The 57,671-nt window shown below is 68.1% G+C and carries 42 protein-coding genes and 3 pseudogenes (1 of these 45 running past the window's edge); 30 read left to right on the forward strand and 15 right to left on the reverse strand.

What is annotated here, in order from left to right; translation table 11 throughout:
* Positions 1-151: 151 nt before the first annotated feature.
* Positions 152-1,120, forward strand: a complete 969-nt coding sequence (locus LCD33_RS01325; RefSeq protein ID WP_224966496.1) for a PDR/VanB family oxidoreductase — start codon at positions 152-154, stop codon at positions 1,118-1,120.
* 338 nt (positions 1,121-1,458) lie between these two features.
* Positions 1,459-2,043 carry a TetR/AcrR family transcriptional regulator gene (locus LCD33_RS01330; protein WP_224966497.1) on the forward strand — a complete coding sequence of 195 codons (585 nt, stop codon included), beginning with the start codon at positions 1,459-1,461 and terminating at the stop codon, positions 2,041-2,043.
* Between the two features lie 18 nt (positions 2,044-2,061).
* Here the strand turns inward: LCD33_RS01330 and LCD33_RS01335 are convergent, their stop codons facing one another.
* The 3 genes from LCD33_RS01335 to LCD33_RS01345 form a co-directional block, all read right to left on the reverse strand.
* Positions 2,062-2,574, reverse strand: coding sequence for a hypothetical protein (locus LCD33_RS01335; RefSeq protein WP_224966498.1), 513 nt, complete (start codon positions 2,572-2,574; stop codon positions 2,062-2,064).
* Positions 2,575-2,853: 279 nt separating this feature from the next.
* A complete protein-coding gene (locus tag LCD33_RS01340; RefSeq protein WP_224966499.1) occupies positions 2,854-3,603 on the reverse strand; it encodes an SDR family NAD(P)-dependent oxidoreductase in 750 nt (249 codons plus the stop codon).
* Positions 3,604-3,653: 50 nt separating this feature from the next.
* The gene (locus tag LCD33_RS01345; protein ID WP_224966500.1) at positions 3,654-4,430 is read right to left on the reverse strand and encodes an SDR family NAD(P)-dependent oxidoreductase; all 777 of its coding nucleotides are present in this window, start codon (positions 4,428-4,430) and stop codon (positions 3,654-3,656) included.
* 230 nt (positions 4,431-4,660) lie between these two features.
* On the opposite strand from LCD33_RS01345, the gene betT reads away from it, so the two are divergent.
* From betT to LCD33_RS01355, 3 genes are all read left to right on the forward strand, one after another.
* The gene (gene betT / locus LCD33_RS01350) at positions 4,661-6,220 is read left to right on the forward strand and encodes a choline BCCT transporter BetT (protein ID WP_224966501.1); all 1,560 of its coding nucleotides are present in this window, start codon (positions 4,661-4,663) and stop codon (positions 6,218-6,220) included.
* Between the two features lie 201 nt (positions 6,221-6,421).
* The gene (locus LCD33_RS28710; RefSeq protein ID WP_255616945.1) at positions 6,422-6,685 is read left to right on the forward strand and encodes an ion transporter; all 264 of its coding nucleotides are present in this window, start codon (positions 6,422-6,424) and stop codon (positions 6,683-6,685) included.
* Entirely contained in the window at positions 6,685-7,236 is a 552-nt protein-coding gene (locus LCD33_RS01355; protein WP_255616946.1) for an ion transporter, read from the forward strand. The genes LCD33_RS28710 and LCD33_RS01355 overlap by 1 nt, the downstream gene beginning before the upstream one ends.
* On the opposite strand, the gene LCD33_RS01360 is transcribed toward LCD33_RS01355, so the two are convergent.
* The 8 genes and pseudogenes from LCD33_RS01360 to LCD33_RS01395 form a co-directional block, all read right to left on the reverse strand.
* Positions 7,185-7,919, reverse strand: coding sequence for an SDR family NAD(P)-dependent oxidoreductase (locus tag LCD33_RS01360; protein WP_224966502.1), 735 nt, complete (start codon positions 7,917-7,919; stop codon positions 7,185-7,187). The genes LCD33_RS01355 and LCD33_RS01360 overlap by 52 nt on opposite strands.
* On the reverse strand, positions 7,916-8,044 hold the full coding sequence (locus LCD33_RS01365) for an SDR family oxidoreductase (RefSeq protein ID WP_308011209.1): 129 nt from the start codon (positions 8,042-8,044) through the stop codon (positions 7,916-7,918). The genes LCD33_RS01360 and LCD33_RS01365 overlap by 4 nt, the downstream gene beginning before the upstream one ends.
* A 153-nt stretch (positions 8,045-8,197) precedes the next feature.
* A complete protein-coding gene (locus LCD33_RS01370) occupies positions 8,198-9,292 on the reverse strand; it encodes a MerR family transcriptional regulator (protein ID WP_224966503.1) in 1,095 nt (364 codons plus the stop codon).
* 12 nt (positions 9,293-9,304) lie between these two features.
* Entirely contained in the window at positions 9,305-9,613 is a 309-nt protein-coding gene (locus LCD33_RS01375) for a multidrug efflux SMR transporter (RefSeq protein ID WP_224966504.1), read from the reverse strand.
* 96 nt (positions 9,614-9,709) lie between these two features.
* A complete protein-coding gene (locus tag LCD33_RS01380; RefSeq protein WP_224977438.1) occupies positions 9,710-11,629 on the reverse strand; it encodes a S9 family peptidase in 1,920 nt (639 codons plus the stop codon).
* Between the two features lie 161 nt (positions 11,630-11,790).
* Positions 11,791-13,725 carry a S9 family peptidase gene (locus LCD33_RS01385; protein ID WP_224966506.1) on the reverse strand — a complete coding sequence of 645 codons (1,935 nt, stop codon included), beginning with the start codon at positions 13,723-13,725 and terminating at the stop codon, positions 11,791-11,793.
* 262 nt (positions 13,726-13,987) lie between these two features.
* A pseudogene (locus tag LCD33_RS01390) lies at positions 13,988-14,473 on the reverse strand (transposase family protein); the annotation flags it as partial.
* Between the two features lie 477 nt (positions 14,474-14,950).
* The gene (locus LCD33_RS01395; RefSeq protein WP_224966507.1) at positions 14,951-15,346 is read right to left on the reverse strand and encodes a transposase; all 396 of its coding nucleotides are present in this window, start codon (positions 15,344-15,346) and stop codon (positions 14,951-14,953) included.
* Positions 15,347-16,032: 686 nt separating this feature from the next.
* Between LCD33_RS01395 and LCD33_RS01400 the strand changes: the two genes are divergently transcribed.
* The 7 genes and pseudogenes from LCD33_RS01400 (at position 16,033) to LCD33_RS01425 (ending at position 28,463) form a co-directional block, all read left to right on the forward strand.
* Positions 16,033-20,409 carry a type I polyketide synthase gene (locus LCD33_RS01400; RefSeq protein ID WP_224977439.1) on the forward strand — a complete coding sequence of 1,459 codons (4,377 nt, stop codon included), beginning with the start codon at positions 16,033-16,035 and terminating at the stop codon, positions 20,407-20,409.
* The gene (locus LCD33_RS01405) at positions 20,406-23,741 is read left to right on the forward strand and encodes a non-ribosomal peptide synthetase (protein ID WP_224966509.1); all 3,336 of its coding nucleotides are present in this window, start codon (positions 20,406-20,408) and stop codon (positions 23,739-23,741) included. Before LCD33_RS01400 ends, LCD33_RS01405 begins: the two co-directional genes overlap by 4 nt.
* Before the next feature lie 49 nt (positions 23,742-23,790).
* Complete coding sequence (locus LCD33_RS01410) at positions 23,791-24,765, forward strand: thioesterase domain-containing protein (protein ID WP_224966510.1); 975 nt, start codon at positions 23,791-23,793, stop codon at positions 24,763-24,765.
* A gap of 281 nt (positions 24,766-25,046) precedes the next feature.
* A pseudogene (locus tag LCD33_RS28715) lies at positions 25,047-25,244 on the forward strand (pantoate--beta-alanine ligase); the annotation flags it as partial.
* Between the two features lie 13 nt (positions 25,245-25,257).
* A complete protein-coding gene (locus tag LCD33_RS01415) occupies positions 25,258-25,926 on the forward strand; it encodes a pantoate--beta-alanine ligase (RefSeq protein ID WP_374228397.1) in 669 nt (222 codons plus the stop codon).
* A gap of 1,286 nt (positions 25,927-27,212) precedes the next feature.
* On the forward strand, positions 27,213-27,644 hold the full coding sequence (locus LCD33_RS29550; RefSeq protein ID WP_224966512.1) for an STAS domain-containing protein: 432 nt from the start codon (positions 27,213-27,215) through the stop codon (positions 27,642-27,644).
* A gap of 354 nt (positions 27,645-27,998) precedes the next feature.
* Positions 27,999-28,463: a hypothetical protein gene (locus tag LCD33_RS01425; protein WP_224966513.1), complete on the forward strand. Its 465-nt coding sequence runs from the start codon at positions 27,999-28,001 to the stop codon at positions 28,461-28,463.
* 1,904 nt (positions 28,464-30,367) lie between these two features.
* On the opposite strand, the gene LCD33_RS01430 is transcribed toward LCD33_RS01425, so the two are convergent.
* Together LCD33_RS01430 and LCD33_RS01435 are read right to left on the reverse strand one after the other, a co-directional pair.
* Positions 30,368-31,471, reverse strand: coding sequence for a helix-turn-helix domain-containing protein (locus LCD33_RS01430; protein WP_224966514.1), 1,104 nt, complete (start codon positions 31,469-31,471; stop codon positions 30,368-30,370).
* 9 nt (positions 31,472-31,480) lie between these two features.
* Positions 31,481-32,461, reverse strand: coding sequence for an alpha/beta hydrolase (locus LCD33_RS01435; protein WP_224966515.1), 981 nt, complete (start codon positions 32,459-32,461; stop codon positions 31,481-31,483).
* Positions 32,462-33,193: 732 nt separating this feature from the next.
* Here LCD33_RS01435 and LCD33_RS01440 point away from each other — a divergent pair.
* From LCD33_RS01440 to LCD33_RS01480, 9 genes and pseudogenes are all read left to right on the forward strand, one after another.
* Complete coding sequence (locus LCD33_RS01440) at positions 33,194-34,774, forward strand: alpha/beta hydrolase (RefSeq protein WP_224966516.1); 1,581 nt, start codon at positions 33,194-33,196, stop codon at positions 34,772-34,774.
* Positions 34,775-38,396: 3,622 nt separating this feature from the next.
* Positions 38,397-38,741, forward strand: coding sequence for a helix-turn-helix transcriptional regulator (locus tag LCD33_RS01445; RefSeq protein ID WP_224961389.1), 345 nt, complete (start codon positions 38,397-38,399; stop codon positions 38,739-38,741).
* Between the two features lie 57 nt (positions 38,742-38,798).
* Entirely contained in the window at positions 38,799-39,281 is a 483-nt protein-coding gene (locus LCD33_RS01450) for an NADH-quinone oxidoreductase subunit B family protein (RefSeq protein ID WP_224961391.1), read from the forward strand.
* On the forward strand, positions 39,278-41,290 hold the full coding sequence (locus tag LCD33_RS01455) for a proton-conducting transporter membrane subunit (protein ID WP_224961393.1): 2,013 nt from the start codon (positions 39,278-39,280) through the stop codon (positions 41,288-41,290). The genes LCD33_RS01450 and LCD33_RS01455 overlap by 4 nt, the downstream gene beginning before the upstream one ends.
* Positions 41,290-42,246 (forward strand): respiratory chain complex I subunit 1 family protein, encoded by a 957-nt coding sequence (locus LCD33_RS01460; RefSeq protein WP_224961395.1) that lies wholly within the window; start codon positions 41,290-41,292, stop codon positions 42,244-42,246. Before LCD33_RS01455 ends, LCD33_RS01460 begins: the two co-directional genes overlap by 1 nt.
* Before the next feature lie 48 nt (positions 42,247-42,294).
* The gene (locus LCD33_RS01465) at positions 42,295-42,957 is read left to right on the forward strand and encodes a hypothetical protein (RefSeq protein WP_224966517.1); all 663 of its coding nucleotides are present in this window, start codon (positions 42,295-42,297) and stop codon (positions 42,955-42,957) included.
* On the forward strand, positions 42,957-44,435 hold the full coding sequence (locus LCD33_RS01470; RefSeq protein WP_224966518.1) for a proton-conducting transporter membrane subunit: 1,479 nt from the start codon (positions 42,957-42,959) through the stop codon (positions 44,433-44,435). The genes LCD33_RS01465 and LCD33_RS01470 overlap by 1 nt, the downstream gene beginning before the upstream one ends.
* Positions 44,432-45,958: an NADH-quinone oxidoreductase subunit C gene (locus LCD33_RS01475; RefSeq protein ID WP_224961400.1), complete on the forward strand. Its 1,527-nt coding sequence runs from the start codon at positions 44,432-44,434 to the stop codon at positions 45,956-45,958. Before LCD33_RS01470 ends, LCD33_RS01475 begins: the two co-directional genes overlap by 4 nt.
* 755 nt (positions 45,959-46,713) lie before the next feature.
* Positions 46,714-46,956: pseudogene (locus LCD33_RS01480) on the forward strand (WhiB family transcriptional regulator); the annotation flags it as partial.
* A gap of 833 nt (positions 46,957-47,789) precedes the next feature.
* Here the strand turns inward: LCD33_RS01480 and LCD33_RS01485 are convergent.
* A complete protein-coding gene (locus LCD33_RS01485) occupies positions 47,790-47,951 on the reverse strand; it encodes a hypothetical protein (protein ID WP_224961402.1) in 162 nt (53 codons plus the stop codon).
* A gap of 205 nt (positions 47,952-48,156) precedes the next feature.
* The gene (locus LCD33_RS01490) at positions 48,157-48,609 is read right to left on the reverse strand and encodes an Hsp20/alpha crystallin family protein (RefSeq protein WP_224961404.1); all 453 of its coding nucleotides are present in this window, start codon (positions 48,607-48,609) and stop codon (positions 48,157-48,159) included.
* 197 nt (positions 48,610-48,806) lie between these two features.
* Here LCD33_RS01490 and LCD33_RS01495 point away from each other — a divergent pair, with 197 nt between their 5' ends.
* The 9 genes from LCD33_RS01495 to LCD33_RS01535 form a co-directional block, all read left to right on the forward strand.
* Entirely contained in the window at positions 48,807-49,472 is a 666-nt protein-coding gene (locus LCD33_RS01495; protein ID WP_224966519.1) for a hypothetical protein, read from the forward strand.
* Between the two features lie 273 nt (positions 49,473-49,745).
* Positions 49,746-51,029 (forward strand): cytochrome P450, encoded by a 1,284-nt coding sequence (locus LCD33_RS01500; RefSeq protein ID WP_224966520.1) that lies wholly within the window; start codon positions 49,746-49,748, stop codon positions 51,027-51,029.
* 144 nt (positions 51,030-51,173) lie between these two features.
* Positions 51,174-51,863, forward strand: coding sequence for an ATP-binding cassette domain-containing protein (locus tag LCD33_RS01505; protein WP_224961410.1), 690 nt, complete (start codon positions 51,174-51,176; stop codon positions 51,861-51,863).
* 17 nt (positions 51,864-51,880) lie between these two features.
* Positions 51,881-53,803: a YhgE/Pip family protein gene (locus LCD33_RS01510; protein ID WP_224977440.1), complete on the forward strand. Its 1,923-nt coding sequence runs from the start codon at positions 51,881-51,883 to the stop codon at positions 53,801-53,803.
* A gap of 304 nt (positions 53,804-54,107) precedes the next feature.
* On the forward strand, positions 54,108-54,398 hold the full coding sequence (locus tag LCD33_RS01515) for an MSMEG_0570 family nitrogen starvation response protein (protein ID WP_224961414.1): 291 nt from the start codon (positions 54,108-54,110) through the stop codon (positions 54,396-54,398).
* Entirely contained in the window at positions 54,395-55,705 is a 1,311-nt protein-coding gene (locus tag LCD33_RS01520; RefSeq protein WP_224966522.1) for an MSMEG_0569 family flavin-dependent oxidoreductase, read from the forward strand. Before LCD33_RS01515 ends, LCD33_RS01520 begins: the two co-directional genes overlap by 4 nt.
* A gap of 8 nt (positions 55,706-55,713) precedes the next feature.
* Positions 55,714-56,541, forward strand: coding sequence for an amidohydrolase family protein (locus tag LCD33_RS01525; RefSeq protein WP_224961418.1), 828 nt, complete (start codon positions 55,714-55,716; stop codon positions 56,539-56,541).
* A gap of 26 nt (positions 56,542-56,567) precedes the next feature.
* Entirely contained in the window at positions 56,568-57,089 is a 522-nt protein-coding gene (locus LCD33_RS01530; protein ID WP_224961420.1) for an MSMEG_0572/Sll0783 family nitrogen starvation response protein, read from the forward strand.
* Between the two features lie 170 nt (positions 57,090-57,259).
* A protein-coding gene (locus tag LCD33_RS01535) for an MSMEG_0568 family radical SAM protein (RefSeq protein WP_224961781.1) crosses the window boundary here: on the forward strand, positions 57,260-57,671 show its 5' end (the start). 686 nt of this gene lie beyond the right edge of the window; only the first 412 of its 1,098 coding nucleotides appear in the window; it begins with the start codon at positions 57,260-57,262; its stop codon lies off the right edge, out of view.

The following is a 57,671-nucleotide window of genomic DNA, read 5'->3' on the forward strand; positions in this document are numbered from 1 at the left end:
CGGCGCGGGCCTGTGTTAAACCCCTTTTTGCGGGGCGCGGGGGGTCTGTCCGGGGGGGGGTTATCAAACCCCCCCCCCCGTTAAGGCCGCCCGGGGGGGGGGGGGCGCCCCCCCGCCCCCCCCGCCCTCACGAACGAGAACGGAAACCACCATGACCGCGCCGACCGACAGCACCTCGCTGGAGTTGACGGTGGAGCACCGATCCGTGCCCGCCGACGGTGTCGTGCTGCTGGAACTGACCGCGGCCGACGGCGCCGAGCTCCCCGGCTGGGAACCGGGAGCGCACCTGGAACTGCTGCTCCCGTCCGGCCTGCGGCGGCAGTACTCCCTGTGCGGCGATCCGCGGAACCGCAACACCTACGTGCTGTGCGTGCTGCGCGAGGAGACCGGCCGCGGCGGGTCGGTCGAAGTGCACGACCGGCTGCGCGTCGGCGACGTGCTCGTCGCGTCGCGGCCCCGCAACCACTTCGCGCTGGCCGACGCGCCGGAGCACGTGCTGCTGGCCGGGGGCATCGGCATCACGCCGATCAAGGCGATGCTCGACGAGCTGGACCGGCGCGGCAGTTCGTGGCGCCTAGTCTACGGCGGCCGTACCCGCGCGGCGATGGCGTTCGCCGAGGAGCTCGCGCGCACCCACCCCGACCGGGTCCTGCTGGTCCCGGAGGACGAGCAGGGGCGCCCGGACGTCGAACGGCTCGTCACCGAGCTCCCACCGGACGCCCACCTGCACTGCTGCGGGCCGGCGCCGATGCTCGACGCGGTCGCGCAGGCGTGCGCGCGAGCGGGGGTCGCGCACCGGCTGCACGTCGAGCGGTTCGCTGCCTCCGGCGACGCGCCGGCGGCGACCGGTGACGCCGAGTTCGAGGTCGAACTGCGGGAGACCGGCGTGACGGTGACCGTCGCCGCCGACCGCTCGCTGCTGTCGGCGGTGCAGGACGTGCGCCCGGACATCCCGTCGTCCTGCCAGGAGGGCTACTGCGGCACCTGCGAAACCCGTGTCCTCGACGGGCGGCCGGACCACCGGGGAACCCTCCTGTCACCGGAGGAGCACGACGACGAGGGGACCATGCTCATCTGCGTCGGCCGGTCCCGAAGCCCCAAGCTCGTGCTGGATCTGTGAAGGCTTCGCCCACGTTCCGCCCAGGGGGCGGCGGAACCCCGGTGTTCCTGTCGTGGCGGGATCTCCTCCCCGTCCGCCACGGGAGGAACGAGCCGTCCTCGCGCGAAGACGCCTGAGGACCCGCCGGTCGCTCCGGTGGTCGCTGCTCGGCGGTCTCGCCGCTGACAGGACGAGGATCCGAGCACCCGCCGGACCGGAACATCGAAGGCAGGTTCTGCATCCGCGCCGATCCCGGGCGCCTCGGGGGCCGCCGCCGTGAGCCGTGGCCTGGGGATTCGCGCGGTGCGGCGCCGCGGCCCGGGCGCGGGGGGGGGCGCGGCGGCGGTTAGTCTCTGGCCGTGGGCGAGAAGGCTGTGGACCTCGAGGTGAGCAAGGTCGATCGGGAGGCGCGGATCCTCGACGCCGTCCTGACGATCCTGTCGCGGCAGGGGATCGAGGGCGTGAGCATGCGGGCGGTGGCTCGGGAGGCCGGGGTCGCGCTCGGGCTCGTGAACTACTACTACGCGGACAAGACCTCCCTCATCGGCGAGGCGCTGCGGCGCATCGAGGCCCAGGACGTCGCCATCGTCGATCCGGACCCGGCGAAGAGCCCCGAGGACAACCTCCGCGCGGCGCTGCGCCGCATCGCCAACCGCGAGTTCCTCACCACGGAGTACCTGTCGCTGCGCCTCCAGCTCTGGGCGCTGTCCCAGGCGAACCCCACGTTCGAAGAGATCAACACGGCGGGCCAGAAGCGCTACCGCAAGGAGCTCACAGCGCTCATCCGCCATGCGCGCCCCGACCTGTCGAGGGCGGAGGCGACCAAGCGCGCGGCCGACATCGACACCATCCAGAACGGCATCTGGCTGACGGCGCTGCTCGGGCTGGACCGCGCCTCGATCCGGCGCAGCATCGCCTTGTGCGAGCAGATCGCCTTCCACTGATCCGCCGCTGACCGCAGGTCAGTCCGGCAAGCCCAGCGAGGCGGGCCCGATGCCGATGGTCGGCGCACCACCGCGCCCCGGCCCCATCCCTCGGATCCCCGCCCGATCTGCGGCGCGCACCCGGATAGTCCCGCCGGGCCAGGAGAACTCCACGTGCTGCTCCGACTCGTCGACGCGACCGTCCAGCACCTCGTGGAAGAGCCGGTGCGAGAACGCCGGATCCGCGGAGTCCAGGTGGGTGCGGTGCAGCGGGACCGGAGCGCCCGCGGTGCTCTCCCACAACGCCGTCCACCACGTCGGGTCGGCCGCACCGCGCACGCTCGGCATCGTCGCGGCGTCCCGGCTCGTGGTCGCCAGCAGCTCCCGCGCACTCGGGTAGTCGCGGTCGGAGTGCGCGAGCTGGACGACCGTCCGGTGCTGCGGTCCCGGGGCGATGAACGCCTCCCGCCACGGTGCGTGCCCGTAGTCCTCGCCGATCACCTCCGCGCCCAGTTCCCGGACCCGAGCCACGGCGTCGCGCAGGTCCGGCACGGTGAACGTGATGTGGCGGGCCTTCGCCGCGCTTGGCGAGGTGGCGCGCGAGGAATCCGGCGCCGGTCGGTTCCAGCAGCTCCAGCCGGGCTCCGCCGAGGCCGCCGCCGGTCTGCAGCAGCAGGTAACGGAACTCCGGCAGCTGCTCGCCGATGATCGGCGTCGCCCCGATCTCGCTGCGCAGCCGGTGCGCCCAGCTCAACGCGTCGTGCACGGCGAACGAGGTGTGGTCCAGGTCGGGGCCGCCGGGCAAGTGCTCGGCGGGAGAGCGGTCGGTCATCAGAACAGTCCCGGGTTGAGGGGCGAAGCGGCGGTCAGCCCGCCGTCGATGGTCAGGCACTGGCCGGTGATGTGGCGCGCGTCCGGGGAAGCCAGCCACGCCACCGCACCGGCTATGTCCTCCGGTGCACCGAACCGGCCCGCCGGGTGGCGGGCCAGCGCGTCCTCGCGCGCCGCCGCGGGGTCCCGCGCGAGGGCGAACGCGTCCTCGGACATGGCGGTGGCGATCCAGCCCGGCTGGATCGCGTTGCACCGCACGGCGGGCCCGTGGTCGATGGCGATCGAGCGGGTCAGCCCGTGCACGAACGCCTTCGACGCGTTGTAGAGCGCCATGCTCGGATCGGCGACCACCCCGGAGATCGAGCCGATGTTGATGATCACCCCGCCGTGCTCGGCCATCTCGGGCAGCACTGCGCGGCACGTGGCGAACACCGCGCGGCAGTTGAGGTCGATGACCTGCGCCCAGTCCTTGTCGGTGCTGTCGGCGGTGGTCTTCTCGACCTGGATCCCGGCGTTGTTGACCAGCAGCGAGATCGGGCCGAAGGCGTGGTTCGCCGCGGCGACCAGTGCGGTGACGTCGGCGGTGCGCGCGAGGTCGGCCGAGACCCACTCGACGTCCGCGGGCAGGTCGGCGGGCCGCGCGCCGCGGCCGCAGGTCAGCACGCGCGCACCGGCGGAACGCAGGCGATCGACCACGGCGCGGCCGATGCCCCGGCTGCCCCCGGTGACGAGCGCGGTGTGCGCGGTCATGAGCTCGCTCCCGGACTGGTCGGCGCGTTCCGGACGGATGTGGGGACCATTCAGAGCCTCATCTGCTGCGCTTGGGCCGACAGGCCGCCGTCGAGCACCCAGAGCTGCCCGGATGCGTAGCGCGCCTCGTCGGTGGCGAGCCAGTTGACCAGGTTCGCGATGTCCTCCGGGGTGCCGTAGCGGCGGATCGGGTGCACGTCGCGGACCGCCTGCCGGAGCTCGTCGATGCCGCGCCCCGCGCCACCCGAGCCCGCCCCGTTGAAGAAGCTCTGCAGCATCGGGGTGTCCACGTAGCCGGGACAGATCGCGTTGACCCGGATCCCCTCCGGGCCATGGTCGCAGGCCATCGCGCGGGTCAGCGCGTGCACGGCGCCCTTCGAGGCGCAGTAGGCCGCCAGCCCCGGATCGGCCAGGAAGCCGTCGTAGGAGCCGAAGTTGATCACTGAGGCGGTGCTCTTGCCGCCGGCGGCGGCCCGCAGCAGCGGCAGCGCGTGCTTGGTCACCAGGAACGGCCCGGTCGCGTTGACGGCGAACGAGCGGTTCCACTCCTCCAGCGTGGTGTCCTCGATCGTCTTCTCGATCTCGATGCCCGCCGCGTTCACCAGCACGTCCAGCGCATCGGTGCGCTCGCGCAACCGCGCGATGGCCGCGGCTACCTCGGTCTCGGACCCGACGTCCACGGGCAGGAAGTGGTCGTCGTCCTGCGGATCTCCCGGAAGGTCCGCGACGTGCACGGTGGCGCCTTCGCGGCGGAACCGCTCGACGATGGCGCGGCCGATTCCGCCGCGCCCGCCGGTGACCAGGGCGGTCTTGCCTGCCAATCGCATGAATCGTTCCTTCCACGAAGGCGAACTCCGGATCGTAGAGCAGTCTGCGTGTTGAACGGACGTACAATCAAGGATTGAACCATTGTCCAATCGGCACTACTCTGCGGCGAAATCGTTCGCGCCCCGCGATGGACTGGAATGCGAGTTCCGGCTTCGCGGAGGGAAATTCTCGGCTCAAGTCGGATCTCGCGGCGAATCGACCACCCGGTCGCCGATGACAAGGGGTTGGCATGAGTGGAAGAACGATCGACCCGCTGCGCACGTCCGGTCACCGGCCGTCGTCGCGGATCAACCGTCCGGTGCTCGCCGGATCCGCGTTCGGCGTCGTGCTCGTCGCCGCCTGCGCGATGATCTGGCCGGTCGCGACGACGCGGATCATCGGCGACGTGGTCGACTGGATCTCCGACTGGTTCGGCTGGTTCTACATCCTGCTCGCCACCGCCGTGCTCATCTTCGTCGTGTTCCTCGGGCTTTCCCGTTACGGCCACGTGAAGCTCGGGCCCGCCGGATCGACTCCTCGATTCGGCACGACGTCCTGGGCGGCGATGCTGTTCGCCGCGGGGATCGGGACCGACCTGATGCTGTTCTCCGTGGCCGAACCGGTGACGCAGTACCTGGCGCCGCCGGTGGGTGAAGGAGCGACGGTCGACGCGGCGCGCGAGGCGACGGTCTGGACGATGTTCCACTACGGGATCAGCGGCTGGGGGATGTACGCGCTGATGGGGATGGCGCTGGCGTACTTCTCGCACCGGCACGGGCTGCCGCTGGCCGTCCGCTCGGCGCTGCGGCCCGTCTTCGGCAAGCGGATCGAGGGCGCGCTCGGGCACGGCGTCGACCTCGCGGCGGTGCTCGGCACGATCTTCGGGGTCGCGGCGTCGCTGGGCATCGGCATCATGCAGCTCAACTACGGGCTGGAAGTGCTGTTCGGCATCCCGGAAGGGCGTGCGGCGCAGATCGGGCTCGTGGTGCTCGCCGCGGTGGTGGCCACGGCGTCCGCGGTCAGCGGGGTGGACCGGGGGATCAAGTGGCTCTCGCAGCTCAACGTGCTGCTCGCCATCGCGTTGGCCGGGTTCGTCCTGCTGTCCGGGAATACGATCTTCCTGCTGAACGCGCTCGTGCTCAACGTCGGCGACTTCGTCAGCGGATTCCCCGGACTGGCCATGCAGACGTTCGCCTTCGAGCGTCCCGTGGAGTGGTTGAACTCGTGGACGTTGTTCTTCTGGTCCTGGTGGATCACGTGGGCGGCCTTCGTCGGCCTCTTCCTCGCCCGGATCTCCCGCGGGCGGACCATCCGGCAGTTCGTCGCCGGGACGCTGCTCATCCCGTTCGGCTTCATCGTGGTGTGGGTATCGCTGTTCGGCAACAGCGCCCTGGAGCGAATCCGCGGTGGTGACGCGGCATTCGGCGAACTCGCGGTGAACGAACCCCAGCGCGGCTTCTACGAATTGCTCGCGCAGTACCCCGCATTCCCCTTCGTGGCGGGAGTGGCGACGATCGTCGGGCTCCTGTTCTACGTGACGTCGGCGGATTCCGGTGCGCTGGTCATGGGGAACCTGACTTCGCACCTGCCGACTCCGCAGGACGACGCGCCGAAGGGCCTGCGGGTCTTCTGGGGCGTCGCCACCGGCGCGCTCGCCGGCTCGATGCTCCTCATGGGAGGGATGACGGCGCTGCAGCACGCGACCATCATCATGGCGCTGCCCTGCAGCTTCGTGCTGGTGCTGGTCATGGTGGGTCTGCACCGGGCGCTGCGCTCGGAGGTGGGGCGGGCACCGGCCACTGGCGGCTAGCTCGCGGCTCGGGCGATTTTGACGCAGCGCGCTCAGCGCCGCGCCCCGGCGGGAGGTGATCAAGCTTTCTTGTTGATCACTCCACCAAGCGAAATCGCTGTGCGTGACGTGAACTGCGTTCCGTGTTCGCAACTGGATTCATGGGGATGCGCGCGCACGTCCAGCGTGCGGAGTTCAAGAACGAGGAGTCCGCGGTGAACCTTGTCCGAACGCGTTCGAGTCGTCGTCGACGCTCCGGCGTTCCAGAAAGCGATCACGGCCGTGATCTTGATCAATGCGATCACTCTGGGCTGCGAGACCTTTCCGGGATTGTCGGCCCAGTACGGGGATGCGTTGCGAGCGGTGGACCAGACGGCGCTGGCCGTCTTCGTCGTGGAGCTGGCGGCGCGATTGTTCGCCTACCGGGCCGCGTTCTTCCGCGATCCGTGGAACTGCTTCGCCACCCGATCGTCGGGGTGGCGCTGATGGCCACTTCGGGCGCGTTCGGCGTGCTGCGCGCGTTGCGGCTGGTGTCCGCCGTTCCCTGCATGCGGCGCGTGGTCTCGGCGCTGCTCGGGGCGCTGCCGGGCATGGCGTCGATCGCCGCGCTGCTCGGACTGATCCTCTGCGTCGCCGCGGTGGTGGTGTCCAAGCTGTTCACCCTGTTCCAGGTGATGACCGGCGAAGCGTGGTCCGAGGTGGCGCGGGAGGTGATGGACGAGCAGCCGATGGCGTGGATCTTCTTCATCCTCTACATCGCGGTCACCACCTACACCGTGCTCAATCTCGTCATCGCCGTCGCCGTCAGCGCGTGGAAACGCAGATCGCCGACGAGCGGAAGCACGGCGGTCACGACGACCGGCCCGTGCTCGACGTGCTGCTGGCGGAGGTCAAGGACCTCCGCGCCGAAGTCCGCAGGCTGCACGAACCCGCCCGAGCCGCGGAGTGACCGGAGGTTCGAGGGCGGCCTCCGGGCGAGCATCGCCTACGGCAGGCTCAGCTTCGCGGTGCGGCCGCCGTCGACCGTGCAGATCTGACCGGTGATGAAACCGGCCTCGTCGGCGGCGAGGAACGCCACCAGCGCGGCGACCTCCTCCGGCGAGCCGGTGCGGGCCACCGGGTGGATGCGGCTGATGTCGCGGCGGAAGGACTCCGGGTCGGGCATGGCGTCGATGAAGTCCAGGTTCAAGTCCGTGTCGATCCAACCGGGAGCGACCGCGTTACACCGGACGCCCTCGGGCCCGTGGTCCACCGCGACCGCGCGGGTGAGCCCGTGCAACCCGGCCTTGGACGCCGCGTAGGCGGCATAGCCGGGATTGGCGCCGATGCCCTCGATCGAGCCGGTGTTGACGATGCTGCCGCGGGTCGCGCGCAGGTGCGGGAGCGCGGCGCGGATCAGCAGGAACGGTGCAGTCAGGTTCACCGTGAGGCTGCGGTGCCAGTCCTCGGTGGACATGGCTTCGACGGCGGATTCCTGCATGACGCCCGCGTTGTTCACCAGCACGTCGAGCTTCCCGGCGCGCTCGATCGCCTCCGCGATGATCCGGTCCGGCGTGGCGGGGTCGGCGAAGTCCGCGACGATGCCGTCGAATTCCTCGTCGGGCCCGCGTTGCGCCGTGCACACCGTGGCGCCCTCGTCCCGCAGCCGCTCGGCGATGGCCCTCCCGATGCCGGACCGGCCGCCGGTGACCAGTGCGACCTTGCCGTCGAACCGCCTCATGACACCGGCTTCCCGCCGTTGACCTCGACGAGCGCGCCGCACATGTAGCGCGCGTCGTCGGAGGCGAGGAACAGCACGACGTCGGCGATGTCCTCGGGTTCCGCGTCTGGATAAATCCGGGGGATATCACGTTCGCCCGAACACCGTGCTGCTGCAGTTCCAGAGCGATGACCTCGGTCGACGCCCCGGACACTGCGGCGAGCTCGCTGACCGAATCAATTGCGCCCTCGACAGCATCGGGGCCACCTCGGGCGCAGCCAGCGCCCGGGTTGTCGTTCTCAGGCTGAGTGGTCGAACTTGACGGGCATGGCGAGGGTGGTGAGATCGCCGCGGTCGGCGGAGCGGATCGTGACGGGCCGGTCGTGTCCCCTCAGGTCGAGCATCACGTCGGGACCGATGGTCGTGCTGACGGCGGGGTTGAGCGTGGTCATCTCGAACCGGATCTGGAGGGCCGCGCCCGTCACCTTGGCGGGGAGCTGAACACCGGGTTCCTCGTCATTCGAGGGCCGGACGTTCACTCCGTGGTCGGAGACGTGCAGCGCGACGCGTTCGCCAGGGTGTTCTTCCAAGGCGCGCAGCAGAAGATCCTTCGAGACCGTCGCGCGGGTGCTGATCTTGCCCAGGGAGGCGAGCATCAGCCGGTGATCGGGGAAGTCCTCGGACAGCAACCGGCAGTGCCGGTCCTCCCGTTCGGGCATGCGCAGCCAGATACCGTGCGGCACCGCTTCGATGCGGACCAGCGCACTGCGCCGGACCGTGGTGAGGGCGGCCTGCAGGTCGTCGCCGTCGACCGTGCCGACCCACGTCTGCTCCGCCGGCCTCGCCGGCACCAGAGTCCGGGTGGAGAGCCGGTAACGGTCGGTCGCCGTTAGGGCGATCGCTTCATGACTCGCCTCGATGTGCAAGCCGGCGAGCACCGCCATCCCCGGCTCGTGCGCGGATGCGGTCAGGACCTGCTCGACCGCATCCGCCAGTACGGGCCCCTTCAGCGCGGTGATCGGCAGACCGGGCACGCTTGCGCCGAGCGTGGATTTGATGACAGCCGCCTTCTGCCGTGCCGTCGCCGCATCATCGACGATCTTGGCAACATGCTCATCGAGCAGCCGCGCTGCGTTGTCGGCCCCGGCGTCGAGGACCGCCCCGACCGCAGCGAGGGGCATGGCGATCTCGCGGAGCTGACGCAGCGCGGTCGCCCGCGCCACCTGGTCAGCACCGTAGTAGCGGTAGCCCGAGGCAGGGTCTACTTCGGCAGGGGGCAGCAGCCCGGAGTCGGCGTAGAACCGCAACGCACTGGCGGTCAGACCACTGCACTGGGCAAAGACCCCGATCGGCATCAGCTCGGAATTGGGCACCTCGCCATCATTGAGCTTCAACCAACTCGAAGGTCAACATCGACGTGGAACGTCACCAAGGTCATGGCCAGCAACATCTAGTGCGGGTACTCCGGTGGTGACCGGCGCGATCCCGCTGAATTGCACCGGGGTCAGGGTGTTTTTGAGGGAGGCCGCGCCGATGATTGCGACCAGTGCGACGTCGGCGGCGGCCCAGAGTCTGTAGGCGACACCGGCCGACATCCCGGTTGTGGGGATTTGCGAGAGCAGGGCGAAGGCTCCGAGGTAGCCGACCACGGCCAGGATCGAGGGGCCGATCCTGGTGGACCCCTCCGACAGGCGCAGGCTGATCGTGGCGGTCACTCGAGCACGATGGCGGCGGCGAGCATGAGCAGGGGCATGGGGCACGCTTTTCGGTGGTGAGGGCCGTCTGGTGCGGCAGCGGGCGAGGGCCGTGGGTCAGGTGGTCGAGGTGCGTCCGCTGAGGTGGCGGGCGAGGAAGCGTTCGAGGGTGCGGTAGAGCTCGATGTTGCTGTCGGGGTTGATGAACCAGTGGCCCTCGGCCTCGTTGAGCAGGTACTCGACTTCGGCGCCGCGGGCGCGAAGTGCCTCGGCGATGCGGTCGGAGTGGCGTCGGTGTACGCGGACGTCGTTGGCGCCGTGGATGAGCAGCACCGGGGCCGTGATGTCGTCGACCCGGCTGATGGGTGAGCGAGCCAACATGTCGGCTTCCTGGCGGGGGGCCTCTGCGTCGCCGATGTAGCGGCCGTAGGAGTTCCGGACGGCGCGCCGGGCTGCGGGGAGCACGGAACGGACCAGGTCGGTCAGGTCGGACATGCCGGTGTAGCTGGCTGCGGCGGCGAATCGGTCGGGGGTGAACGCGGCACCGACGAGTGCGGCGTAGCCGCCGTAGGAGCAGCCGTAGATCGCGACGCGTTCCGGGTCGGTGTAGCCCTGCTCGATGGCCCAGTCCAGGGCGTCGATGAGGTCGTCGTGCATGCGTCCGGCGAACTCGCCGATTGCCGCCTGTGTGAATGCCTTGCCGTAGCCGGTGGAGCCGCGGAAGTTGACCTGTAGGACAGCGTAGCCGCGGTTGGCCAGCAGCTGGACCTCCGGGTCGTAGCCCCAGCTGTCGCGGTACCAGGGGCCACCGTGGACCAGCAGCACCGTGGGCAGCCCGCGGGGTTCGGCCCCGACCGGCAGGGTCAGGTGACACGGCAGGTCCAGGCCGTCGCGGGCGGTGACGGTGATCGGGGTGACCGGGGCCAACTGGGCCGGGTCGAGGTGTGGGAAGGGCCGGAACAACCGGCGGGCCCGGCCAGTGGAGTGGTCGTAAAACCAGGTCACACCGGGATCGCGGTCGTGGGTGAAGTCCACGACCCAGCGCTGGGCGGTCGTGTCGCAGGAGACGTGGGCCAGGTCGCCGTCGGAGAGCTCGGTCAGCCGCGGCAGCACCTGCGCGAAGTGCGGGTCGAGCGCGTGGATCACCTGGCGGGCGCCGAGGTAGCGGGCGCCGAGCAGTTCCCCGGTGCTCGGGTGCAGGATCAGCGAGGAGGGGAAGCGCGGGTCGGCCTCGGGGCGAGGGGTGTCCAGATCGAACACCGGGTGACTGTCGACCCCGGTCTCTTCTCCCGTCACCAGGTCGAGTCGGACCAAGCGGGTGCGGTCCGACCCGCGCGCGGAACCGATCCACAGCCCAGTTCCGTCCGGGGTGAGAGCCGCCGGGAGGACGGCGAGGAGAACGTCGGCGAACCGGGCGATCGGGCTCCGGTCGCCGTCGGCCCACTCCGACAGCACGTGGTCGCCGTTGTCTTCCATAGTCCAGATCAGGAGCCGTTGCGGGGTGCGCAGCCATTGCACGACGTCGCCGGGGTTCTCCGCGACCAGGGTCAGCTCGCCGGTGGCCAGGTCGAGCTGGAACAGGTCGGCCAGGTCGGATCGGCGCTTGTTGAGCCCGATGAATGCAGACCCCGGCCGGTCCGGCGGCAGCTGCACGCCGAGCAACCGCACACCCGCGTAGGGCGTCAGGTCGACCGCCGGCTGGTCGGGCCGGGCCGGGTCGACGCGGTGCAGGTGCCAGTTCTCGTCGCCGTCGGTGTCCTGCTGGAACAGCAGGTAGCGCCCGTCGACACTCCAGAAGAAGGCGTCGATACTGCGCTGCGTGTCCGAGGTGACGCGACGCGCGCCCGGAACGTCGGCGCGGGGTACGTCATCAGAAATGGCCCAGTCCGAGTCCACATCGCGGACGAACACGTTGAGCCGACCATGCCACGGGGCAAGGTAGGCGATGGTCGTGCCGTTCGGGGACAGTAGTGCGCGACTGAGAGTGGGCGGGTTGAAGAACTCCTCGACGGTGAGCAGCGCCGACGGGGTCGTCATAGATTCCTCCTGGTCGATGGTGGTGATGAACACGTGCCGCCGCTGACGTCCCGTCGGGCTCAAGTCCGCCGACCTGATCTGAACGCCCAGCCTGGGCTGCGACGCCCTTACCCAGTGGCGAGAGCCCGTATCAGGCGGTGCGGAGTGCGGGCCCGAACGGGTCACGGGCGTCCGCCGAGGTGCGTGGCCAGGAACCGGCCTGTCGTCTCGATCATTTCCACGAGGTTCTCGGTCTTGGCGAACCTGTGCCCCTCGTCGGCGAAGACGCGGTAGCCGACCTCGACGTCTCGGGCGCGCAGGTGCTCGACGACGGCGTCGGACTCCGACTGGACCACGCGCACGTCGTTCGCTCCCTGGAAGACCATCAACGGGGTAGTGACCCGGTCGAGGTGGGTGATCGGGGACCGGGCGAGCATGTCGGCCTCCTGTTCCGGCACGTCGGGGTCGCCCACGTAGCGGTGGAAGTTGTGTCGTAGTCCGGGTCGAAGGGCCGGGGGAATCGTGCGCATGAAGTTCGCCAAGTTTGAGACGCCGACGTAGTCGACCGCGGCGGCGAACAGGTCCGGGGTGAACGTCACGCCGACGAGGGCGGCGTAGCCGCCGTAGGAGCCGCCGAAGATCGCCACTCGGGCCGGGTCGGCGTGCCCGTTGGTCACAGCCCACTCGACGGCGTCGACGAGGTCGTCGTGCATCGCCCTGGCGAACTCGCCGATCGCGGCCAGCACGTGTGCCCTTCCGAACCCGGTGGAGCCCCGGAAGTTGGGTGCCAGTACTGCGTATCCTCGGGCGGCGAAGTACTGCGCGATCGCGGAGAAGCCCCAGGCATCGCGCACCCACGGACCGCCGTGGGGCATGAGGATCAGCGGCGGGGCCTGCCCATCGTGGGTGTGGGGCAGGGTCAGGTACGACGGCAGGTCCAGCCCGTCGCGCGCGGTGATCGTGACCGGGTGCATCGGGACGAGCCGCTTCGGGTCGAGGTCCGGCCACGGCCGGAAGAGCAGGCGGGCATCGCCGGTCGCATGGTCGTAGAGCCATGTGACCCCCGGGTCGCGGTCGTGCACGAACGCCGCGATCCAGTACCGGCCACCGGAGTCGGACGACAGCGCGCCGAGGTCGCCGTCGGAGAGCGCCTCGAGGCGGGCCAGGACGTCGGCGAACCGCGGGTCGAGCGCGCGGACGTCCTGGCGCTCGCGGGAGTAGCGCACCGCGAGCAGCGCCCCGGTGGCCCGGTCACGGATCAGAGGTGAGGGCAGGAGTGGGAAGACCGCAGCGCGGGTGTCGACGTCAAACGCGGGGTGGCTGTCGACCTCGGTCTCCTCGCCAGTGGCCAGGTCGACGTGGGTGAGCCGCAGCCGGTCGTCGCCGTGGTAGGAACCGATCCACAGTCCGGTTCCATCGGGCGTGGGCTCGCACGGCGCCGGGCCGAGCGGGTGCTCGTCACCGCACCACGTGGTAACGACGCGGCGGGTGCCGTCCGGCCGGTGCTGGGCAAGCTCCCACCCCGCCTCCGTGCTCGCGATCGCGTAGACGTCGCGGGTCGCGGTGGGCAGCCAGGACGTGGCGTCGCCGCGTCCCTCCGCGAGGACGGTCAGTTCGCCGGTGGCCACGTCGATCTCGGCCAGGTCGATGCACTCCGGTGCCCGGTGATTGATCTCGACGACGATCGCGCCGGTGAGCCCCGGGACCTCGTGCAGACGCCACACGCGTGACCCGGGGTAGGGGGTGAGATCGACAGCGGGCGAGCTCTCCTTGCCCGGCGCCGCGTCGAGGTCGACGCGGAACACGTGGTGGTTCTCGTCGCCGTCGGTGTCCTGCAGGTAGAGCAGGACGTCCGGGTCGTCGGTCCAGCGATAATCGAGGATCGGCCGGTCGGCGTCGGCGGTGACGCGGCGGGCCGAGGCCAGGTCGACCTCGAGGGGACCACCGGAGGGTACGTCGACGACCCAGACGTTGAGCCGCCCTTGCCACGAAGCGAGGAAGGCGATCCGCCGACCGTTCGGGGAGATCGACGCCCCGCTGTAGCGAGGCGGAGCGAGCAGCTCCGCAGCGGAGACAGGCTCGGTCAGGTGCGGCGTGCGGGCGCTCGGATCGGTCATGACGCTACTAGAAACGATGCCGTCGCGGCATACTCAAGCCCTGAGCTTGATTTTGAACCCAGCCGCGCTGCCGCCGTCGAGTTCGTGCAGGTCGTTCGACGTGTCAGCGGGACATCGAGCTGATCGCAGCGAGTCCATGCTGTTGGGCGTTCGAGGTGGGGCAAGGTGAGTGCCGCTTGGACGATGCTTCCGGTTCTGCGGCGGCTGGTGGTGGTGCGGTGCAGGGTGCGCCGATGTTGGCCGAGTCGGTGAGCTCCTAGGGGATGCCGGAGTCGGGGTAGACGGCGGTGTCGTTGTGAGTGGCGGGTGGCCGGTGGCGATGACCAGGCGGTTTTTGGCGTCGATGGCGACCTGCAGGTTCACCGAGTGCCGGTGGTTCTTCGGCGGTGCGTCCACTCGCCGACCACGGTCGGGCACTAGGGGGACGCCTGCGATCGCGACCTGATCGGTACGCCGCTTGCGCATCGGGGCCAGCGCGAGCAGGGGCTCGAAGGTGTCGTGCGCGGCCGAGTGCGAGATCCCGACCAGCGGGCCGATCTGGCGCGTGGTCAGGTTCGTGCGCCAGTACATCGCCACCAGCAGGACCCGGTCTTCCAGCCGCAGCTGCCACTGCCGACCGGGACGTCCATCCGCCACAGCCGCACCGCCACGCACCGCCACCGTGCTCACCAGCTTCCGGAACTCCCCGCGGTTCCAACCCCGTGAACGGGGCAATCCACTCCGACCCAGCCACCGAGATCACCTGCAACCACCCATGATCAACGATCACCACACCACTACAACCAACGGGTTACGAGATAACGTTCAGCGGAAGAACCGCTGCCACCATCGAGCCGTCCTCGACCACGACCAGGTAGGTAGGGCCGACCAGGCGTCGCAGAAGCCGGGTTCTTCGATGGTGCGCTGAAGCCCGGCTGGGAGGCGGGGACTGGGAGGAAATTGGGAGGCGCCAAGTACGCCGAACCACGTCGAACGGGTATAGGCGTCTCCGAACGGCACCGCCCTGACCTGCTGAAGTCGTGTCTATGCAGGTCAGGGCGGTGCCGACGGCTACCTTGACACGGTAGAGGTCACTGGTTCGATCCCAGTATCCCGCACCAGTCGTTTTTGCAGTTCAGAACCCCTGTTGGTGATCTTCACCAAAACAACGGGATCCGTTCCGTAATGTCGTTGCGGTTGCCGCTAATCAGGCTGGTGGCGAGCGGGACTTCGCCGCCGTCGCAGATCAGAGGCGTTTCGAGCCGGTCTTGCCGCGGTTGACCGGGCTGGGGCTGATTGCTGATCCCCTCTTCTCGTGGATGTGGAAGGCGTCCACACGCGCGCGTGACCAGTCGATCTGTCCGGCCGCGTTGAGCTCGGCCAGTAATACCTCGTGGATCCCGTCGAAGCTCCCGGCTTCCTGCCAGTCCCGCAGACGCCGCCAGCAGGTCATTCCGGAGCCGAATCCCAGCTCTTGCGGCAGATCCTTCCAGCCGATACCGGTGAACAACATGAACAGGATGCCCTGTAGCGCCTCGCGGTCCGGCATCGGTTTCGGGACCGTCCGGCTCGCCGGTCGTACTGGTAGCACGGGCTCGATCCGAGCCCACAACTCGGCAGGAACGATCCACGGTGCAGCCACCGAGCAAGATCATCTCATCCCGAGATCACCAACGCGTTAGGAGATCTCAGCGGTTCGGATTCCGAAATGTCGGGGGTCGAATGGTGAGTTGTGCAACCGTATCCGTCACGACAGGGATCCGTTTCTGTGCTCGATGCTGTCGCGCCAGTTCGCGTTCTTTCCCGGAAGCTGCCAAAGGTGCGGTAGGGGCATGGATTTTTGCCTATCGTCTTGTGTCGCAGGGAAGAGCGATGGAGGGACCGAGCCCTTCGGGTCAGGCTGGGCCGATTCGTTTTCCGGAACAACGTCCACAGCATCCTTGTTCGCATTATCGCGTTCTCCCGGTGGCGTGGTGCGGGGCGACCTGGTCGGGCCGGTTTCCGCCTGGTGGTCCTGCTCAGAGGTAGGTGCGCTTCGGCGTCGATGTGAAGAGCGTCGGTCGGCGGCCGGGCTGACCCGCCGCGGGTCTGGCGCTGCGAGCCGAGCGGGTGCGTCGCCGATGTAGCCGGTCAGGCGGTGGTAGTAGTCCGCGAACGTCGCGCTGCGGTCCGCCGCGCGACCTTCGGAGCGCGCTGCCCGACGCGTTTTGCGGACTGAAACCGACGGGCTACCGTTCGTGGCTGCTAGTCGCTCTCCGCTGTGTGATCTCGGTTCCATTGACGTGCGCTGCTCTCCACGTCAACACTGAACCCTGTTCGCACTGATCTTTGAATGCGATTCGGATTCCGCTGTGTCGCGGTTCTACCCAATTTGCTGGAGGGTGCCTCCTCATGACTCGGCGCGCTGCTGTCCACCAAGATTTGCAAGACGAAACCGGTGTTCTGCGCTGGTTGATCGGCTGGATCGCGCGACGGACCGGGGGGAGGGAATCCGCGGTGTCCGCAGACCGCCGCTTCCAATCCCACGGATTGGACTCGGCCGCGTTGACTGAAATGGTGAGCGAAGTCGGCGAGTGGGTGGGCAGGGACCTCCGGCCGACGATGGCCTGGCGATTTCCCACACCTGCCGAATTCGCGGCGGCACTCGCGGATCCAGGGGGCGCCGTCGATGCATCCGCGCCCGCGGCGCGACCGGCGAAAGGCGATGACGCCGTGGCGGTGGTGGGAATGGCCGGCCGCTTCCCTGGCGCCCCGAGCGTTTCCATGCTCTGGCGGATGCTGCTGGACGGACGCAGTGCTGTCGGCGAGGTCCCAGCTGAGCGGTGGGACGCCGAGCAGTGGTACGACCCGGATCCGGGACGGGCCGGTCACACCTCGACCCGTTGGGGAGGCTTCCTCAACGGGGGCATCGCGGATTTCGACCCGGCCTTCTTCGGGCTTTCTCCGGCCGAAGCCGCGCACATGGATCCCCAGCAACGGCTCATGCTGGAGCTGTCGTGGGAATCCCTGGAGGACGCCGGGATCCCTCCAGACGGGCTGCGCGGCAGTTCGACCGGTGTCTACGCCGGTGTCATGTGGAGCGAGTACGCGGGAATGCTCGCGTCCCGCCCGGAACTGATGGCCCCGCACTCGGCGACGGGTGGAGACACGAGTGTCGTCCCCGCCCGGATTTCCTACCAGCTGGGGCTTCGCGGGCCGAGCCTCGCGATTAACACGGCCTGCTCGTCGTCGCTGGTGGCGGTCGACCTCGCTCGGCGCGCGGTGCTGTCCGGCGAGTGCGAACTGGCGCTGGCGGGCGGGGTGAGCCTGATGTGCTCGCCCGCCTCAACGGTCGCGATGTCGCGGTTCGGCGCCATGGCGCCGGACGGTCGCTGCAAGCCGTTCGACGCCGCCGCCGACGGCTACGTCCGGGGTGAAGGCGGCGCCGTGATCGTCTTGAAACGCCTCTCGCGGGCGGTGGCCGACGGCGACCGGATCTACTGCACGATCCTCGGCGGCGCCGTGAACAACGACGGCTTCAGCAATGGGCTGACCGCGCCGAGTCCGCAGGCCCAGGAACAGGTCATCCGCGCCGCCTGCGCCGATGCTCACGTCGACCCCTCCGAGGTGGGGTTCGTGGAGACGCACGGCACTGGCACCGAGCTGGGTGACCCGATCGAGGCGGGCGCGTTGGGCGCGGTGTACGGCGCCGCTCGGGACAGCGGTGCCGTTCCACTCGTCCTCGGCGCCGTGAAGAGCAACGTCGGGCACATGGAAGCGGCAGCGGGGGTCACCGGGCTGGTCAAGGCCGCCCTGGTGCTGCGGCACCGCACGATTCCGGGGAACCCGAACTTCCGTTCGCCCAGCCCGCACATCGACTTCGCGGGGCTGGCACTGGAGGTCCCCGCCCGGCAGCAGCCGTGGCCCGGCGGTGCCGGCGGGACCGTTCGCGCGGGAGTGAGCGCGTTCGGTTTCGGTGGGACGAACTGCCACCTGGTCCTGGGGTCAGATCCGAGCCCACCGGAGTGGGGACGTCCGGTGGCCGAGGAGGAACTCCCGGATCGGATGCCCACCGGCGCGCCGGTCTTCGTCTACGGCGGGCAAGGTTCGCACTGGCCGGGTATGGCGGCGGGGTTGATGTCGGCACCCGCCTTTGCCCGCGCGGTCCGCCGATGCGACCGAGCGCTGGAGCCGCACCTCGGCGGATCGATCGCACGTGCGCTGACCGACCTGGGGTCGGCTCCGGTGGACACCGCGTGGATCCAGGCTGGCATCTTCACCATGCAGGTCGCCCTGACCGAGTTGTGGGCGGCCGAAGGTGTGGGCCCGGCCGCGGTGGTCGGTCAGAGCATGGGGGAGATCGCCGCCGCCCATGTGTGCGGGGCGTTGTCCCTCGAGCAGTGCGTCGCGGTGCTCACCACCCGGGCCGAGTTGCTCGACTCGGTCGCCGGGCGCGGCAGCATGGTGGTGGTCGACCTGGGAGCGGAGGAGCTGGCCCCGCTGATCGAGCAGGTGCGGCGGGACCTCGCCATCGCGGTCCGCAGCAATCCCCGGCGCACAGTGGTGTCGGGGAGCCACGAGGGCTTGGAAGTCCTGCGCGGACTGCTGCGCGACCTCGACGTCCGGTGCCAGGACGTCGACGTGGATTACGCTTCGCACGGCCCGCAGATGGCGGCCATCGTCCCCGAGCTCGAAGCCGGGTTGGCCGACCTCGTGCCGAGCCCCGCGCACATCCCGATGTGGTCGACTCTCAGCGGCGAACCAGTCGAGGGGATCGAACTCGACGGTGCGTACTGGGCGGCGAACCTGCGCCAAGAGGTCCGCTTCTCCCCGGTGCTGCGCGCTTTGTCGGAGGCGGGCAACGACCTGTTCGTCGACGTCAACCCGCACCCCGTGGTCGAACAGGACGTCCGGGCGTGCACCGGCGCCACCGTGCTGGCCACGTGTGCGCGGGAGGAGACCGCGTCAGAGGTGTTCGCAAGGATCTTGGTGGGAGCCAGAACGGCCGGGCGCACGCGGTGGTCCGCCGACGAGGACGCGACGGTCCTCGTCGCCTCGGGCAAGGGCAAGCAGGCACTCGACGCGGCGGTGGCTGCTCTCGCGGTCCGGCTGCGCCGTGGTGGTTCCGAAGCACCTCCCGCTGAGCTGCACGACGTCGCGCACACCGCGCTCGTCGGGCGGGCCCAGCACGAGCACCGGTTGGCGCTGGTGGCATCGACTCCGGCGGACGCAGCTCAGGCGCTGGAGGAGCACGCGCGGGGGATCCCGTCGCCCTCGTTATTCACCGGGCGCGCTCGGCGCGCTTCGACGGTGTTCGTCTTCCCTGGCCAGGGCGGACAGCACCCGGGCATGGGTACCCAGCTTTACCAGTCCGAGCCGGTCTTCCGCGCCGCGGCGCACCGGTGTGCCGGGCTCGTCGAAGCGGAGGGCGGGGTCGACCTCCTACCGTGGTTGTCCGGGCAACATCCGCTGGACGTGGACGCCATCGAGGTTGTCCAGCCCGCGCTGTTCCTGATCAGCGTGAGCCTGGCGGCGCTGTGGCGTTCGTGGGGTGTGCACCCCGACGCCGTCATAGGGCACAGCATGGGAGAAGTGGCTGCCGCCCACATCAGCGGGGCGCTGACCCTTCCGGACGCAGTTCGGGTGATCTGCCGCCGCAGCGCGGGATTAACCAGCGTCTCGGGTGCCGGATCCATGCTCTTGGCTGCCGTCGATGAACCCCGCGCGCGGGAATTGCTCGCGGAGTACCCGGAAGAGCTGGAGATCGCCGCCTTCAACGCGCCCCGCGTGACCGTCCTGACGGGGACGACGAGCGCTGTCGAACGGGTGGCGGCAGAGCTCACCGCCCACGAGGTGTTCAACCGGGTCCTCGCCGTCGACGTCGCCTCGCACAGCAGGCAGGTCGAAGAGGTCGCCCGACGGCTGGACCGGGGCTTGGCCGGGATCACTCCGCGTGCCGCGGACATCCCGTTCTTCTCGACCGTGACCGGGCGGGAGCACCCCGGCGCCGCCCTCGGCGGTGCCTACTGGGCGCGCAACCTGCGCCAGCCCGTCCGCTTCGTGGACGCGCTCAGGCACGCCTCCGCGGAGCGGCCGTGCCGCTTCATCGAGATGGGGCCGCACCCCGTGCTCTGCCCGTCGGTGGAGGCCGCCACGGCAGCCTCGGGCAGCACGGCCATCCCGTCGCTGCACCGGGAGGCACCCGAGCGGCAAGCCCTGCTGGCCGCGCTCGCCCACGCGCACACAACCGGGCTCGAACTGGACCCGGACCTGTTGCCGGTGCCACCCGGCGGGATCACCGAACTGCCCGCCTACCCCTGGCAGCGGCAGCGGTACTGGCTCGGGGACGACATCATCCCCACGCCGCGCGGGGTGGACGGCGATGGTGAAGGGGAAAGCCTGGTCGCGGCGCTGGCCGCAGCACCCGACGCGGAAGCACTGCCGCTGCTCGAAGCGCACCTCGCGAGCCAGCTCGCCGCTCTGGTGGGTGCCAGGGCGGACGCCGTACCCACCGACCAGCCGTTGACGGCACTCGGCCTGACTTCGCTGACCGCGATGCAGTGGCTCAACTCCATCAAGGACCAGCTGGGCGTGGAGTTGCCCACCTCGCGGCTGCTGCGGGCCGAGGGACTGCGGCCGCTGGCCGAGGAGATCTTGCTCCTGCTGCGCGTCGCGGACGGCGGGCGCCCAGGTTCCGCTGATTCGCCCGTGGAGGTACTGCTGTGATCGCCCACTTGACCGAGGACACCGCGCGGTTGCTGCAGGAGACGACGTCCGCCGGTTTCACGATGCGCGTCGCCGACGGCCGGCTGCGGCTCAACGGCGCGAGCGGAACCCTGCCCGACTCGCTGCGCGCGGCGCTGTCCGAGCGGCGCGAGGAGCTGCTCGCCCAGCTCGGGGGGCGCACCGCCCTGCCACTGTCGGGCGTGCAGCGTCGGCTGTGGTTCTTGCAGCAGCTCGACGAGTCCGGCGTCGGCTACACCTTCACCTATGCCTACCGGTTGCGCGGCGAGGTGGATCCCGCCCGCCTGCGGCGGGCGCTCAACGCTGTCCTCGCCGCGCACCCGGGACTTTCGGCGGTGTTCGTCGAATCGGGCGGGAAGCCGATCCAGCTGGTAGATCCGTCGATGTCGGTCCCCCTCACCGAGCTCGGCCCGTCCGAGGCGGATCCGATCGAGCGCCTGCGCGAGGCGCAGGTGCGCCCGTTCGATCTCGATGGCGGACCGCTGCTCCGATCGACTCTGGTACCGGCCGGGGACGACGAGTGGTTGTGGGCGATCACCTACCACCACCTGATCTGCGACGGGTGGACCCACGGGTGCGTGGTGCGGCAGCTCGCGAACGCCTACCGCGAGGACGGTCCCGCGTTCCGTCCCGAAGCGGACTACTCGGAGTTCGTCCTGCACGACCTCGCGCACCGCGACGACCCCAAGCGGACCGCGAACCTGGAGCACTGGGTGCGAGCCCTGTCCGGTGTCACGGGAGCCGAGCTGCCGACGGAGCACCCGCGCCCGGCCCTGCGCGGATACCGCGGTGCCAAGGCCGAGACAGTCATCGATCCCGGTACGGTGCGGGCGCTGACCGAGCTGGCCACCGAACATCGGACCACCCCGTTCTCCGCGCTGCTCAGCGCGCACGCCGCGGTGCTCGCCGCCCACACCGGACACGATCAGGTCATCATCGGCACACCGCACGCCAACCGCCCCGAGTTGCGGTTCCAGGACACGGCGGGGTGCTTCGTCAGCACGCTCGCACTCCCGGTGGACCTGAGCGAGGACATCACGTTCCGGCAGCTGCTGGAGCGCACCGCGGAGGAAACGGCCACGGCCTGGGATCACCGCGACTTCTCCTACGAAACGCTGGTGGAACGGCTCGTCCCGCAGCGTGACACCGCGCGCAACGCGCTCTTCCAGACGTTCTTCGCGCTGCAGGACGCACCCTCCGAGTGGGAGCTGCCCGGCGTCACGTCGGTCCCGCTGCCGTTCGACCCGGGAATCGTGCAGTTCGACCTGGAATTCCACCTCACCCCTGGGGAAGACGGGTCGCTCGCGCTGGCGTTGCTCTACAACCGGGACCTTTACGAGCGCGCTACGGCGGAAGAGCTGCTGGAGCGCTGGCGGGGCCTGGTCGAGCACGTCGCGGCGAAGCCGGACGTGTCGGTGCACCGGATCCCGGTGCTGAGACCCGCGGACCTCCGGATCATCAATGCGGTGAACGACACCGCGGCACCTGTGCCCGGCCGTCGGGTCGACCTTCTGATCGCGGACCAGGCAGCGCTCGTTCCCGAGGACACCGCCGTGGAATGCGGCGACCAGCGGCTCACCTACGCGGAACTGGAGCAACGCGTCGGTGCGGCGGCGGCCCTGCTGCGGCGGACGTGCGGCAGCGGCGAACGGGTCGGTCTGCTGCTGCCCCGATCGGTGGAGCTGGTGATCGCTCTGCTCGCGACCTGGCGGATCGGGGCGACGGCGGTTCCCCTGCCGCTGGACCTTCCCGAAGAGCGCCTTGCCGCGCAGGCCGATTCCTGCTCGCTTCGCTTCGCCTGGACGAGCGGTGACTTCCCGCTGCCCGCGCACGTGCAGCCGGTCGACCCCTCCCACGCGGAAGGGGAGTCGGCCGCCACCGATTCGCCGACCGTGGGAGAGGCACTGGTGGGGGAGGCGCCCGCCTACGTCCTGTTCACCTCCGGTTCGACAGGCGAGCCGAAGGGCGTGCAGGTCGGGCACGAGGCGTTGCTCAACCTCCTGGCCGGCATCGCCGACAGCCCAGGTCTCGGCACAGACGACGTCCTGTTGTCGGTCACGGCCCCGTTCTTCGACATCGCGCTGCTGGAACTGCTGCTGCCGCTGATGCGGGGAGCGCGGCTCGTCGTGGCGACCGAGGATGAGACCCGCGATCCTCGCCTCCTGGCCGACCGGCTGGACCTGTGCGCCGCAACGACCATGCAGGCCACGCCCTCCACGTGGCGGATGCTCGTGGACACCGGGTGGGCGGGTCGCGCGGAGCTGACCGCGTGGTGCGGCGGGGAACCGCTCAGCCGGGATCTCGCGAACGCGTTGCTCGACCGGTGCTCGGGGGTGTGGAACTTGTACGGGCCCACCGAGACCACCATCTGGTCGGCTCGCTGGAAGGTGCTGCCAGGGTCCGGGCCGGTGCTCGTCGGGGAACCGGTGAACAACACCACGCTGCACGTACTGGGCCCGCACGGCACCCCGCTCCCGCCGGGTGCTCCCGGCGAGCTGCACATCGCCGGAACCGGGCTCGCCGACGGCTATCTGGGGAACCCGGAGCTCACCGAGCAGCGGTTCACCACGATCGAGGACGAAAACGGCACGCCGCGGCGCGCTTACCGCACCGGTGACCTGGCACTGCGGCTCGGCGACGGCACACTGCGCCACTTGGGCCGCACCGATGACCAGATGAAGGTGCGCGGCCACCGCATCGAACCGGAGGAGATCGAGCGCGCCGTGCGTTCTCACCCGGACGTGCGGGACTGCGTGGTCCTGCTCGCCGACAGCGGCGCCCTCATCGCGCACGTGCAACCGGAGCCGGGCTTCGAGCCGGAACCCGCTGCGCTGGCGGCGCACACCGCCGCGTCGCTGCGGCCCGTTCTCGTGCCGCAGCACTACGTCCTGCACCCGGAACTTCCCCGTACTCCCAACGGGAAGAAGGACCGCAAGGCGCTACGCGGCGTCGCGACACCGGAACCGTCCGGCGACGCGGTCGCGACACCGCCCGGAACGCGGGAGGAGATCTTGGTGGCGGAGGCTTACCAGCAGGTACTCGACCGCGACCGAGTGGGTCGCGACGACGACTTCTTCGCCTCCGGCGGGCATTCTTTGGCGGCGGTGCGGGTGCTGCACCTGATCGAGGAGGCATCAGGCGTCCGCCTCCCGCTGCACGTGTTCATGCGGGACACGGCCGTGTCCGCGGTCGCGGCGGAGGTCCTGGCCGCGGGGGCGGTGGCCGACCAGGCCGACGCGGATCTGCTGGAAGCGTTGGGAGCACTCGAATCTCTCAGCGATGAGGAAGTCGCCGCGCTGCTGCGCGACGTGTAGACCGCCCCTGCTCCGACCGGCACGACTGGTACACGACGAGAGGAATCCGATGAGCAACGTTCACGAGCGCGTGCAAGCCCTGTCGGACACCAAGCGCGAGGCGTTGAAGCGGCTTCTCGCGGAGAAGAACGCGGGAACGGCGATCCTGGACGTCGCCGGGTCCAACCTGAAGGCACTGCGGAAGGGAACCGGACCGAACCTGTATCTCTTCCCCGCCACCGAGGGCAGCGTCGGCTACATGAACGGCTACCTGCCGCACATCCCGTCGGAGTGGAGTGTGTACGGGTGCCAGACGCCGGGTTTGGACGGCGAACGCTCCCCGCTGGGCACGGTGGAGGAGATCGCCGCGCACAACGTCGAGCAGATCCGTCTGGTCCAGCCGGAAGGCCCGTACTACCTCGCCGGTAACTGCATGGGCGGACTGCCCGCTTTCGAGACGGCTCGGCAGCTTCAGGCGGCGGGGCACGAGGTCGGTCTCGTCCTGCACCTGATGCCCGCGTTCGACCGGCCGTGGACCAGCTTGCCCAGCGCGGAAGAACTCCAGATCCGCGGACTCGTGGACTACGGGTTCATCATCGGCCGGTTGCTCGGGACCACGGTCGAATTGCCGCTCGACGAGATCGCCGCTGTTCCGGAGCAAGAGCGCGCCGACATCGTAGCCCGCTTCCTGGCGCAGCAGGACGGCCTCTCCAACGTCGGTCACGACCTGCTGCGCCACCGCATCGACGTCTACCAGGCCAACCTGGGTGCCATGTTCGCCTATCAGCCGGCGGGTGGCTTCGACGGCGAGGTCCGCATCCTGACCGTGGGGTCGACCGAGCGTGGTGAGACCTACATGGACACCAACGCGCCGTACGCGGCCGTGGTCCGGGGCCTCCGCCCGGACCAGGTCCGCACCACGCACGTCGACGCCGAGGCCAGCGCTCTGTTCGACTGCGCTGAACCGCACATCAGCACCATAGGCGAGGTCCTGCACGAGGTGATCGCGCACGCCCCGTCCGGCTCCACCAAGACACGGGCCTGACCCCGGCCGGGCGACCGGAGGAGCGATGCGGTCCGTGCGGGCGAGCGCGGGAACCCGGTCCACCCACCGCCCGGCCCGCTTGGAGGCGCGCGTCCGCCGGGGCCGTGCCGTCCGCCGCAGGGTGACCACCCGGATCCTCATCGGACACCACCGCAGCGGAGCGATGACCCCCGGGCATGCGGCCGGTGCAAACGCCGGCCGGATGCTCCCGAACCGTTCGGCACCCGGTACCTGCGCGGATTCGCAGGGGACACGCACCCGAACCGATTGAGAAGTGGTAAATGCACATCGTGCGCACGATCGACGAGTTGCGCTCCGCCCTGCGGTCGAGGAGGGAACGGGGGAACTCGATCGGCTTCGTCCCGACCATGGGAGCGCTGCACCGCGGCCACACCTCCCTGATGAGCGAGGCGCGCAGGCGTTGCGACGTCGTTGTCGCCTCCATCTTCGTGAACCCGGCGCAGTTCCTCGACCCCGCCGGGTACGACCGCTATCCCCCGGAACGAAGAAGAGGATGCCCGCCTGGCGGAGAGCGAAGGCGTCGACCTGCTGTTCGCGCCGCCGGTAGCGGAGATCTACCCGGACGGGTTCGCCACGGCCGTCACCGTCCGAGGCGAACTTGCCGGCACCCTGCACGACACCCGCCTGGCCGAAGACGGTCAGCTCTCGGGGATGTGCACGATCATCGTCAAACTGCTCAACATCGTTCAACCGACGGTGGTCTTCTTCGGGGAGAAGGACCTGCCGCACTGGATCGCGGTGGAGAGGATGGCCCGCGATCTGAACGTTCCGGCTGAGATCGCGGTCCTGCCGACGGTGCGCGACACCGACGGGCTGCCCCTTTCCAGCAGGAACGTCCAGCTCGGGGATCACCGGCAGCGGGCGGCATGTCTGCCCCGTGCGCTGCGCGCCGCGCTGGACGTCGTCGATTCCGGTGCGGGAACACCGCTCGAAGCCAAGAACAGGGCCCGCGAGGAGCTCGACGTCGAGTACGTCGAGATCGAGTACGTCGAGATCCTCAACATCGAGACCCTGCGCTCCGCCACCGACCTCTCCGAGCCGTCGATCATCGCTATCGGCGCCCGCGTCGGCGGCGTGGCCCTGCTCGACATCGCCCGCAGCGCCGCAGCGATCTCGGCGCCTGAGACCACGCACGGATAGATCCGCGCGGCTCCTCGTCCGTGCTCCCGCTTGACATCGCAGCGGGCGGCTACCTCCGCCGTGGCCGGCTGCGGCGTTGATCATGCGGTGTAGTCCTCGTTTTCGCGCAGGTGGCGGTGCATGGTTTCGGCGCAAGCCGAGCAGCGTCAGGGCTGGAGGTTCACGGGAATTGCGGCATCCGCGGACGGTGCACGTTTGTGGGTCCTCCGGAGGGGTTCGGTGTGGTGCTGATCGAGTGATCGGTTGGAAAAGTGATGGACGGTGGTGCTCTCCGCGTTAGCGTTGGTTCTGCGAGTTTCTCGTGCAGGCCGGTTCTGGGAAAGCACTGTCGCTTCGGAGCCGGTGAGTGGCGCTCGCGTGGGTAGCCGGGCTGGGGTCGGACCTCCACCGATCTCAGCCCGGCGTTTCCCGTTCCTGGGCCGCTGCCCGGTGAGTGCGCTGACTAGTGAAGAGCATCCAGGCGCCGATCATGGTCGCGACGTAGAACGGACGAAGCACGCACCCACTCGTTGTCCGGTCGGGCGGGCGATCCGGTCAGCCGGGCTCTCCGGTGGCTCCGCGAGGTCTTGCGCAGATCTCTACGGATCCATTGTGGACACGTGTGACTCCTTTGTCAGCGGACGTGCCGGGAAAGGTGCGGCGGAGGGGGAGGCGGAGTTCGTAGCCGGACGAACCCCGCGCTGCGATACCAGGCGTCGTCAGGCCAGTGCGTGCGCGCCGCGGGCGCGGGGAGCTCGACGGTGCTGGTGATGGTCGTGGTGCCGTCGGAAAGCGAGATGCGGTGTGGTGATGTCCGACATATAAGCAGGTTAGCCGTCGCGGAGCGCAATATGTTCGTCTTTTTCGGCCTCCTGCAGCAGAGTGGCGCGCGAATAATTCCGGCAGTTGGCAAGCATGGGCCGGGGGCTTCGCGTCCGCGATCGGGTCGGGAGTTCGCGGGTCAGGCGAGCGCCGTCGTGCGGGCGAGGTCGAACACGACACCGTATCGCTGATTTTCCAGTCGCGCCTGCGACCGAGTCGTCGGTCAAGGCCGATGGGCGCTTGCCGGGTAGAAACTTCACGGCGCTCCCTTCTTCAGGATGCGGAGAGGGGCGCTGGTTTCGCATAATGCAAGGGTGAGTTGGCGTGGCCGAAACCGGCCGTGGATGTGATCTTGAGGTGCTCCATGCTGAACGGGCCAGTTTCGGGTCGGTAGATGCTTAATGATCGTGTTTTCTCAGTAGGCCTGCGTGCAGGTGGGTGCGCACTGGCGCAATGGTGGCGGGCGAGTGCTTTTGGGGGTTTTCATGACAAAGGAGACGGTGGTCGTAGGGGTGCCTCGTAGCGCGGACGCTGTTGGTCGGTTCGGCGGATTCAGTGCCACGACGGTGGTTTTCCGTCCTGATTCGGATACGGCGGTCGTGCAGGTGAACGGAGAGATCGACCTCAATTGCTCAGGGCGTTTGCGGGAGTTGCTTGAAAATAGGATAGACTCGGTTGTTAACCGTATCGTGCTCGATCTGGGGTCGGTAAGCTTCGTAGATACTGCTGGCGTGGAACTGATTGAAAGCTGCAGAGGGAGGGCGTACGTGCGGGGAAAAAGTTTTGAGGTCATTGGACCCGAATCTGGGTCGGTGGTGAGGCTGATGAATTTTCTGAAGGGATTCTTGCCGGGTAGTGGAAAATTCGGAACGCAGGCGAGCGGCTTGTGCGAGGGTCCCGGATCGCCGTGTGGATGATCTGGGTGAGTGGGAGGGCGGTGCTGCGGCGATGTCGGCGTGACACGCGCGAAACTCAGCTTGGTGCGGCCCGCCGGGGACAGGGGACGGCCGCATGGGCGGATGCAGCAGGCTAGCCTGCTCGCGGGGAGACGATGAGCTGCTATTGCCCTGTCTACTGAGTCCGTCTCGGACGATGTGCTGGACGATCCGCTAGGTCCAGCTGGTGCGAGCCGAGGAGCTGAGGTCAGAATGGGGGGAGCGCATGGACTTGCCGGGGCTTTCGGGTCGGATCTCGAACGCAGGGTCGAAATTATCGTGGCGAGCCTCGTTGGAGTTTTCGGTCTTTGCGCTGATCCGCTGGCATCAACGGCTATGAGCGTCGTGATTGCGGCCCCCGTCAGCGACGAAATCCGCTCCTATGCATCGCTGTACCGCATTGATTACGCGGAGGCGTTCCAGCTGGGGGTGCCCAGAGCGGATGCCCGCGCCGCGGAGGTGTGGTTGCGGGCGATCTTCGAGTCGCTGCCCGCGCCCGCACGGGTTGGCTTGAGGCTCGGGTGGAGGGCGATCAGTGTTCGACTCGGTCCGTACCCGTCGGCCGAGCACGTGCTTGGTTGGGCTCTCGAGGACAGTCAGCCCCGCTGGGCCCGTCTTGCGACTCACGGATGGCTTGGTGTCCGGGCGAACCTCGTGCTACGCGTCGAAGCCACAGTGCTGACTCTTGTCACTTTCCTCGAGTACCGCCGTCCTGCGGCCCGCGTCATGTGGCTGTTCGTACGTCCGCTTCACGTGGTGATCGCACGGTTCCTGCTGTCGCGAATGGCCGAGCTTTCGTGATCGAGCGGCCTGTATTCGACGTGATGGGCCGGGATGCAGTCACTGATCGTTGTCGCCAGGGGCGTAGCGGTTCCAGTTGCCTCCGGCCTCGATCAGGACGCAGGTGGTGTGCTTGTCGTGGAGGCCGAGCACTTGGCGACGACCGGTGCTGGGGCTTGCAGCACGAGTTGACGAAGCGCTGATGCGCGCCTGGCCTGGACGGGGATTCCGCGGCGGTGCAGTGCTTCGCCGAGGTTGCGGTGCTTCATTGGACTGGCCTGCGCGTCGGCCTGGGAACAGCCAGGTGGATTCTTTGTTCTGCCCGGAGAACGCGGCGCGTTCGGCCAGCAGTGCGCGGAGGATACCGGCCAACAGGTCGCGTAGTGCTCGGAGTGCCAGGCCTAGAGGCGGCCTAGGTGCAGTGTTTGAGGCTGATCGTCGTGGGCCTGGCAGGCTAGGAAGTCGGCGGCGAGGTTGATTTTCTGGCGGGATTCGTTGGTGGTCGTGGTGCGAAGCGGTCCGTCGTCGGCCTTCCGCCGCAACGTCGTAGCTCGTCCAGGTGGCGAAGAGCTGGGCGAGCCCGCGCTCGAACAGCATGAGCTGCCTGTCCGTGCGTGGCAGAATTCAGTGGTGCATCAGAAGTTCACGAGTGGACGAGGCGGTGAGCCAGTCCGGAAGTGCAGCAACGACCTCCTGTGTCAGGGGAAGGTCGCCGCGGGCCAGGACCAAGCACTTCGGGCACACGAGATTCGCCGAACCAGGCCAGCTTTCGCTTCAAGTTCTGTGAACCCAGAATGCCGTCTCTCAGCGGAACGAGGTCTGGACGGAGCTGGCCGGTGTTTTCGTCGACGGCTTGGGTAAGTGCCTGGTCGAGGGTGTAGCACTCGCATAGACGCCCGCCGAGCAGACAACCCTCGAACCGCAGCAGCCGCAGAAGAAGTCGCGGGTACTGGCCCCGCAGTCGCGATAGATCGGAACATCCGGACTTGCTTGTCGTCGGCCTGGTAGCAGGCGGTTGGCGCCGCAGTCCGGGCAGGAACCCCAGGTGTGGACGGCGTGCTCGAAGCAGGTGCGGCAGAGCGGGCCTTCCCAGTTCGCGGCCTTGGCCGCCCGTCGTCCGCAGCGTGCGCAGTCCCGGAGGCGTCAGCGTTCGAACTGTTCCTTGATTGTGTAGAACGGGCTCATCACAGAACCGAAGTCGGGCGCGTTTGGGGGTGACGCGTTGGACGTGTCGATGGAATCGGCTCACGCTGCAGGTGATCTCCGCGCCACGTCCGTAGTGCTCTTGCGCACTGATCAGGGCGGAGCCCGGTTCCTGGTCGGGACCGCGTGTTTCCGCCGGAGTGGCTCCCTGGATGGTTTTCTCTCATCACTGCGCGGCGCTCGGCCTGGGGTGGGCACAGCTTGGAATGCGTTGCTGCGGGCGGAAAATCCGTCTGAACGTGTGGGCCGGTCGTTCGGTCAGAGGGTCTCGGCGATCAGCCGGTGTGGGGGAGGGACTCGACTGTGAGAGTGACCCCGGCAGCCCCCTTGAAAGGCAGCTCGGCAATGGCCCTCCAACATCACGCCGACCTCAGGTCCGAGGACGGCGTCCTCGCGGGACTGGTGAGCAGCTTCCCGGTGGTCATTGGACGAGGGCCGAGCGGCCACCGAGAGCAGAGCCGTGCTCGCTGAGAAGACCGTGTTCACGGGCCGTGCGGTATATGGCTCGATCACGCAGCACTCGGAGCTCCTCGTCTCCGTGTCGGGGCGGTTCAGTCATCAGCCGAGTCACATTGGTCCTGGAACGTCAACGTGTCTGAGCTAGAAAAACTTCGACGTCGGCGATGCCGGCAGCAGTTTTCCGGCTATCTGACTAGGCGGTGGTTCGCGCAGAATCTTGCGGGAGTCACTTTGTTCGAGGCTGGCGGGTTGTGGCGAGCGGCTCATGTGCCCGTTACGGGTGGATGCTCCGGTGTGGGGGTGTGCGAGAGGCCCGGTCGGGTTCGCGTTGCGATGATCAGTGCCGCGGCTCTCGCGCGGTATCGGGCAGCCTCGACGGGGAAACCCAGGTGCTGGGACAGTTTCGCCAGCCGTTGGGACACGCTGGTGTGGTGCAGGTTCAACCGGGTAGCGGCCGCTCGCAGGGAACCGCTGTAAAGGTAGGCGTCGAGTGTGCGCAGCAGCTCTTGGCCGTGCTGCAGCGGCATGGTCTGAAGCGCGCGCAGATCGGGAATGGCGCAGAGGTCCGCAACGGGCTCCGGGGACATCAGCACTAGCGCGCCGAGCTCGTCGGCGACCACGGCGGGTTCGTCGGCCGTCGCGTTGTCCCGGGCGAACTGGGCGGTGCGCACGTGATCGCGAACGTCCCTCGCCTCAACGGCGAAGGAAAGTCCGATGCGTACCCCGTGCTGAACGGGACACGGCGGCACGCCGGTGTTGTGCGTGCACACGAGCAGTCGTTCGTCCTTGCGCACGACCTCCGTCGAGTGCCCAGCGGCGGGTTCTCCGGGCAGCATCTCGACGAGGCTGGTGCGTATCCCGGTCGCGCTCGCGACCCGGACGAGGGAGTCGGGGGCGATGTGCAGGGCGGTGCAGCTTGATTCGGCGGCTTCGCGGTCGGCGGCGAACAGGAGGTCCGCTGACCGTGTCGCCGAGGTAGGCGCCGGTCGGCCGGTGCGCGCGGCGATCGCGGTGACGGTCAGCGCGAGCCGTTCTACCAGCAGTGCGTCGAGCGGGTGGGGCTGGCCGTCGCGTTCGATCCACACCCGTCCGCTGAGACCGTCTCCGACGAGCCGCTCGGCCACCTGCGGCTCGCCGTCCGCCGCGGAGAGCACCCCACCGCCGGGTCCGCAGCGCAGGTTTACCGGCGCATTGCCGTCGCGGATCAGGCTGATCCCGACGGTGCACTCCCCGAGCGCGGCGGCCGCGCGCACCGCCGTGGGAACATCGGCGCGGTGCCGGATCAGGGCATCGAAGTAGTCGATCACGCGGACCGAGCTCGCCGCTCCCGCGTCGAGTCCGGCGAGCCGGTACATGAGACCTTGCATGCGGTGACGCTACGAGGCGGTTCGTTCCACCTGCAAGCCCCTGGCCAGCGCGACGCGGAACTCCTCTGCGGCCCGCACGCTCACCGCTGCGGTGGGCAGCAGAGAGGAACCGTGGAACGTGCCGGGGAAGGAGTGCAGCTCCACGCTCATGCCCGCGTGCAGCAAGGCCGTCGCGTAAGCGATGCCCTCGTCCCGCAGCGGGTCCAGCTCCATGGTCGAGAGGTAGGTCGGTGGCAGGCCGCGCAGGTCCTTCGCCCGTGCCGGGGCGGCGTAGGGGGAGACCTCGGTGTCCGATTCGGTCGCCCTGCCGTTCCGGCCCAGGTAGTACTGCCACGAGAGGATGGCGTTCGGCCTGTTCCACATCGGGGTGTCCACGAACTCGACCATCGACCGGGTCTCCAGCCGGTCGTCGAGCTCCGGGATCTCCAAGAGCTGGAAGGCGATCGGTACTTCGCCTCGGTCGCGCGCGAGCAGCGTCGTCCCTGCGGCCAGCCCGCCGCCCGCGCTTTGGCCGCCGACGGCGATCCGTTCCGGGTCGACGCCGAGCTCGGCGGCGTTGGCGTGGAGGTACCGCAGCGCGGCGTAGCAGTCCTGCAGCGGCCCCGGGTAAGGGGTTTCCGGTGCGAGTCGGTAGTCGACGCTGGCGACCGCGATACCCAGCCGCTGCACCAGCTCGACGCAAAGCGGGTCGTTGAGCTGGGCCCGGCCGATGGCGAACCCGCCGCCGTGGATCCACAGCAACGTCGGCAGCGTGCCCCGCTCCGCTGCGTCCGGTGGCGTGAAGAAGCGGATCGGGACGTCCGGTGCGCCCTCGGCGCCGGGGGCCGCCAGCTCGCGCCACACGATCTGCTCGTACGAGATCTCGGCAAGCACCGCATCGGTCATGGCGTTGATGCGTTCACGAGCCGTGGTCAGGTCGGCGAAGTCCAGCCGCGGCAGCATCGCCGCCGCGGCGGCGAGCTCGGGGTCCATCGTGGGAAACGTGGTCATGCTGGTCATGCTGCCCGGCGACCGTGGTCTGGGGCACCCGTCGTGCGTCTGCCTTTCCGCGGAGAACGACCGACAAACGTCGAGTCGGCTTCCACGCCGGTGGTGCGGACCGGGCTCAGCGGTGCGCCGACCTGTGCTCTCCGAGAGGGGCCCGATCTCCGGCCGCCCAGGGCACCGTCGAAGTGGTTCGAAGAAGACCGGCGGCCCGATGTCGCCGCCGTGCCGGTGCCGAGCAGGGCAGCATTGTCGACTCTCCAGATCCGGACGGGCCCATTACCGCAGTGAAAAGTCCGGCGAATAACGAGAGCATGATTACGTTCAAGGCACGAACAGCGCCACGGCCCTCGCCGTAAGCACGAACCAGCCCGATCACCGCGGCAGCGGCACGTGGGGACACAGCACAGGTGCCCAAGCGTAATAATTGGTCGTGGCTGGAAAGCTAAGTGGTGCAAAGACCTGGGCCTCTCGCCTCACAAGCCGGGTCCGGCCGCGGTGGTTCGTACCTCCAGTCTGCACAGCGCTGCTGCCCCTCCACCAAGAGGCCACTGATCTTCGTTGTGGGGTGTGGCCCCGTCTGGGCTCCGTCCGCGCCGGGTTCTGGCCGATCGGTCGATGCCGGGTGGCCGGTCGGTTGAGGTGCGCCTCCCGCGTCGGCTGCGATCGTGTGTTCTGATCGACTTCCGCATCAGCGGTCGCACCGGACGGCGTGCATCTCGACCGAGGAGAAAACCTATGCAGTTGGCGTATTCAGCGCGTGGCGCGGGTTTTCTCGCTGCCGTCCTCGTGGCGGGTCCGCTCGTACCGGCCGCCGTGGCGAGTCCGGACTCAGAATCCGCGCCGATGCGCACCAACGGTGCGGCTGTTCCGGTGTTGGACTGGGCGCCGTGCGATCTCGCGCCCAATTATGAATGCGCGACCGCTGAAGTCCCGCTGTCCTACCGGAATCCGGCGGGTCAGCACGTTCGGCTCGCGGTGGGGAGGTTGCCCGCCGTTGATCAGGAGCACAAGCTCGGCACGATCTTCTACAACCCGGGTGGGCCGGGAGACAGCGGCAAGTACGCCCCGGCACTGACTCCCGAACTGCACCAACGGTTCGACATCGTCGGTGTCGACCCACGAGGCATCGGCGAGAGTGCGGGGTTGAGCTGCTTCACCGAGCCCGGCGACGGCTTCGACTCGAAGGACTCCTTCCCCGTGACCCCTGAACAGGAACGGACCCAGATCGAGGACACCGCGCGGGGGGTCGAGGAGTGCGCCCGGAACGCGGGTCCGCTGCTGAACCACATGTCGACGGCGAACGTGGCTCGCGACCTCGACTTGTTGCGCGCGGCGGTCGGGGAGGACCGGCTGGACTACTACGGTATTTCCTACGGCAGCCACCTCGGCACCGTGTACGCGAACCTGTTCCCCGAGCGTGTGGGTGCGGTGGCGATCGACGGCGTGGTCGATCCGATCGAGTGGACCACCGGATACCGGCCAGACGAGGTGGCTGAGCCGATGACCTTCCGGATGGGTGCCCACGGCGGGGCCCAGCAGGCGCTGCGCACGTTCCTCGACGCGTGCGCCGTCGATGAGCGCTGCGCTTTCCAAGAACCGGGCGCCGACCTGCTCGGCAAGTACAACGCGCTGCTGGACCGGCTGCTGGTCAGGCCCGTCACGATCACCCGGCCCGACGGAACCCCGATGGAGATCACCTACCAGACAGCCGTGGTCCGAACCTCCAGCTCGCTCAAGGGTGCCTCGGCATCAACGAGCCTCGGTGAGTTCCTGCAGCAGCTGCACGAGCTCTCCCAGCCCGGTGCCGCCGGGCCGGCACCGGTCGTGTCGGTTCCGCCCGCCCCCCAAGGCTGGGAAGGCGGCTATATGGGCGTGGAGCAGAGGCTCAGCGTGATGTGCAACGACAGCAGCAACCCGAGCGACCCGTGGTCGTGGTCCGAATACGCGCGACGGGCGGACGAGGTCGGGCGCGGCTTCGGCTCGTACTGGACGTACCTGTCGTTGGGCTGCGCGAACTGGCCCGGCGGTTCGGATCCGGACCGCTACACCGGTCCCTGGAACCAGGAAACAGCTTCGCCAGTGCTGGTCATCGGCAACCGGCAAGGCGACCCCGCCACCCCCTACGACGACGCACGCAAAACATCCCAGCTGCTTTCCGACGCCCGGCTGCTCACCCTCGACTCCTTCGGACACGGCGCCCGCGGGGAAAGCACCTGCATCGACGGGGCGTTGAACGCTTACTTCGCCGACGGGGCACTGCCTGCCGAGGACACGATCTGCCAGCCGGACCGGGGCCCGTTCGACCCGGTACCATGATCTCTGGACCGCAGCGAGCACCGTTCGTAGGCATCGCCCAACGATGGGCCACCCAGTGGCTCAACGAGCCGCGCTGCCAAGCAACGTCGAAATAACGTGGCACTTCTTGGGCATACTCGAACACACGAAACAGCCCCACCGGCCTAGCCAGGGGGTGACAAGGCCGGTGGGACTGTGAACCGTCGGTTCGGGACGGCAGGGCGCAGGAGGGGGCCCGACCCCGCCGTCGGCACACATCTGTGGCTGACGTGTATCGGTAACATACAAGACCAAGTAACGGTCGCTGTCGGCGCCCCCTGTACGCGGTTCGTGCCGCAGGGATCTGGCAGGACAGGCGACAGCATCCGCAATTCCCGTTCTGCAAGGCCCGTTGCCGTATGCATGCACGGAGTCGAACGCCTGCGCGGTCCGGGGCACGACGAGCCTTCGGCGCGCAAATGAACACAACTTGACAGGCGTGCGAAGAGGGACGGATGACGTCCATGGAGTGGTCAGCGCAGCGGTTGCTTTTCCGAGGCTACGCGGACGAATCGTTGGGGGGAGTGAGATCGGGACGCTCGATCACCGCGAGATCTGGGGCAAGGCGGGTGGTCGTTTCGCAGCGCCGCTCAGTCTGGGTATCGCAGATCCAGATCACCGAGGGCGGCGAGAAGGAAATCTATACTCGTGGTGAAAAGCGCCTTGCGGAGCCTTAGTGCCAGTTGTGCTCATTCTTGCGTAATCGAGCCCCTGGGAAGGACGTGCCAAAATTCGAGGAAGGAGGCCGTGGGGGGTCCTGGCCCAGTGCGCCAGGACCAGGCACCCGGGAAACTAGTGGTCCGTGCCACCTGTAATGGCATGTTCGTCCTCTCCGCAGTCTGCGGATCGAATACCTGCTCCACGGGAAGCCGGTTGCGAGAGTAGGCTTGTGTATAGATCGAGATAGTAGGAAAATAAGGGCTCTGAATTTAGGGCGTGTCTGATGGCAGGTCTTTTCCAGGCTTAAAGCCGAACGATTCGGTCATCAATCTGAAGTCGGTATTGGAATCAGTCAACCAAGCAAAGGCGTGAGAGCATACTGAAGGCGCGACTACTGCTGTTCCCGTCGGCGGCGGACGCCGGGAAGACCTGGTCCGCCGCCGTGCTTCGCGCCACCAGGGGCTGCCGTCCGATACGGTGGTCGAGACGTCGGTACGTGTTCTATGCACCCTCACGGTGAGGGAGTTCCTGATGGCATCGGTTCTCGTGGTGGTAAAGCACAGGGCTGGGCGATCGATGGGTATGGCTGAGCGTCCGCAGAATGTGATCGCTGTCTTGGGGGTGGTAGCGATCGGGGGTGGCGATCACGGCCTGAGGTAGGGCGCCGGTCCCGTGTCTCCCCGATCGCGACGAGGCCGGCGCCCCCGGGGTGGTGCCGTGCCCCGACATCGGCGCCACTGACCTAGTGTGCGCCCATGTTGTTGCGCATGCACCTATGTTGCGTCTGATTGTGATTTAGGGCACAAATTAATGTGTGGTCTGGTCTCGTCAGGTCGCGAGGCCAGTGTCGTCACTGTCTTGAGTGCGCGACGGCTCGGGATGGAGGCGAGTGTGGATGAAGCGGCACGTGGGGTCGGAAGTCGAGTTGCTGCACATCTGGCTAACTGGGCAGGTCATCGGTTTGTTGGACGAGTCCGGCCGGGACCTCGAGGGGGCGTGCGCGGAGTTTGATCGGTTGGTGCAGCGGTGGGGAGCGCCGGCGCTGTCGTGTGCGTTGGCTGAGGCCGTTGAGCAGCATCGGAGCAACTAGGTATCCGTGTAGCGTCCGCTAGCAGTGTGTCGGTGAGGAGTCCTCTGATTCGTTAGGGTGAATCGATCGCTCTTGACTTGACGTCTTTGCTGCTGTGGGGTTAAACGCCGTGCCCCCGACTGTGTCGGGGTGAGGGGTTCTGCGTCAAAGGTTGATTCCGAGGCTTTTCGGGCTTGGCGACGATCGTGGACTTCAGTAGCGAGCCGCGGATGGCCGCGGTGGTCCCCGGCTTGCTGCTTTCAGCTGCTCGCCGCGGCGAGCATGGCGACACCAGGGGCGCTGGTTCCGCCGTTCGAAGCCGCAGGCGAAAGGACGGCATGGTCTCGACGGGCCACCACCCTCGAAAGAGTGTGATGTTGGCTAAATTCTGAGCTCTTCGAAGCTTTGCCTCGTTACCTTCGAGAAGTCGGGGTAAGGGGGCCGCTGCCCGGTCCGGTCCTCTCGGGGCGGGCAGCGCCCCGGCATCTATGGGCTTTGCTCCCGTTGGGCAGGAGCGGTGGCGCCCGTCCCCGCATGCTGTGGGGGAGTCGGCAATGCCTGCGTGGGATTTCGCGCAGCGCGCTGCGCTTCATGGTCGATCTGCAGCTGGAGAGCAGTGCCGTGTTCCTTGGAATGGGTAGGCCTCTTCGGAGGGCTCATTGACCTGCTCTCCTGGGACACCGCCAAGCTTGCCCGCAACGGCATTGCTCCCACGCGGCGCAGCGCGGCGATAGCCGACCGAGGGCAGGGATCTCCCGAAAAGACCTCGGCGATGGCTGCGCCACGGTTGTCTCGAGCACCGTGAGCCCCGCGCACCGGAGAGACCCCAGCGCGGGGCCCCGGCACCGAGCGTTAGCGAATCCTTGCGCACAACCGGGTACAACAGCACCAGGCGCAGCAGGTTGACTCAGGCGATCAGCCTGAGCCCGAAGTCGCCCTCGGCCCATACCAGGTCGGTGTTGAGCACCGAACTGGCGAGGACACCGCGACCGTGCCCAGCCGTGGGAACATGCTTCGCCATGAGTCGCGGCCGGGTTTGTCGCTGTCCTGTGTGAACGAAGTTCGGAATGGAGGCGAGCGAAGATGACCAGGCACGTCTGGCTTACGAGTCAGGTCGTTGGCCTAGTGCGTTGTCGAGGGCGCTGACCGAGGCTGCTGAAGAGGATGTGCGCGGCCTGGCCGCGGTGTAGCGCGACCAGTGGCGATTGGTCTTCGGCGAAGGCAGCCGCCCCTGGTGCGCCCGGTGCTCGCACCAGGGTCGGGGAGGGGACGGCGCGTTATTGCCGCCGGTAGGTCGCTCACTCCGCGCGCTGGACTGAGCCAGTGCCCGCAAGGTGCCGGAGTAGCGGATCGCTCGAATTTCGCGGCGTCTTCACCTTGATTGCCGGTGAGTTCAGTCCGCTTGCCGCCGGGGCAGCGTTGCCATCGCAGCTGCGCCTGGTTCCGCCTCCGTGCTGATCGTTGATTGACTGTTCGGGTCACTGGTGGAGTAGTGGCGGCGGATGTTCCGGCGGTAGGGCGGGGGATCGGCCCGGTGGGAGCGGGAGTCGGAGCTAGCACCGGGTGGGGTGGAACAGCGGTGCTGACGTCCGACCGGGGAGCTGGTGGCCTCTTGTCGGCACGAGCCTCGACTCCCTGGTCCTACTGGTGGTTGCTAGGGCGGCCTGTGACGACCTGCGTCCCCTGTGTCACGTCTCGTGGTGCTCTTGATGGCCAGGTCTCGTGTCAGATCAACCAGTTGCTAAAGTATGCAACTAGCGGTTTTCGCATGTGCTGGCGGTGGGGCGGTTCCAGGGCAGGTGCTCGGGGCGTCTCGGAAGGCTCGGCTCGTAGGCAAACGGTGTGGGCCCCTGGGGTTTTGGCGAAGGGAGTCAGGTGAGCACGCCCCTGTATCAGTTGAAGGCTGAGTTTTTCAAGACTTTGGGGCATCCTGCTCGAATCCGGGTGCTCGAGCTGTTGAGCGAGCGAGACCACGCAGTGTCCGAAATGCTCCCCGAGGTCGGGGTCGAGTCGGCGAACCTTTCGCAGCAGCTGGCGGTACTGCGCCGTGCCGGACTCGTCACCACGTCCCGGCGAGGTTCCGCGGTCATCTACTCGCTGACCAGCCCGCAGGTCGCGGAACTGCTGGTGGTGGCTCGGGCAATCTTGACCGGAGTGTTGTCCGGGCAGGTCGAGCTGCTCGACGACTTGCGCGGTCCTGGGGAGTCTCCCGGTTCTTGAGCGGTTGAAGATCCGTAACCCCTGACTACTACTTGGAAGTCGATGTGGGAGCACCGCGTGTTGAGCTTGCTAAGAGAGATCCGTCGAATCGGGCGCATTGCCGAACCTGGCCCCGCACTGTCGGGAGAGTTGCTGCCTGCTGCGAGCGAGCTGGGTGGCTCGGTGCAGTTCCGGCACGTCGATGCGGGCTCGTGCAACGGCTGCGAGGTCGAGATCGCTTCCGCGTTCGGGCCGGTGTACGACGCCGAGCGCTACGGGGCACGGCTGGTGGCGTCACCACGGCACGCCGATGCCTTGCTGGTCACCGGCCCGGTCACTCGAAACATGGCGGAGCCGCTGCGGCGCACGTACGAGGCGCTTGCAAAGCCGCGTTTCGTAGTGGCTGTAGGGGACTGCGCTCGCGGCTGCGGTGCTCTTGCCAGGGCGTACGGCGTCGTGGGAGCCGTGCGTGATGTGGTGCCGGTCGATCTGGAGATCCCCGGTTGCCCACCCCGCCCCGAGGAGATCGTGGCGGGTTTGCGAAAGCTGACCGGACGATGAACCTCATCTCCTCCGGGCTTGTCGCGGCGATCGGCGTCGGCTTGCTCAGTGCTGTGGCGGGTGTGTTCGTTCCAGCACGAACTCGCCCGTTCGTCTGCGGGGTGGGCACGGCTTTTGTCGGCGGGTGCGGCGTCATCGCCGGCGCGAGCGCATTGGCCGGCCAGTCGTTATCGGCATCGCTTCCCGGCTTGCTCCCGCTGTTCGGCGCAGCCGTGTCCGTGGATCCGCTGAGCGGCGTGTTCCTGCTCGTCGCGGGCGGGGTGGCGGTCGTGGCCGCGACGTACGGCATCGGTTACGCCCGGGAGAGCCTCAACAGCCGCCCCGTCCAGTCGGTGCTGCCGCTGTTCGTGCTGTCAATGCTGCTGGTACCCGCGACGGGGAGCATCGGCGCGTTCCTGGCGTGCTGGGAGCTCGTGGCGCTCACCTCTCTGGCGCTGGTGCTGGCTGAACATGCGAGCCGCGATGAGGTGGCGGTAGCAGGTCGCTGGTACGCGGTGATGACCCACGTGGGAGCGGTGGCGATCTCGCTCGGGTTGCTTCTGGTCGTCGCGCACTGCTCCGACGACTCGTTCACGTCCGTGCGAGACGGTTCGGCGGAGCTACCGCCGTTCGTCGCCGGTGCCGCTTTCCTGTTGACCGCAGCGGGCTTCACCTCCAAGGCAGGCGCGCTGCCACTGCACGCCTGGTTGCCCCGCGCGCACCCCGAGGCGCCCAGTCACGTGTCGGCGCTGATGTCGGCGGGAATGGTCAACCTCGGCGTGTACGGCCTCATCCGGGTGGGTTTCGACCTGCTGGCGGGCGGTCCCGCTTGGTGGTGGCTGCTGGTTCTGCTGCTGGGGGCGATGTCAGCTCTCCACGGCATCTTGCAGGCTGCGATGAGCAACGACCTGAAGCGTCTTCTGGGGAATTCGACGACCGAGAACATGGGATTGGTGCTTCTGGGGGTCGGTGCCGCGGGGTATTTCGATGCCACGGGACAAGACGTGCTGGCAAGTCTGGCATTGACGGCGGGCCTGGTGCACGTGATCAATCACGCTGCGTTCAAGACATTGCTGTTCCTCTCCGCCGGCTCGGTCGTGCACGCGACCGGGGTACGGGATCTCGATCTCTTGGGCGGCCTGCGCGTGAAGATGCCTTTCACCACGTGGGGATTCGCGGTCGGTGCGCTGGCAGCATCGGCGTTGCCACCGGGGACGGCCTTTGTCAGCGAATGGTTGCTGTTGCAGGCGTTGATCCACGGCTCGCCGTCCACCGGAGCGGCGACGGCGATCGTGATGCCGATGGCCGTCGCCGCCGTTGCTCTGACCGCGGGCCTGTCGACCGCGACCTTCGTCAAGGCGTTCGGGATCGGGTTCTTGGCCCGTCCTCGGAGCAACGCCGTCGGCGCGGCGAAGGAGAGCCCTACCTCCATGCTCGTCGGGATCGCCGCGGCCGCGGTCGCGTGCGTCGGGCTGGCGCTGCTACCGGGGTTGGTTCTGCCCTCCCTCGCAGGCGTGAGCGGCCTGGTGCTGGGCGACTCGGGGCCTGCGGTTCTGGGAGCGGTCACGCTGCGGTTGAACGGGGTGGTGGGGGCCCTCTCGCCGGTGTTGCTCGCCGCGGGCCTCCTCGCCGGCTGTGTGCTGGTGCTGGCGGTGCTGCGCCTCGCGGCAGCGCGCCGGGGCCGGGAAGTGCGGTCGTGGGACTGCGGAGCAGGTCCGCCATCTCCCCGAATGGAGTACACCGCCACCTCGTTCGCTGAGCCGTTGCAACGGGTTTTCGAGAACGTGGTTCGCCCTGAACAGGACGTCGCCGTGACTCACCACCGGCAATCGGCGTATCTCGTACAAGCCGTCGAGTACCGCCAGCACGTGCCGGAGCCCTTCGAGCACCGGGTCTACGCTCCCGTGCTGCGGGGCGTTGCCGCGTGGGGAACTTCCGCGAGGCGGCTGGCGACCGGGAGCGTGCACCGCTACCTGGGCTACGGGTTCTACTTCGTGTGCGGCGTGCTGATCGTGCTGGTGGTGCTCTGATGAGCGTTCTCGGCGTGATCGGTGGTGGCCTGCAGTGCGCGTTGATCGTTGTGGGGGCGCCGTTCCTGATCGGGGCCATGAGGCAGGCCAGGGCGCGACTGGAAGGCCGTGCTGGAGCCGGGGTGGGGCAGCCGTGGCGGGACCTGCGCAAGCTGTTCCTGAAGGAATCCGTTGTACCGCGCGGCACCAGCGAGGTGTTCCGGGTCGCACCGTTGGTGGTGTGGTCCACGACGGTGGTCGTGGCGCTCGTGGCTCCGTTCATCACGATTGAATCTGCAGCGAGGCCCGTGGCGGACCTGTTCGCGGTGGTGGCGCTTCTGACGTTGGGCACCGTGGCGGTGGCGCTGGCCGGGTTGGACACCGGAACCACCTTCGGCGGTATGGGCGCCAGCAGGGAGATGACGATCGTCGCGTTGGTAGAGCCCACCCTGTTGTTGTCGATCTTCGCGTTGTCGGTGCGGGTGGGCTCGACCGATCTCAGTTCGATCGTGACGTCGACCGTGCACGACCCGGCGATGGTCTTCTCACCCGCGAGCCTGCTGTCAGCAGTCGCCTTCGCGGTGGTGATCATCGCCGAGACGGGGCGGCTCCCGGTGGACAATCCCTCCACTCACCTGGAACTCACGATGGTGCACGAGGCGATGGTCCTGGAGTACGCGGGCCGGGACCTGGCCCTGGTCGAGTGGGCGTCGGCAATGCGTTTGACGGTGTTCCTGGGGCTCCTGGCGAATCTGTTCCTCCCCTGGGGCATCGCGACCGACGCTGCGCCGCTCGCGCTGCTGGGAGGTGTGCTGGCTTTCACCGGCAAAGTCGCCCTGCTTGCGCTCCTGCTCGCTGTGGGCGAGGGATTCCTGGCCAAGCTGCGGTTGTTCCGCGTTCCGGAGTTGCTGGCGGGGTCGTTCCTGCTCTCGGTCATGGCTGTCGCAGCCTCGTTCTTCCTGCCGCAGCCCCACTGACGAGTCCGAGCCGAAAGGAATGACGATGATCCGCCACCGGAGTGCGCCATGAGCCGTGACCTGTACGTCCTGCTGCTCGACGCGGCTTGCGGCGCGATGCTCCTCGCCGCCGTGCTCGTGCTGTGGCGCCGGGAACTCACCGTCGTCATCCGGGTCTTCGCGTTGCAGGGGGCCGCGCTGGCAGCTGTCGTCGGGATTTCCGCGGGTTACGAGCGCTCCGGCGAGCTGGCGGCCGTGTGTGCGGGTCTTCTGGTGCTTCGAGCCGGCGTGCTCCCGATGCTGCTACGACGTGCCTTGGCGGCGTCCGACGAAGTCGGGCGGGAGACCCGCTCTGTGGTGAACATCGCGGCTTCGCTGCTCGCGGGTGCCGCGCTCACCTTGTTGGCTTACGCGGTCTCGCAGCCGCTGGTGGCGCTCGCCCCATCACCGGCCACGGATGCCCTGGTCATCGGTGTGGCAGTCGTGTTGATCGGGTTCTTCGTCCTGGTCACCCGCCGTCGGGCACTGTCCCAAGTGGTCGGCTTCCTGCTGATCGACAACGGCGTCACGGCCGTCGGGTTCTTGACCACCTCGGGTGCAGGGCTCGTCGTGGAGTTGGGTGTGTCGTTGGACGTGTTGTTGGTGGTGCTGGTGCTGCAGTCCTTGACTGTGCGGATGCGGGATGCGTTCGGCACCACAGATCTGGCTGAACTGCGGGAGTTGCACGATTGATGATCCATTGGCTCCTCATCGCGGCGGTAGCCGTTCCGCTGGTGGGCGCCGCGGGGTGCGCGCTGGCGGGGTGGCACCGCGCGACGTCGTGGGTTGGAGTGGTGACCGCCGCGCTGGTGCTGCTCGCTTCCGCGGGCGTCGCACTGTCCGTTGTCGAGAACGGTCCGACCACGGCGCTGCACGGGATGTTGCGAGCGGACGCCCTCACCGCGTTCATGCTGGTACTGACCGGTACGGTCACGCTGTTGGCGGCTTTCGCGACTCCGGAACACCTGGCCGTGGAGCGGGCAGCTGGACGGCTGGACTCTCGTGCCGCAGTGCTCCACTGCGTGCTGGTCCAGGTTTTCGTGGGGACCATGACCTTGGCGGTGCTGGCCGCCAACCTCGGGGTGATGTGGGTAGCGGTCGAAGCGGCCACGATCGCGACCGCCCTGCTGGTGGGGCAGCAGCGGACCCGTTCCGCGGTGGAGGCGGCGTGGAAGTACGTCGTGATCTGTTCAGCTGGTATCGGACTCGCACTGCTGGGGGTGTTCCTGCTCAATTACGCGTCTCTGCACACCGGTGCTGGGGCGGGCCTCGATTGGTCGGCGCTCGTGTCCACCGCGGCATCACTGGATCCGGCGGTCACTCGGATCGCCGGCGCATTGCTGATCATCGGTTTCGGGGCGAAAGCGGGGTTGGCGCCTCTGCACGCTTGGGTGCCGGACGCGTACGGCCAAGCACCGGCGCCGGTCGCGGCGTTGATGTCAGGCGGGATGCTGGCCGTCTCCTTCTACGCCGTCTTGCGCGTCAAGATGATCGCCGATGTGGCCCTGGGACCCGGATTCGTCCGCGTCCTGCTGGTGATCCTCGCCTTGATGTCGTTGGCGGTGTCGGCATCCCTGCTGATCGCTCAGCGTGATTACAAGAGGATGCTCGGCTATTCCAGCATCGAGCACGTGGGATTGGCAGCGTTGGGTGCGGGCATCGGTGGACGGTTGGCGATCGCTGCGGTGCTGTTGCACATTTTCGGGCATGGCCTCGTGAAAACGGTGCTCTTCCTCGGCTCCGGGCGAATGTCGCAACTCATCGGTACCAGCAGGGTGGATGGGGCTCGTGGGTTGGCCGTCCGGTACCCGGTACTCGCCGGCTGCTTCGGGCTGGGTGTGCTGGCGCTTGCCGGGATGCCTCCGTTCAGCTTGTTCGCCAGCGAGATCGGGATCGCCCGTGAGGGATTCCGTGCGGGGCTGGGGTGGGCAGTTGCGGTCGCGTTCTTCTTCGTTCTGATGATCGGCGCTTCCTTGTTGGTCCACACCAGCCGGATGCTGCTCGGTGCATCTTCCAGCGGGAGAGCCGAGGTCGCACCGCCGCGCACCGGGGCGCGCACGGAGGCGGTTCTGCTCACCGGCTTGGTCGCTTCCGTCGTGCTCGGTGCCGTCGGTGGCCTCCTGGATCCCTTGTTGCCCCTGACCGCCGAGCTCCTCTCAGGAACGCCATGACTCTTCCCGACAGCGCCGACGGCGAACCGCGCGGCCACCGGCGTACCGCGTTGATCATCACGCCGGATGCCGTGTACGCGCAGGTGGAACGGTTGTTGACGGCCGGGTACCGGATCGCGATGATCGCTGGACACGATGACGGTCAGCTGTTGCGTGCCGTCTACCTGTTCACCTGTGCGGACGACGATCGCCGCGTCGAGCTGCAAGTGCCGGTCGATCGCGCTGATCCGCACCTGCCGAGCGTGGCGGGTTTGTCGTTCCCCGCGGGTCGTTTCGAACGTGAGATGCGCGATCTGTTCGGCATCGTGCCGGACGGCCATCCGCTACCGCGTCGGCTCGTGCGGCACTTCCACTGGCCGCAGGGGTGGTATCCGATGCGGCAGGACGCGGGCGAGGCACCGGAGTTCGGAGCCGTCGACGGCCCCTACCCCTTCCGAGCGGTCGAGGGCAACGGTGTGCACGAGATTCCGGTGGGGCCCGTACACGCAGGACTGATCGAACCCGGTCACTTTCGCTTCTCGGTCGTCGGGGAGACGATCCTCAACCTCAAAGCCCGTCTCTGGTTCGTCCACAGAGGAATAGAAAAGCAATTCCAAGGACTGCGACCTGACGAGGGGCTGTCGCTCGCCGAGCACATCAGCGGGGACACCTCCGTCGGGCACGCGCTGGCGTACTGCCAGGCGGTCGAGGACGCTGCGTCCGTGCGAGTACCGCTGGCCGCGCTGCGGATCCGCGCAGTGCTGCTGGAGTTGGAGAGGTTGTACAACCACGTCACCGATCTCGGCGCGCTGTGCAACGACGTGGGGCACGGCGTGCTGAACTCGCACGCCGGTCGACTGCGCGAGCGTCTGCTCCGGATGAACGACGACGTCACCGGACACCGTTTGTTGCGAGGCGGAGTGCGGGTGGGCGGAGCGGTGGTCCGGAAGCTCCCGGACCTGGCTGCGCTGGCAGCCGTCAAGGACGAGGCCGGGCAGCTGCACGACCTCGCGCTGGGGCACAGCGTGGTGCGGGACCGCTTCGCCGGCACCGCGGTGCTGTCCTCGCAGCAGGCATTCGATCTGGGAACTTTGGGCTATGTCGCCCGAGCCAGCGGGCTGGAGGTGGACGCGAGGTGGGACCACCCGGTGCTGTCTCCCCCGCAGCAGCGCCTTCACTACGAGCAGACCGGGGGAGACGTGCTAGCACGTTTTTCCGGGCGGGCTGCAGAGGTCAGTCAATCGATCGATATGATCGCGCACTTGGCGGAGCAGATAGACGGTCGGGTGTCCGCTACGAGTGGATGCGTCGATGAACCTGACGGTCTTGGTGGTTCCGGTGTAGGTATCACCGAAGGATGGCGGGGCACTATCGTGCACCGGGTGGAGCTCAAAATGAATGGGCGGTTGAGTCGGGTGAAGATTGTCGACCCGAGCTTCTTCAACTGGCCGGCACTGCCGGTGGCGTTGAACAACACGATTGTCCCTGATTTTCCATTGGTGAATAAGAGTTTCAACTTGTCCTACGCGGGTAATGACCTCTAGGGTCGGATTGGTTTCCCGGGGGCTTGGTGAGTGAGTTGCCGCAAGTGCGGATATTTTGTTGAGCCACGATGATGCTCGGCAACGTTCGCTGAACGACCTGACTCCGCGGAGTCCGGCCTCGAACATCGCTCGAGCTCACGCCTGACTGCCGAGCACGTGCCTCCCGGGATGTGGGGATGTGCGGCGGGATCTTCCGTCGTTCTGTCTGCGGTAAGATCTGACGCTCGCTCGCTGGTTCAAGGTGGTAGGCCCGATCAACAAGCTCCTAGTTTGGCGTGCCTCGGTACTGCGGGGCCTTATTTTTGGAAGTCCTGGACGAGATCGCCAAGTGCGCGCCTGACGCGTTTGGTGCCCCACTGGGGGATGAGTGCATCGAATTCTCGGCAAGCTTGTTTGAGGTCGCTGGAGGCGAGCTCCAGCAGATCTGATATGCGGCCGGTAAGCCAAATCTGCAGCAGTGTGTCCTCATGTACCGGAGTCGGGTTCTGGGTGGCCTGTCTGTACATGGAACAACAGTATTAGGGCATAGGTACCAGCTGCATTCACCTCTTAGGGGGTATTTGGCGATGCTCTGCAACTTCCTGCCTCGGTCGCGCCGAGCGTTACGCGCTATGGCCCGCTGGGACGTGGGGCGAGTGAGGCCGCCCCTTTCATGCTGCCGTACGAGTGATCCAGAACACTAAATTCGCTGCGTCATGCCTCGTCCGGGTGACGGTCACATGGGCGTACAAGTGCTCTGAACGGAGGTTCTGAACATGCGCATCGTTGACGGCGAACCGGTGGCCGAAGATCGACAGCCGGACTGGTACCAGTCCGGGCTCTGTGCGCAGACCGATCCAGATGCCTTCTTCCCCGAGCAGGGTCAGTCCGGGACGGCCGCCAAGCGCATCTGCGGCACCTGCCCTGTCCGAGAGGCTTGCCTCGAACACTCGTTGCTGCACGATGAGAGGTACGGGATTTGGGGTGGTCTCGGAGAAGCCGACCGTCGCAAGCTGCGTGCCGCTGTTCGCTCCGGTAGCGATCTTCGCGCCTCGCGGGGCGGGGCCGCGATCTGGCGGCAGCACGTGGCGTGAATGTTCCCGAGCGCCGCATCATCTCAGCGACGAAGGAGACGTGATGGCTGACAGCACTCCGGCGTCGAACGTCGAACTCGAGCACGCCCTCGCGGCGTTCGAACGCGCGCTGGCAGAACACGCGCAGGCCCACGAACGTCATGCCACTGTCGAAGACGAGGACGAACACCTTCGCGACCTGCGATCAGCAGTGCTTCGGCGGGCCACTGAAGCATCGCCCACGACTTGGCCCCGGTCGCGATGCTCGCGCTGCCACGGGACACGGATGATCACAACTTTGCAAGCCCGATACGGTCCCGACGCCACGCCGTCCTTCGTCCTCGCTCCGCGGATGTGCCCGCAATGCAGGGGAACCGGGATGAGTCTCTCTCTCGCTGACGACCAGCGCGACTCCCGCTGAGGCTCGTCCGGTCCCGGTGACGTCCACAGCGGGGCTTCTGCCGCATTCGGGGGAGGCGTGCACCTGACGTTGCGTGCCCGATGTCGTTCCAGGCAAGGATGCAGGTGTTGACGATGGTTGTGGTCTCCGAAGGGATAGTGGTGGGAGAGCACGAGACAACGCCTCCCGCCACGCTCGCCTGCACACCGCTTTCCTGAGCCCAGGAAGCGAAGAGCACCGTGGCTGCCCTGTCCCGGCCGACTCTCGCGCAAGAAATCGTCCGTCTTTTTGGCATGATACCTGCATCGGCTGCATGAAATATCCGTTCGGTCATCGGATGGACCGAGTGGTGCGTCGAGGCAGTCGTCGAACGCGACGATCAGAGGGGCATCTCCCCCTCGATGTCGGGATCGCGCTCTCCGTGCGGGTTGTAGAGGTTCCACGAAGGTGGCCGGGTGTCGTGGAGGTCCCGTTCGAGGCCGGCGATGCGGCAGGCCATGGCCAGCGCGGTCAGCTCGGGATCGCCCAACAGGGCCGGCACGCGGGCCGGTGTCGTCCAGCTGCGCAGGAAGTCCGGGGGTGACGCGCAGCATCTCTGCAGCTCGTCCCACGGTGTAGACGGGATGGTCGATGTCGTCGAGTGCGGTTCCAGTCCCCTCGGCGCCGGAGCGTTCGGGTCTCTCCTGCTGCGGCCGGTAGGGCGTGCCCGGGCCGATCTGCGACCCGGGCACGCGGAACGGGTGGGGTCAGCTGCCGCCGCTGTCGATGACCTTGCGGCCGCCGGTGTCACGGCGCCCGACCTGGATTTGGCGGGGCTTGGCCTGCTCGGCCACTGGCATGGTCACGGTCAGGACTCCGTCGGCGTAGTCCGCGGTGATGTTGTCCAAGTCCAGCCCGTCACCCAGAGCCAGCTGCCGGGAGAAGGTCCCGCGAGGTCGCTCGGCGGCGATGTAGCTGATCTCGCCGTTCGTATCGCTTTCCGTGCGGCCTTGACGCTGGGCTCGCACGGTCAGCGTGTTGTTCTCCGCCCTGACCTCCAGCGAGTCCGGGTCGATGCCGGGCAGGTCGAACTCGGCGACGTAGTTCTCGCCGGCGCGGTAGGCGTCCATGGCCATGCCCTGCGGCGCGCGGCTGGTGCCGAACACCTCGGTGGTCAAGCGGTTGAGATCCCGGAACAACGGGTCGAACGCGAGCGTCATCACAACTCTCCTTTCCCATGTGGAGCTGGTCGACCGACGGGCAGCGCCATGGCGGCGCACCCGTACGCCTTTCTTCGGGGCAGTTCGGATGCCAAACTTGACAGGTCCGCCGATGAATCTATTCTGTACTCACGAACGGAGAATTTCAAGTCCGAGGGTGAGGCCCGCTGACGAGCCGGGTCGATCGCAGGAAGGTGGTGAGCGTTCCGGTGCCGGTGCTGCACGTGATCTACCGCTGGTGCGCTGCGGAGGCGGGCGACTGGGAGCAGTGGCGGGGCTATGCGATCGCCGATGACGCCGCGGTGGAGGCCGACACGCTGTCAGGAGCTCGTGAGCGGATGTCGGAATTGTTGAGGCGCCGCGTCGAGCCATGGCCGTGGGAGGCGGTGGTCGAGCACGTTGAGCGGCCGCTCGGTCCGGGGCTTTGGATCCGCGAGGCGCTTGACGAGCACAGCGACGAGCGCGATCACGCGTCCCGCGTCGTGCTCGAAGCCTTCGGTGATCGTCGTGCGCGGGATCAGCTTGCGGCCCTGCCGGAGACCAGTCCTGGCGGAGTCGTCGTCGTTGCGGGCGTTCCCGGCGACACCCTCGCCTGGTGCCTGGACCAACACGATGAGCGTGGGGCGTTGGTGGTCGCGGCCGCGGTGAGCAACCACCGTTTGTGGTGGAACGCGCTGGTACCTGAAGTCCGTTCCGCGGCTACGGGGTTGCCGGTGGCAAGCGAGTTGAGCGACCCCTCTCTCGGCGGTGCCGCAACCCTGGACGACTGGATCGCCGCCAGCGAGTGCGGTCGGTTGGTCACGTCGCCCGCGGCCGGGACCGCATCTGGCGGCCGACCGGCCCTTTTGCCCGCGGCCGCGTAGCCGTGCGCGGTGGTGGACAACGGCTCGCCGTGTCGCCAGCTCGCCGAGCGAGCGCGGGGTTCACGTCGGGTCGACCGCGTGCGAAGCCGTCAATCGCCCAGCAGCGGCGAACGCGCACGAGCGGGGGTCCCGAACCGCCGGACACCGGGAAAATGGAAGGTGGGCACACCGGCAGGCGGCGAAGGCGATGTACCTTATCGGGAACAGCGTGCGTGAGCGTCTGCGGGTGTCTTTTTGCGGTTGAAGTGCTTGAGTTCGTTCTCGCGGAGGCGGATGCCGCAGCTGCTGTGCTTGGATGCGGTGAGTTCGGGCCTGCTCTCCTGGTTCGCGGGCCGCTACCGGAGTGTGAAGCAGGGCAGCGGTGTGGAATTGTCCCAGCTGCGGTACCTGCCCAAATCGGCGAAGGCGGTGCTGCAACGGGACGGGGTGTCCCCGGTGCCGGAGCTGACTCGTGGGCGGTCGATCAAGCCTGTGCGGCGGCTGCCGCTGCCGATCGGCCGGAGCGTGTGGCTGGTCACCGGTTATGCGGAGTGCAAGCACGTGCTGGGTTCGTCCTGTGGGTTCAGCAACGACCTCGGTCGAGTGCTGGGCGCGGAATCCGTCAGCAGCAGCCCGGGACTGGGGTTCGCCGATCCACCCCGGCACACGCGGTTGCGCAAGCTCTTGCAGCCGGAGTTCACCAAGCGCAGGATTGCCCGGATCCGGCCGCGGGTGCAGGAGATCATCGATGAGGCGCTGGACGCTGCGGCGGCGAAGTCGGGCCCGGTGGACCTAGTCGCGGAGTTCGCGGCGGTCATCCCCGCTGCGGTGATCTGCGAGCTGCTCGGCATGCCGCGGCACGACTCCGAACGCATCCAGGAGTTGAGCGAGGCGCGGTTCGACCTATCCGGGCGGGCACAGCACTCGTTCAACGCGATGACCGACTCGTTGGAGTACTTGCGCGGCGTGCTGGCCGAGCAGCGGCGAGACCCGGGCGACGGCCTGCTGGGCGCGGTGGTGCGCGACCACGGTGACGAGGTGGACGACGACGAACTGGTGGGCTTGGCCGACGGGCTGCTCACCGGAGGCTTCGAGACGACTGCGAGCATGATCGCAATCGGCGCACTGCTGATGTTGCGGGATCCCTCGATCCCGCAACAGCTGCGCGAAGACCCCGGCAGCGCGAACGCGTTCGTCGAGGAAGCGCTGCGCTACGCCACCGTCGTACAGGTCGCGTTTCCGCGGTTCGCAGAGGAAGACACGGTCATCGGCGACGTCGAGATCTCGGCGGGGGACGTGGTGCTGTGCTCGCTGAGCGCCGCCGACCGCGACCCGGCCCTGGGCGAGGGCATGGACGAGTTCGACATGGCACGCGGTCGCACCGCGCACCTGGCGTTCGGCCACGGCATCCACCGCTGCATCGGGGCGGAGCTCGGACGGATGGAACTCGAGCGCGCGTACCTGTCGCTGGCGAACCGGTTCCCGCGGATGCGGCTGGCCGTTCCGGAATCCGAGCTGGATTTCCGGCAGCTGTCCATCGTCCACGGATTGATTTCGCTGCCGGTGTGGTTGTTCTGAGTCGGTTTCGGAGTCGCGGTCCGCGAGCGAGGTGCGGTCCCGGGCCCCGGATCGACGGACCCGAGCCTACCGGTGGCGCAGATCGTCGTCTGGCGGCGGGCGTGGTGCTGCGTGTTCGGATGACGTCGTGGTTATGGTGCCCCGGTGCCAGGGACGGATGTCATCGCTGAGGGACTGTCGGTGCGCGGTGGGAGGGGGCCGGTTTTCGAGAACGTCTCCACCGCCGTCGAGGCCGGTGGCGCGTTGCTGGTTCGCGGCCCTGCCGGCTCCGGCCGGACTTCGCTGCTGCTCGCGCTTTCAGGCCGGATGCGGTTCGTCAGTGGTGCGGTGCGCGTCGGTCAGCACTACCTGCCCCGCGAGGCCGCTGCGGTTCGCGAGACTGTCGCGCTCGCCCGCGCGGGACCGGCCTGTCAGCTGGAGGAACGGCTGCGAGTCGACGACTTGATCGCGGAGCGTTGCTGGATCGATCGGGTCGACCGGCCCGCCGTGTCCGCCGCGTTCGACCTCGTCGGCATCGACGTGCCCGGCAGAGTGCGGGTCGAGGACCTGGATTCCGTGGCGAACGTGCTGCTCGCGGTCGCACTGGCGGTGGCGCGCGGGCCGGGCGCCGTGGTCGTCGATGAGCCCGACGACGGATGCGCACGGGAGGGGCGGGCGCGGGTGTGGAGCGGCCTAGCCCGGGTGCGCGAATCAGGAATCACCTTGTTGCTCAGCGGCACCGACCCCACACCGAACCTCCCGGACGCGGTGCCCGTCGTGCTGCCGCAGCGCAGCGGGGAACGCTTGGCCGGTGCCGAACGCGCGGAACGGAACGGGGGACGGGGAGCCACATGACCGCCGTCAAACTGGCCTTGCTGGAACTGCGCAGATTTCGGGGTCCGCTGCGGAGAGCGGTCCCGCCGTTGCTGTGCCTGATCCCGCTCCTCTACGGCGCCACGTACCTGTGGGCGAACTGGGATCCTTACGGCGAGCTCGACCGGATCCCGGTCGCCGTGGTCAACCAGGACCACACCGGGCACACCGCGCAGGGTCAGCGCGTCGACGCTGGTAGCGAAGTAGAGCAGCAGCTCAAGGCGGCTGGGACGTTCCAGTGGAGCTTCACCGACGCGGCGGAGGCCGAAGAGGGGCTCGCGCAGGGGCGCTACTACTTCACGATCACCATCCCACCGGACTTCAGCACCAAGCTCGCGACCGCGAGCAACACCGTTCCCGAACAGGCCGGGATCGACATCCGGCTCAACGACGCGAACAACTACATCGCCGGAATCATGACCGAGGTCGTGCAGCCGCAACTGCAGGACCAGATCAACGCGGCGGCGCACGGGGCCTACGTACGCAGCATCTATGGTGAGCTGTCCGAAGTGAAGGACCGGTTGGCCACGGCGTCCGACGGTTCCCACCGGTTGCTCGGCGCCACCGAGGTCGCACAGCAGGGAACCGGTTCGCTGATGTCCGGGACCAGTGCCTTGCACGACGGTGCCGGGCGAGTCAGCGACGGCGCCGCTCAGCTGGCCGAGGCGACCGGGCAGGTCGATCAGGTCACCGATGAGCTCAACCGCGCGGTCGCGGACCGTCTCCCTGCGGCCGCGGACCAGCTGGTCGACACCGCCACGACGGTGGCCCGCGGTGCTGCCTTCGCGCACGCCACCACCGGCGCGGTCAAGCGCGGCACCGCGCGCGGTGTGCAGGACGTCGACGAACTCGTGCGCATCCACCCCGAGCTGGCCGACGAACCGGTGGTGCAGCGGGCCCGCGACCACGCACATGATCTCGACGTGCGTGCCGGCCGGGCTGATCGAGAAGCTGCTTGGAACCAGCAGCGGGCGGACCAGGCCCTGGCCGAGGCGAACGAGACCCGCGACCACATCGGTCGGGCCCAACGCAAGGTGCTGGACGCGAACGTACCGCTCCGAACGGTCGACTCCGGAGCACATGCCGTGGCTGAGGGAGCCCGGACGATCAGCTCCGGGATCGGCGCGCTGGAAGAGGGGTCCGGCGCAATGCGGACCGCCGCCGACCAGGCGAACTCCGCTGCCGCCGACCTCACGCGCACGGTGGACCAGGCTTTCGTCCGTATCCCGGAGACCGACTCCGACCAGATCACCGAAGCGGCGCGCGTGCTGGGGACCCCGGTGCGCATCGAGCGGGAGAACCTGAATCCGGCGGGACCCTACGGACGCGGTTTCGCCCCGTTCTTCTTCAGCATCGCGCTGTGGGTGTTCGGGCTGTTCGCGTTCCTGCTGCTGCGGCCGGTCAACCTGCGGGCGCTGGCCGGGCGGGTCGGCTCGCTCACCATCGCGGTCGCCGGATGGCTGCCCGCGGCGATCCTGGGAGGTGCGGGAGCGTTGATCCTCTACGCCGTCGTGGACCTCGGACTAGGACTGGCGCCGCGCCACGCGCTCGCCTGCGTGGCTCTGATGCTGGCCGGTGTCGCCGCGTTCACTGCGATCGACCACTGTTTGCGCACCGCTTTCGGCGTTCCCGGAGATGTGGTGTCGCTGGTGCTGCTGGTGTTGCAGCTGACTTCGTCGGGCGGACTGTACCCCGTGCCGACCACTCCCGGGTTCTTCCAGGCACTCCATCCGCTGTTGCCGATGACCTATCTCGTCGACGGGCTGAGGATGACGATCTCCGGTGGCCTGGTGGAACATCTGGTGCGGGACTTCGCGGTGCTCGGTGGATTCTGGGCGGCATTCCTCCTGACGACCGCACTCGTAGTGCGCAGACAGCGGGTGTGGACGGTCGGGCGGCTGCACCCGGACGTCGAACTGTGAAGTCCGGTGCCCCCGCACCGCTTCCCAGCTGCGCGGGAGACGCAGAGCAAGCCGCCGTCGTGGTGGGACTCCAGGAGTTGAGCCGCGCCCGGCAGTGAGGTGCGGCCCCGGTTAGCGAGCGCGTGGTGCGGCGCGCTGACGGCCGGCGCGCCTCGTTCGCGGTGTCGTAACAGGGTCGCGTGCGCCGGAACCGCTTGTTTTTCCGGATGTCGTCGTCCGGAAACAGCTGGTCGTTGGAATGGTTCTCGTCGGCAGCGACGAGGTTCCGCCTCGTCTTCCCGCTACTGGAGGACCGATGCCAGAGATGCGGTTTCGAGTGCGTTGGCCGGACGGTGCGGTCCAGCAGTGCTACTCGCCATCCACGATCATCGAAGATTACCTCGAGGTCGGCCGTACCTACCAGGTCACCGACTTCGTCGAACGCAGCAGGCAGGCGTTGCGGATCGCCGACGAACGGGTGCGGGCGAAGTTCGGCTTCGGCTGCACCGCTGCCGAAGGGCAGCTGGCCGAGATCAACGCGACCGCCCGCGAGCATCCGTCCGATGGGCGGGTCGTCGTGGAGGCGATGCACTCCCCTGCGGGGAGGCGGCGATGACCCCGCGCGAGTCGCGCTACCCGGTCGTGGTGGTGGGCGGCGGGCAGGCGGGACTGTCGGCCAGCTACTGCTTGCGGCAGCGCGGCATCCGGCACGTCGTGCTCGAAGCCGAGCGGCTGGGCCACGACTGGCGCTCCCGTCGCTGGGATTCGTTCTGCCTCGTCACCCCCAACTGGCAGTGCGCGCTGCCGGGATTCGAGTACCGGGGAGCCGATCCGGACGGCTTCATGCTCCGTGACGAGATCGTGTCCTATTTGGAGAGCTACGCCGAATCCTTTGGCGCACCGGTGCTGGAAGGGGTGCGTGTCACGCGATTGCGACGGTCCACCGGTGGCTCGTACCTGCTGGACACGACGGTGGGAGAGTTCATCGCCGAACAGGTGGTGGTCGCCACCGGCGCTTACCACGATCCGAGCAGACCGGCTGCGGCCGAACGGATCCCGGCCGGTATCGAACAGCTGCACTCGGCCGACTACCGCAGTCCCTCGGCACTCCCGGCCGGCGATGTGCTGGTCGTGGGCAGCGGTCAGTCGGGCGCACAGATCGCCGAGGACCTGCACTTGGCGGGACGCGGTGTGCACCTGGCCGTCGGCAACGCGCCCCGGGTGGCGCGGTTCTATCGGGGCCGCGACTGCGTGGCGTGGCTGGACGAGATGGGGCATTACGCCAAGACCATCGACGAGTTCGCGGATCCCGCCCAGGTGCGGAAGCGGGTGAACCACTACGTCACCGGCAGGGATGGCGGACGGGACATCGATCTGCGCACCTTCGCGGGCCAGGGCATGCGGCTGTACGGGCGTCTGCTCGACATCCGCGACGGCCGGGCCGCGTTCGGTGACGACCTCAAGTCCGGATTGGACGCGGCGGACCAGGTGATGGAGTCCATCAAGGACGCCATCGACGCGCACATAGCGGCTCGCGGCATCGACGCGCCCACCGAGGCCCGGTACACGCCGGTGTGGGAGCCGGACCCGGCGACCCATCCGCGCGAGCTGGACTTGGCCGAGTCCGGGATCACGACGGTGATCTGGTCTACCGGGTTCCGCCCGGACTACCGCTGGATCGAGGTCCCCGTCTTCGACGGTCGCGGTCATCTGGTGCACCGCCGTGGCGTGACCAGTGCACCCGGGCTGCACTTCCTCGGGCTGCCCTGGCAGCACACCTGGGGCTCCGGCCGGATGGAAGGGGTCGGCAGGGATGCGCGGTACCTCGTCGAGAGGATCGCCGCGTCCCGCCGCATCACCGACGTGTGCGGTGCGCTCACCGGCAGATCACCGTCACGTTCCGCCGTCCCGTCGCCGAATTGAGGTGAGCAGTGAGCGACAACCTGGTCTTCGACGCGCACCGGCATCTCGGGGTGCTGCCCGCGCACCCCTTCTACGGTGGCCCGGCCATCAACGCCGACACCACCGCCCGAGCCACGGTCGGCCAGCTGCTGTCCGATCTGGACGCGGAGGGGACGGAACGAGCTTTGGTGCTGCCGAACTACGGCGTGCCCGATCCCGATGTCGCCTTCGCGCACAACGAGCTGGTCCTGGAAGCCGCCCAGCGGGACGACCGGGTGCGCGCCGGGCTGTGGGTGTCCGCACGACCGGAAGATCGAGCGCGCACGGCGAAGGCGCTCGCGCTGGCCGGTGAAACCGGTGTGCGGGCGCTGAAGCTGAGCTTCCTACTCGGTGGATCACCGACGGCGCCGGAGTGCCGACCCCTGCTCGACGAGATCTTCGCGGTCGCCGAGCGCCACGGCCTGGTCGTGCACGTGCACACCTCGCCGGGCGCCGCCTCCGACATCGACCAGGTGGGCAACCTGGTCGACTGGTACGCCGATCGCTGCGCGGTGCACCTGGTGCACTTCGGAGGAGGCATGAGCGGCCACATCAAGCTGGCCGGCTCGCGCTTCTTCGACTGGGTCGCCGCCGGAAAGCGCGTGTACACCGACCTCTCCTGGGCCATCGGCTTCGCCCCGCACTGGCTCGCCCGGGAGATCGAGCACCGCGGCATCGGACACGACCGCGTGCTCTTCGCCAGCGACCAACCGTGGGGTGACTTTCCCGGCGAGTACGCCCGGATGCGGTCCGCAGCCGGTGACGGCTACTTCGGCGAGCTCGTGTTCCGCGAGACCTTCGCCGCGCTCTACGACTGAAAAACACCGTGATCAGAGGAGAGAACATGACCGAGACCGTCGAACTCACCGATGTCGAGCGCAAGTCCCGCGACGAGATCCCGCACCCGTCGCTGCCGGAAGGGTCCAGCATCTACGGGGCCACCAAGGTGTTCCCCGACTACGAGGCGGAAAACGGGGAAACCTACTTCACGTTGGTGCACGGCATCGCGCACGAGTCCTCGGTGAGCTTCGTGGCCGTGCTGCAGGCGACCCGCGCGCTGCGCAAGGGATTCGAGTCGGCCGTGTACTTCTACGGGCCGGGTTCGCTGAACTGCCTGGCCACCCGCGGATTCCCGACCACGGGGAACTCCGCGTTCCCCGGGGAGCACAACATCAACGACCAGCTCAAGACCTTCATCGCCGAGGGCGGAAAGGTGTACTGCTGCCGGTTCGGCCTCTCGCTGCACGGCGCGCGGGAGGAAGACCTCATCGAAGGCGTCATCCCCACCCACCCGCTCGACGTCCAGGACGCGATCATCCACTACGCCCGGAAGGGCGCGATCATCAACTCCACCTATCAGCTCTGAGCCCAGTTCCCAAGTTCCCATCCCGAAATTCGCCGCAGCGCGCGGTCGTGCCGTCCGGGGGCCCCCCCCCGGGGGGGGGGGGGGGCCCCCCGGGGGGGGGGGGGCGCGGCGGGGGGGGGGGCCCGGGGCGCCGCGTGCGGGGGATCGCGGGTTTTTCATGGAGGTGTGTCGTGAGCGTCGATACCGAACAGGGGCGAACCAGCACGCCGGTGGACGTGCGGATCATGACCCGTGCGGAGCTGGCGTTGCACGGGGTCCGGCTGGACGCCGAGGTCGCGCGTCCCGCCGGCGCAGGGCCCAGCGACGACGGCCACGTCCTCGTCGACGGCGCCGGTGCCGCGTTGCCCACCAACCCCGCCAGCCCGTACTCGGTGCGCGACGGTCGGGTCTGGCTGGGGGAGGAGGACGTCGGAGTCGAACTCGCTCCGGTGCGCAGGCCCAATTTCTACGACCTGAGCACCGCCGAAGGCGTGAGCTACGAGCGGATCGCCCGGCTGCACGGCGCTGACGTGCTCGCCACCACCGTGGTGCAAACCTGCATCCGCTACGCCGAATCCGACCGCTGCCGCTTCTGCACCATCG

The sequence above is a fragment of the Saccharopolyspora sp. 7B genome, from assembly GCF_020177435.1.
GTDB lineage: Bacteria > Actinomycetota > Actinomycetes > Mycobacteriales > Pseudonocardiaceae > Saccharopolyspora_C > Saccharopolyspora_C gregorii.

What these genes read in the sequence shown, in the direction of transcription:
- LCD33_RS01325 (WP_224966496.1), top strand. Translation starts at nt 152, where the DNA reads ATGACCGCGCCGACCGACAGCACCTCGCTGGAGTTGACGGTGGAGCAC.
- LCD33_RS01340 (WP_224966499.1), bottom strand. Translation starts at nt 3,603, where the DNA reads ATGACCGCGCACACCGCGCTCGTCACCGGGGGCAGCCGGGGCATCGGC.
- LCD33_RS01345 (WP_224966500.1), bottom strand. Translation starts at nt 4,430, where the DNA reads ATGCGATTGGCAGGCAAGACCGCCCTGGTCACCGGCGGGCGCGGCGGA.
- betT (WP_224966501.1), top strand. Translation starts at nt 4,661, where the DNA reads ATGAGTGGAAGAACGATCGACCCGCTGCGCACGTCCGGTCACCGGCCG.
- LCD33_RS01355 (WP_255616946.1), top strand. Translation starts at nt 6,685, where the DNA reads ATGGCCACTTCGGGCGCGTTCGGCGTGCTGCGCGCGTTGCGGCTGGTG.
- LCD33_RS01360 (WP_224966502.1), bottom strand. Translation starts at nt 7,919, where the DNA reads ATGAGGCGGTTCGACGGCAAGGTCGCACTGGTCACCGGCGGCCGGTCC.
- LCD33_RS01380 (WP_224977438.1), bottom strand. Translation starts at nt 11,629, where the DNA reads ATGACGACCCCGTCGGCGCTGCTCACCGTCGAGGAGTTCTTCAACCCG.
- LCD33_RS01385 (WP_224966506.1), bottom strand. Translation starts at nt 13,725, where the DNA reads ATGACCGATCCGAGCGCCCGCACGCCGCACCTGACCGAGCCTGTCTCC.
- LCD33_RS01410 (WP_224966510.1), top strand. Translation starts at nt 23,791, where the DNA reads ATGAGCAACGTTCACGAGCGCGTGCAAGCCCTGTCGGACACCAAGCGC.
- LCD33_RS29550 (WP_224966512.1), top strand. Translation starts at nt 27,213, where the DNA reads ATGACAAAGGAGACGGTGGTCGTAGGGGTGCCTCGTAGCGCGGACGCT.
- LCD33_RS01425 (WP_224966513.1), top strand. Translation starts at nt 27,999, where the DNA reads ATGAGCGTCGTGATTGCGGCCCCCGTCAGCGACGAAATCCGCTCCTAT.
- LCD33_RS01430 (WP_224966514.1), bottom strand. Translation starts at nt 31,471, where the DNA reads ATGCAAGGTCTCATGTACCGGCTCGCCGGACTCGACGCGGGAGCGGCG.
- LCD33_RS01435 (WP_224966515.1), bottom strand. Translation starts at nt 32,461, where the DNA reads ATGACCACGTTTCCCACGATGGACCCCGAGCTCGCCGCCGCGGCGGCG.
- LCD33_RS01440 (WP_224966516.1), top strand. Translation starts at nt 33,194, where the DNA reads ATGCAGTTGGCGTATTCAGCGCGTGGCGCGGGTTTTCTCGCTGCCGTC.
- LCD33_RS01455 (WP_224961393.1), top strand. Translation starts at nt 39,278, where the DNA reads ATGAACCTCATCTCCTCCGGGCTTGTCGCGGCGATCGGCGTCGGCTTG.
- LCD33_RS01460 (WP_224961395.1), top strand. Translation starts at nt 41,290, where the DNA reads ATGAGCGTTCTCGGCGTGATCGGTGGTGGCCTGCAGTGCGCGTTGATC.
- LCD33_RS01465 (WP_224966517.1), top strand. Translation starts at nt 42,295, where the DNA reads ATGAGCCGTGACCTGTACGTCCTGCTGCTCGACGCGGCTTGCGGCGCG.
- LCD33_RS01470 (WP_224966518.1), top strand. Translation starts at nt 42,957, where the DNA reads ATGATCCATTGGCTCCTCATCGCGGCGGTAGCCGTTCCGCTGGTGGGC.
- LCD33_RS01475 (WP_224961400.1), top strand. Translation starts at nt 44,432, where the DNA reads ATGACTCTTCCCGACAGCGCCGACGGCGAACCGCGCGGCCACCGGCGT.
- LCD33_RS01490 (WP_224961404.1), bottom strand. Translation starts at nt 48,609, where the DNA reads ATGACGCTCGCGTTCGACCCGTTGTTCCGGGATCTCAACCGCTTGACC.
- LCD33_RS01500 (WP_224966520.1), top strand. Translation starts at nt 49,746, where the DNA reads ATGCCGCAGCTGCTGTGCTTGGATGCGGTGAGTTCGGGCCTGCTCTCC.
- LCD33_RS01515 (WP_224961414.1), top strand. Translation starts at nt 54,108, where the DNA reads ATGCGGTTTCGAGTGCGTTGGCCGGACGGTGCGGTCCAGCAGTGCTAC.
- LCD33_RS01520 (WP_224966522.1), top strand. Translation starts at nt 54,395, where the DNA reads ATGACCCCGCGCGAGTCGCGCTACCCGGTCGTGGTGGTGGGCGGCGGG.
- LCD33_RS01530 (WP_224961420.1), top strand. Translation starts at nt 56,568, where the DNA reads ATGACCGAGACCGTCGAACTCACCGATGTCGAGCGCAAGTCCCGCGAC.